46 protein-coding genes (1 of these 46 only partly in view) are annotated in these 56871 nt (G+C 73.1%); 20 read left to right on the top strand and 26 right to left on the bottom strand.

The features are described from left to right. Positions 1-1263, bottom strand: the 5' portion of a protein-coding gene (locus ACIP9H_RS31860; RefSeq protein ID WP_401962261.1) for a lipopolysaccharide biosynthesis protein. It extends 459 nt beyond the left edge of the window; the window shows 1263 of its 1722 coding nt (coding positions 1-1263); its start codon is at positions 1261-1263; its stop codon lies off the left edge, out of view. A 23-nt stretch (positions 1264-1286) separates the two neighbouring features. Then, positions 1287-2543 carry a glycosyltransferase family 4 protein gene (locus ACIP9H_RS31855; protein WP_401962372.1) on the bottom strand — a complete coding sequence of 419 codons (1257 nt, stop codon included), beginning with the start codon at positions 2541-2543 and terminating at the stop codon, positions 1287-1289. Positions 2544-2709: 166 nt separating this feature from the next. Between ACIP9H_RS31855 and ACIP9H_RS31850 the strand changes: the two genes are divergently transcribed. Next, a complete protein-coding gene (locus ACIP9H_RS31850; RefSeq protein WP_360913513.1) occupies positions 2710-3156 on the top strand; it encodes an adenylyltransferase/cytidyltransferase family protein in 447 nt (148 codons plus the stop codon). 25 nt (positions 3157-3181) lie between these two features. Here the strand turns inward: ACIP9H_RS31850 and ACIP9H_RS31845 are convergent, their stop codons facing one another. Continuing rightward, complete coding sequence (locus tag ACIP9H_RS31845; protein WP_401593048.1) at positions 3182-4672, bottom strand: hypothetical protein; 1491 nt, start codon at positions 4670-4672, stop codon at positions 3182-3184. A gap of 127 nt (positions 4673-4799) precedes the next feature. Between ACIP9H_RS31845 and ACIP9H_RS31840 the strand changes: the two genes are divergently transcribed. Together ACIP9H_RS31840 and ACIP9H_RS31835 are read left to right on the top strand one after the other, a co-directional pair. After that, a complete protein-coding gene (locus ACIP9H_RS31840; protein ID WP_401593046.1) occupies positions 4800-5345 on the top strand; it encodes a WcaF family extracellular polysaccharide biosynthesis acetyltransferase in 546 nt (181 codons plus the stop codon). Further along, on the top strand, positions 5342-6505 hold the full coding sequence (locus ACIP9H_RS31835; RefSeq protein WP_401593044.1) for a glycosyltransferase: 1164 nt from the start codon (positions 5342-5344) through the stop codon (positions 6503-6505). The genes ACIP9H_RS31840 and ACIP9H_RS31835 overlap by 4 nt, the downstream gene beginning before the upstream one ends. On the opposite strand, the gene ACIP9H_RS31830 is transcribed toward ACIP9H_RS31835, so the two are convergent. From ACIP9H_RS31830 to gmd, 6 genes are all read right to left on the bottom strand, one after another. Continuing rightward, positions 6450-7286 (bottom strand): glycosyltransferase family 2 protein, encoded by an 837-nt coding sequence (locus ACIP9H_RS31830; RefSeq protein ID WP_401593042.1) that lies wholly within the window; start codon positions 7284-7286, stop codon positions 6450-6452. The genes ACIP9H_RS31835 and ACIP9H_RS31830 overlap by 56 nt on opposite strands. Then, entirely contained in the window at positions 7286-8014 is a 729-nt protein-coding gene (locus tag ACIP9H_RS31825; protein ID WP_401962256.1) for a hypothetical protein, read from the bottom strand. The genes ACIP9H_RS31830 and ACIP9H_RS31825 overlap by 1 nt, the downstream gene beginning before the upstream one ends. After that, the gene (locus ACIP9H_RS31820; protein WP_401962254.1) at positions 8011-10239 is read right to left on the bottom strand and encodes a LamG-like jellyroll fold domain-containing protein; all 2229 of its coding nucleotides are present in this window, start codon (positions 10237-10239) and stop codon (positions 8011-8013) included. Before ACIP9H_RS31820 ends, ACIP9H_RS31825 begins: the two co-directional genes overlap by 4 nt. A 107-nt stretch (positions 10240-10346) precedes the next feature. Beyond that, positions 10347-13100, bottom strand: a complete 2754-nt coding sequence (locus ACIP9H_RS31815) for a LamG-like jellyroll fold domain-containing protein (RefSeq protein ID WP_401593036.1) — start codon at positions 13098-13100, stop codon at positions 10347-10349. Between the two features lie 129 nt (positions 13101-13229). After that, on the bottom strand, positions 13230-15938 hold the full coding sequence (locus ACIP9H_RS31810) for a LamG-like jellyroll fold domain-containing protein (RefSeq protein ID WP_401593034.1): 2709 nt from the start codon (positions 15936-15938) through the stop codon (positions 13230-13232). Between the two features lie 256 nt (positions 15939-16194). Continuing rightward, positions 16195-17208, bottom strand: coding sequence for a GDP-mannose 4,6-dehydratase (gmd, locus tag ACIP9H_RS31805; RefSeq protein ID WP_401593032.1), 1014 nt, complete (start codon positions 17206-17208; stop codon positions 16195-16197). A 95-nt stretch (positions 17209-17303) separates the two neighbouring features. Between gmd and ACIP9H_RS31800 the strand changes: the two genes are divergently transcribed. Beyond that, positions 17304-18254: a GDP-L-fucose synthase family protein gene (locus ACIP9H_RS31800; RefSeq protein WP_401593030.1), complete on the top strand. Its 951-nt coding sequence runs from the start codon at positions 17304-17306 to the stop codon at positions 18252-18254. Positions 18255-18265: 11 nt separating this feature from the next. Here the strand turns inward: ACIP9H_RS31800 and ACIP9H_RS31795 are convergent, their stop codons facing one another. After that, positions 18266-19750: a sugar transferase gene (locus tag ACIP9H_RS31795; RefSeq protein ID WP_401962249.1), complete on the bottom strand. Its 1485-nt coding sequence runs from the start codon at positions 19748-19750 to the stop codon at positions 18266-18268. Positions 19751-20136: 386 nt separating this feature from the next. Here ACIP9H_RS31795 and ACIP9H_RS31790 point away from each other — a divergent pair, with 386 nt between their 5' ends. Continuing rightward, positions 20137-21123: a small ribosomal subunit Rsm22 family protein gene (locus tag ACIP9H_RS31790; protein WP_401593026.1), complete on the top strand. Its 987-nt coding sequence runs from the start codon at positions 20137-20139 to the stop codon at positions 21121-21123. A 557-nt stretch (positions 21124-21680) separates the two neighbouring features. On the opposite strand, the gene ACIP9H_RS31785 is transcribed toward ACIP9H_RS31790, so the two are convergent. Both ACIP9H_RS31785 and ddaH read right to left on the bottom strand, forming a co-directional pair. After that, positions 21681-23261, bottom strand: a complete 1581-nt coding sequence (locus tag ACIP9H_RS31785; protein ID WP_401593024.1) for a phytoene desaturase family protein — start codon at positions 23259-23261, stop codon at positions 21681-21683. A gap of 19 nt (positions 23262-23280) precedes the next feature. Then, complete coding sequence (ddaH, locus tag ACIP9H_RS31780) at positions 23281-24096, bottom strand: dimethylargininase (protein ID WP_401593022.1); 816 nt, start codon at positions 24094-24096, stop codon at positions 23281-23283. A 126-nt stretch (positions 24097-24222) separates the two neighbouring features. On the opposite strand from ddaH, the gene ACIP9H_RS31775 reads away from it, so the two are divergent. Further along, entirely contained in the window at positions 24223-25608 is a 1386-nt protein-coding gene (locus tag ACIP9H_RS31775) for a serine hydrolase domain-containing protein (RefSeq protein ID WP_401962245.1), read from the top strand. 15 nt (positions 25609-25623) lie between these two features. On the opposite strand, the gene ACIP9H_RS31770 is transcribed toward ACIP9H_RS31775, so the two are convergent. Then, complete coding sequence (locus ACIP9H_RS31770) at positions 25624-26295, bottom strand: heme oxygenase (biliverdin-producing) (protein WP_401593018.1); 672 nt, start codon at positions 26293-26295, stop codon at positions 25624-25626. 289 nt (positions 26296-26584) lie between these two features. Here ACIP9H_RS31770 and ACIP9H_RS31765 point away from each other — a divergent pair, with 289 nt between their 5' ends. Further along, positions 26585-27316 carry a bifunctional DNA primase/polymerase gene (locus ACIP9H_RS31765; protein ID WP_401593016.1) on the top strand — a complete coding sequence of 244 codons (732 nt, stop codon included), beginning with the start codon at positions 26585-26587 and terminating at the stop codon, positions 27314-27316. Between the two features lie 744 nt (positions 27317-28060). On the opposite strand, the gene efeU is transcribed toward ACIP9H_RS31765, so the two are convergent. From efeU to map, 4 genes are all read right to left on the bottom strand, one after another. Beyond that, complete coding sequence (efeU, locus tag ACIP9H_RS31760; protein ID WP_401593014.1) at positions 28061-28933, bottom strand: iron uptake transporter permease EfeU; 873 nt, start codon at positions 28931-28933, stop codon at positions 28061-28063. A 16-nt stretch (positions 28934-28949) separates the two neighbouring features. Then, positions 28950-30203: an iron uptake transporter deferrochelatase/peroxidase subunit gene (efeB, locus tag ACIP9H_RS31755; RefSeq protein WP_401962241.1), complete on the bottom strand. Its 1254-nt coding sequence runs from the start codon at positions 30201-30203 to the stop codon at positions 28950-28952. Positions 30204-30228: 25 nt separating this feature from the next. Next, on the bottom strand, positions 30229-31356 hold the full coding sequence (gene efeO / locus ACIP9H_RS31750) for an iron uptake system protein EfeO (protein ID WP_401593010.1): 1128 nt from the start codon (positions 31354-31356) through the stop codon (positions 30229-30231). A 154-nt stretch (positions 31357-31510) separates the two neighbouring features. After that, positions 31511-32359, bottom strand: a complete 849-nt coding sequence (gene map / locus ACIP9H_RS31745) for a type I methionyl aminopeptidase (protein ID WP_401593008.1) — start codon at positions 32357-32359, stop codon at positions 31511-31513. Positions 32360-32423: 64 nt separating this feature from the next. Between map and ACIP9H_RS31740 the strand changes: the two genes are divergently transcribed. The 3 genes from ACIP9H_RS31740 to ACIP9H_RS31730 all read left to right on the top strand — a co-directional run bounded on the left by ACIP9H_RS31740 (position 32424) and on the right by ACIP9H_RS31730 (position 35500). Then, the gene (locus tag ACIP9H_RS31740) at positions 32424-32657 is read left to right on the top strand and encodes a hypothetical protein (protein ID WP_360913559.1); all 234 of its coding nucleotides are present in this window, start codon (positions 32424-32426) and stop codon (positions 32655-32657) included. 278 nt (positions 32658-32935) lie between these two features. Continuing rightward, the gene (locus tag ACIP9H_RS31735; RefSeq protein WP_401593006.1) at positions 32936-33607 is read left to right on the top strand and encodes a hypothetical protein; all 672 of its coding nucleotides are present in this window, start codon (positions 32936-32938) and stop codon (positions 33605-33607) included. 243 nt (positions 33608-33850) lie between these two features. After that, positions 33851-35500, top strand: a complete 1650-nt coding sequence (locus ACIP9H_RS31730) for a carbohydrate binding domain-containing protein (protein ID WP_401593124.1) — start codon at positions 33851-33853, stop codon at positions 35498-35500. Positions 35501-35550: 50 nt separating this feature from the next. Here ACIP9H_RS31730 and ACIP9H_RS31725 read toward each other — a convergent pair whose 3' ends face one another. The 4 genes from ACIP9H_RS31725 to ACIP9H_RS31710 all read right to left on the bottom strand — a co-directional run bounded on the left by ACIP9H_RS31725 (position 35551) and on the right by ACIP9H_RS31710 (position 39217). After that, on the bottom strand, positions 35551-36825 hold the full coding sequence (locus ACIP9H_RS31725; protein WP_401593004.1) for an MFS transporter: 1275 nt from the start codon (positions 36823-36825) through the stop codon (positions 35551-35553). Positions 36826-36922: 97 nt separating this feature from the next. After that, positions 36923-37870 carry a dihydrodipicolinate synthase family protein gene (locus ACIP9H_RS31720; RefSeq protein WP_401593002.1) on the bottom strand — a complete coding sequence of 316 codons (948 nt, stop codon included), beginning with the start codon at positions 37868-37870 and terminating at the stop codon, positions 36923-36925. An 11-nt stretch (positions 37871-37881) separates the two neighbouring features. Continuing rightward, the gene (locus ACIP9H_RS31715) at positions 37882-38475 is read right to left on the bottom strand and encodes a hypothetical protein (protein ID WP_401593000.1); all 594 of its coding nucleotides are present in this window, start codon (positions 38473-38475) and stop codon (positions 37882-37884) included. Positions 38476-38542: 67 nt separating this feature from the next. Further along, positions 38543-39217, bottom strand: coding sequence for a FadR/GntR family transcriptional regulator (locus tag ACIP9H_RS31710; protein ID WP_401592998.1), 675 nt, complete (start codon positions 39215-39217; stop codon positions 38543-38545). A 125-nt stretch (positions 39218-39342) separates the two neighbouring features. Between ACIP9H_RS31710 and ACIP9H_RS31705 the strand changes: the two genes are divergently transcribed. The 6 genes from ACIP9H_RS31705 to ACIP9H_RS31680 are packed head-to-tail and all read left to right on the top strand — an operon-like array spanning position 39343 to position 44601. Beyond that, positions 39343-40461, top strand: coding sequence for an exo-alpha-sialidase (locus ACIP9H_RS31705; protein ID WP_401592996.1), 1119 nt, complete (start codon positions 39343-39345; stop codon positions 40459-40461). Further along, positions 40458-41762, top strand: a complete 1305-nt coding sequence (locus ACIP9H_RS31700; protein WP_401592994.1) for an ABC transporter substrate-binding protein — start codon at positions 40458-40460, stop codon at positions 41760-41762. The genes ACIP9H_RS31705 and ACIP9H_RS31700 overlap by 4 nt, the downstream gene beginning before the upstream one ends. Beyond that, a complete protein-coding gene (locus tag ACIP9H_RS31695; RefSeq protein WP_401592992.1) occupies positions 41759-42766 on the top strand; it encodes a carbohydrate ABC transporter permease in 1008 nt (335 codons plus the stop codon). The genes ACIP9H_RS31700 and ACIP9H_RS31695 overlap by 4 nt, the downstream gene beginning before the upstream one ends. Beyond that, positions 42763-43605 (top strand): carbohydrate ABC transporter permease, encoded by an 843-nt coding sequence (locus ACIP9H_RS31690; protein WP_401592990.1) that lies wholly within the window; start codon positions 42763-42765, stop codon positions 43603-43605. Before ACIP9H_RS31695 ends, ACIP9H_RS31690 begins: the two co-directional genes overlap by 4 nt. Before the next feature lie 19 nt (positions 43606-43624). Further along, positions 43625-44341: an NADPH-dependent F420 reductase gene (npdG, locus tag ACIP9H_RS31685; RefSeq protein WP_401592988.1), complete on the top strand. Its 717-nt coding sequence runs from the start codon at positions 43625-43627 to the stop codon at positions 44339-44341. 56 nt (positions 44342-44397) lie between these two features. Next, a complete protein-coding gene (locus tag ACIP9H_RS31680) occupies positions 44398-44601 on the top strand; it encodes a hypothetical protein (RefSeq protein WP_401593138.1) in 204 nt (67 codons plus the stop codon). Here ACIP9H_RS31680 and ACIP9H_RS31675 read toward each other — a convergent pair. Continuing rightward, positions 44598-45386, bottom strand: a complete 789-nt coding sequence (locus ACIP9H_RS31675; protein WP_401592986.1) for a site-2 protease family protein — start codon at positions 45384-45386, stop codon at positions 44598-44600. The genes ACIP9H_RS31680 and ACIP9H_RS31675 overlap by 4 nt on opposite strands. Positions 45387-46049: 663 nt before the next feature. On the opposite strand from ACIP9H_RS31675, the gene ACIP9H_RS31670 reads away from it, so the two are divergent. Further along, positions 46050-49385: a BTAD domain-containing putative transcriptional regulator gene (locus tag ACIP9H_RS31670; RefSeq protein WP_401592984.1), complete on the top strand. Its 3336-nt coding sequence runs from the start codon at positions 46050-46052 to the stop codon at positions 49383-49385. A 13-nt stretch (positions 49386-49398) separates the two neighbouring features. On the opposite strand, the gene ACIP9H_RS31665 is transcribed toward ACIP9H_RS31670, so the two are convergent. Further along, positions 49399-50313 carry a Ku protein gene (locus ACIP9H_RS31665; RefSeq protein WP_401962229.1) on the bottom strand — a complete coding sequence of 305 codons (915 nt, stop codon included), beginning with the start codon at positions 50311-50313 and terminating at the stop codon, positions 49399-49401. Positions 50314-50345: 32 nt separating this feature from the next. Between ACIP9H_RS31665 and ligD the strand changes: the two genes are divergently transcribed. The 3 genes from ligD to ACIP9H_RS31650 all read left to right on the top strand — a co-directional run bounded on the left by ligD (position 50346) and on the right by ACIP9H_RS31650 (position 53794). Further along, on the top strand, positions 50346-51245 hold the full coding sequence (gene ligD / locus ACIP9H_RS31660) for a non-homologous end-joining DNA ligase (protein WP_401592980.1): 900 nt from the start codon (positions 50346-50348) through the stop codon (positions 51243-51245). Beyond that, positions 51242-52114: an ATP-dependent DNA ligase gene (locus ACIP9H_RS31655; RefSeq protein WP_401592978.1), complete on the top strand. Its 873-nt coding sequence runs from the start codon at positions 51242-51244 to the stop codon at positions 52112-52114. Before ligD ends, ACIP9H_RS31655 begins: the two co-directional genes overlap by 4 nt. Before the next feature lie 129 nt (positions 52115-52243). Continuing rightward, positions 52244-53794: a M48 family metalloprotease gene (locus ACIP9H_RS31650; protein WP_401592976.1), complete on the top strand. Its 1551-nt coding sequence runs from the start codon at positions 52244-52246 to the stop codon at positions 53792-53794. Here ACIP9H_RS31650 and ACIP9H_RS31645 read toward each other — a convergent pair. The 3 genes from ACIP9H_RS31645 to ACIP9H_RS31635 are packed head-to-tail and all read right to left on the bottom strand — an operon-like array spanning position 53785 to position 56658. Next, complete coding sequence (locus ACIP9H_RS31645) at positions 53785-54843, bottom strand: PHP domain-containing protein (protein WP_401592974.1); 1059 nt, start codon at positions 54841-54843, stop codon at positions 53785-53787. The two genes, ACIP9H_RS31650 and ACIP9H_RS31645, sit on opposite strands and share 10 nt — an antisense overlap. 10 nt (positions 54844-54853) lie before the next feature. Then, the gene (locus tag ACIP9H_RS31640; protein WP_360913599.1) at positions 54854-55678 is read right to left on the bottom strand and encodes an ABC transporter permease; all 825 of its coding nucleotides are present in this window, start codon (positions 55676-55678) and stop codon (positions 54854-54856) included. Next, on the bottom strand, positions 55675-56658 hold the full coding sequence (locus tag ACIP9H_RS31635) for an ATP-binding cassette domain-containing protein (RefSeq protein ID WP_401592972.1): 984 nt from the start codon (positions 56656-56658) through the stop codon (positions 55675-55677). Before ACIP9H_RS31635 ends, ACIP9H_RS31640 begins: the two co-directional genes overlap by 4 nt. Between the last annotated feature and the right edge of the window lie 213 nt (positions 56659-56871).

The raw sequence follows: 56871 nt of genomic DNA, 5'->3' as shown, positions 1-56871 counted from the left end.
CACATTGCGCACGCGGCGTCCCGGCACGAGGTCGAAGGAGCCCGACTCGCCCGCGTCGACGGGCACTTGGATGCCGGCCGGCCAGCCGCCCTCGCTGAGCTGGGGGGTGCGGGCCCAGCCGGGCCGGGAGCCGTCGGCCGCGCGCAGCCGTGCCGACAGCCCGGGGGTGCGCAGATCGGCCTCGACCAGCAGGACGTCCATGCCCATCTCGGCGAAGGACGCGGCCAGGTTGACCGCGACCGCGGCGGCGGTCTCGCCGGTGCCGCGCGGGGCGACGACCAGCAGCCGCCGCCGGTCGGCGAAGCGCTGGTCGTAGGCGAGCCGGAAGGCGACGGAACGGTACTCCTCGGCGATCCGGGGGTCGGCGTGGTCGACGGCGAGCAGCGGCCCGTTCCTGGTGCGCGGCAGTGTGCCCAGCACGGGTGCGCGCAGCGCCCGCACCACGTCGCCCTCGGAGCGCGCGTTCGGGTCGAAGACCAGCCGCACCCAGGCGGCGAGCAGCCCGACGGCGACGCCGACGAGCGCGCCGAGACCGAGCATCATCGGCAGCCCGGGGCCGGAGGGCGCGGACGGCGGGCTCGCGACGCGGTTCCAGCTGCCGGGGGTGGTGTCCAGCGACTGCAACTCGGTGATGCGGCTGCTGAGTTCGGAGATGCGGCCGACGAGCGTGGCCTGCACGGTGGTGGCCGCGTCGAGGGTGGGCCCCTCGCCGAGGTGCGCGATCTGGGCGTCGAGCTCCTTGCGCTGCTTGACGACCGGGTCGAGCTGCTTCTGCAGGCCGTGCACCGTGTTCTTGATGGTGTTCTCGGTGCTCTCCTTGCGTGCGTCCATGAACGCGGTGGCCAGGGCGTTGGCGCGGCGGGCCGACTCGTCCGCGTCGGTGTAGGTGTACGCGAAGCGCAGCACCACGGTGTTGGGCGGGTTGGTGACCTGGAGGTCGGACTGGAGCTCGGGGATCGCCCGGGAGGACAGCCCGAGCCGCTTGGCGGCGCGCTTGGCGACCTCGTTGCTCATCGCGGTCTGCCGCTCCGAGCCGATGTTGATCGACTTGTCGGGCGAGGACGCCCCGGCGGCGAACGGATCGGTGGTGGCGGCGCGCAGCACCACCTCGCTGGTGGCCACGTAGCTGTCGCTGCCCGTCACCGCCAGGTAGCCGCCGCCCAGCAGGCCGAGCAGCACACCCGTCACGAGCAGCGCGCGGTAGCGGACGAGCTGCCGGAACTGGTCCCGGAGCAGGTCCGGTTCGTCCTGCGCCTCGGACATCTGCGAACCGTGCGGTTGATCGCTCACGTGCGTGGAACCCCCCATGCGTCCGACCCCACAGGATCGGCACCTCGCGTCGTCGTGTCCAGTGCCTCGGCGAGCAGTGCGCTCATCCGTGACAATCCCGCCTCGCGGCTGAGATGCGCCGTCACGTACGCCGGCCCGCGGGCGCCCAGTTCGTCGGCGGCCTCCGGGTCCTGGGCCAGCGCCCTGACGGCCTTGAGGAACGCCTCCGGGTCCTCCGGTGCCACCAGCAGCCCGGCCTCGGAGCGCACCACCTCCTGCGCGGTGCCGCCCTCGGCGGCGACGGAGGCGATGACCGGGCGCCCGGCGGCGAAGTACGAGGTCAGCTTGGAGGGGATGCTCATGTCCAGGACCGAGGCGCGCTGCGTGACCGCCAGCACGTCGGCGGCGGCCAGCACGTCGGGGAACTCCGCGTCCCCGGCGGGCGGGGCGAACTCCAGGTTCGGCACGTCGGCGGCCAGCAGCCGCAGCCGTTCGCGCTGGTTGCCGTCGCCCATGAGCACGATCAGCACCGACGGGTCCCGGCGGGCGGCCTCCACCAGCACGTCCAGGCCCTGTTTGAGGCCCATGTTGCCGGAGTGCAGCACGACCGTCCGCTCCCGGTTCCAGCCCAGCCGGGCCCGGGTCTCCTCGCGCGGGCGCGAAGGACGGGCCACGTGCGACCAGTTGGGGACCAGGCGGATGCGGCCGCGGTCGACGCCCATCGCGGCGACCTTGTCGACGAAGGTCTCGTGGATGACGCCGACCAGGGTGGCCCGCTTGAGCGCGTACGCCTCCGCCGCGCCCGCGACGGCCGCCGCCCGGTCCCCGCCGCGGATCCCGCTCTGCGCCGCCGCCGCGCCCATGAGGTCCTGCACCACGGGTATGTACGGCACGTGGTGCCGGGCCGCGACCCGGGCGCCGATCACACCGCCCGCCAGGCTCGGCATCTGCGCCACCACCGCGTCGGGGCGGATCCGCGGCGCCGCCACCAGCCCGTGCGCCAGTACCGAGGCCTCGAACAGGGCGCGCCGCAGCGCGGTCTGACGGGGCGGCACCGTGTGCCGGCGCCGGTGCACGGTGACGCCGGCGCGCCGCTCCTCGGCGCGCCACATCCCCCGGTACGCCGGGTCGAGCCGCCACGACGGGTAGTGCGGCATCCCGGCGAGCACGTGGACCTCGGCCCCGCCGCCGTCAGGTGCCGCCCAGTGCTCGGCGATCTGCGTGGCGTACGGGCCGATACCCGCGTGCTCGGGTGCGTAGTTGGTGGAGACCAGCAGCAGAGTGCGGCCCTGGAACTCGGGCACGAGACGGACCCCTTCCCCCCAGAAGTGACCAGTAGCTCACCTTAACCGTTCACCAGAGAAACATGCTGCCTTCACGCTAATGTCTGAGACTCCGCAACTCGCGAGAAGGTTGTGTTCCTGTGGGGGGATTGACACCATGTCGCACCGAGTGGGCTATGCGCCCGGGGTCTACGACCTCTTCCACGTCGGACATCTGAACATCCTGCGGCACGCCCGCAGTCAGTGCGACTACCTCGTCGCCGGGGTGGTCTCGGACGAGATGGCAGCCCTCGCCAAGGGCCGCACGCCGGTCGTCCCGCTCATCGAGCGCCTGGAGATCGTCCGCAGCGTCCGCTTCGTCGACGCCGCCTTTGTCGAGACCGTACCCGACAAGCTGGAGACCTGGCAGCAGGTCCGCTTCGACGTCATCTTCAAGGGCGACGACTGGCGCGGCACCGACAAGGGGCTGCGGCTGGAACGGGACTTCGCCACCGTCGGGGTCGAGGTCGTCTACTTCCCGTACACCGTGCACACCTCCAGCACCCAGCTGCGCCGCGCGCTGGACGCGCTGGCCCCGTCCGCCGCGGGGGCCTCCGCGCAGTAGGCGGGGGTCCGGGCGGCGCGCCCGGTCAGCCCAGCAGCCGTCGCCGGTCGGAGCGCAGGGTGGTCACCAGGGCGAAGCAGATCAGCGCCACGCCGATGCGGCCCGAGGCCTGGAGCAGCGGGCCGCGCAGCAGGATGAAGGAGTACCCGGCGATCAGCGGGATGACGATCGCCATGACATTGCCGGGGCGGCGGTCGACGGAGGTCCGCCGGGCGTAGAGGCGGTCGCCGCGCGCCGAGAGGTAGCCGAGGCCGAGGAAGCCCGCGACGACGCCCCCGGCGCCGAAGTCGATCCACAGCTCCGCCCACAGCGGGGAGGAGAGGTTGACGTTCTTCATGCCCATCCACTGGCCGATCATGACGCCGGTGTCACGCGGTTTGCCCGGCCACACCGAGCGCGGGACGAAGAAGAACGCGGAGCCGGCGATCTGCCGGCCGTAGAAGTGGCCGGGCCCGCTGTCGGCGAAGGTGACGGTGTTGGCGAACATGCCGACCTGGTCGTAGTCCTTGACCGCCAGCGGTTCGAAGACCGACGTGGTCTCCACCGGCTTGTAGCCGCCGGCGTCGTAGCGGAAGCGGTCGGCGAAGGGGAAGACCACCAGAGCGCCGGCGACGCCGAGGGCCAGCGCCGCCCGGTACATCGCGGGGCTTCTCGGGAAGGCCGTGAACAGGAAGGAGAACAGCACCGTCAGGAACCAGTAACGGGGGTTGGAGACGGGGTTGTTGACCACCGCGTTCAGCAGCAGCAGGGCACCCCACGTGGCGATGACCAGCGGCCGGCGCCGGGCCCGGCGGGAGGTCACCAGCCAGCGGGTGAAGATCAGCAGGGCCACCAGCGCCGGCACGGTGCCGAAGCCGCGCAGGAAGGCGGAGCCCACGTTGGACTCGGCGGAGGCGGCGCCGTCGGCGCGGATGGTGTCGGTGATCGCCTGCCGGCTGCTGAAGAACACCGCGGGACCGCCGAGCTTGACCACCAGCAGCGCGCTGCCGGCGAAGGCGACCGCCGCCAGCAGGAACACCCGCCTGCGGTGGAAGGACGCCGAGCGCTCCCGCCGCCGGGCCCGCCGGACGGGGCGGTGCCGCGACAGCAGCGCGCCCACGTCGAACGCGGCGCACCCGACGAGCACCAGCGCGACCGCCACCAGCAGGTCCGCCCGGGTGCCGACCACCGGCGTCGGCGTCTGGTCCAGCACGTCCTGGGCGAGCGGGGCGACACCCATCGCCACGTACACGAAGAGCCAGAACGAGCCCTGGATCAGCTTGCGATGGGCGGTCAGCGCCATCACCGCGAGCCGGATGCCCGCGTAGCAGGTCAGCACCATCTGCAACCAGAAGACGCTGTCCTTCACGCCCGGTCCGGGCTGCACGGCGACCAGCGCGGGCAGGAACAGGGCCAGACCCAGGATCAGGGGCACCGCCAGTGCCCGTGACAGCAGCGCCCGCGGCGAGACGGCCGGGACCTCCACCTCCCCCGGCGGCAGGCCCCGCGACTGGATTTCGTGCGTCTGAACTGCCATGCAACAGCCCCCCAACGATTCCCCTCCGGCAGTCTATAGATCCGGCTGCCCCGCAACCGTGTGCGCCGATAATCTGTGCGGACGGTGCCGGGGAGGGCACCGGTGCGGGGGACACGGGGGGTGCGCCATGACGGCACGTGATCTGTCGGCCTTCACACTGGCCGGGTACGACAAGGGGCGGGGCAAGGCGGTCCAGGCCCTGTGGTTCGCCGTGATGAACACCGTCTTCGCCGCCTGGTTCTGCCCGGCGCGGCTGCGGGTCGCCTTGCTGCGCGCGTTCGGCGCCACGATCGGCGAGGGCGTGCTCGTCCGCCACCGGGTACGGGTGCTGTGGCCCTGGAAGCTGACGGTCGGCGACCGCAGTTGGATCGGCGAGGGCGCCTGGCTGCTCAACCTGGAGCCCATCACCATCGGCGCCGACGTCTGCGTCTCCCAGGAGGCGCTGCTGTGCACCGGCAGCCACGACCACCGCGCCGTCGACTTCCGCTACCGCAACGCACCGATCACCGTGGAGGACGGTGCCTGGGTCGCCGCCCGCGCCATCGTGCTCGCCGGGGTCACCGTCGGCCGGCACGCGGTCGTCGCCGCAGGGACCGTGCTCGCCAGGGACCTCCCCGAGCTCACCCTGCACACGGCCGACGGCACGCGCCCGCTCAAGGAGCCCCAGCCATGAAGGTGCTGCACGTCGTCACCCTGCACACGCCCACCAACGCCTTCGGCGGCCCCACCCGGGTCGCCCTCAACCTGGCCGGGGGCCTGCGCGGGCGCGGTGTCGACGCCGAACTCGTCACCCTGGGCGACGGCTTCCCTCCGGGACGGCTGCCCGGCGAGGTGGAGGGCGTGCCCGCACGGGTCTTCCAGGCCCGGCACGTCCTGCCGCGGTTCGAGGTCTCCGGCATCACCTCGCCCTCGCTCCTGGCCGGCGCCCGGCGCCTGGTGCGCTCCGCCGACGTCGTCCACGTCCACCTCATGCGGGACCTGATCACCCTGCCGGTGGCGGTGGCGGCACTCCAGTGCGGCCGCCCGCTGGTGCTGCAGACCCACGGCATGATCGACCCCAGCGACAAGCCGCTCGCCAAGGTGCTGGACGCGCTCGCCACCAAGCGGCTGCTGCGCCGCGCCGACGCCGTCCTGCACCTCACCGCGTGGGAGCGCGGCGACCTGGAGGCCGTCGCCGGCGCGGGCCGCCTGGCCCGTCCCGTACGGCTGCCGAACGGCACCGCGCTGCACCAGCCGCGCAAGCGCAGCGGCCCGCCGACCGTCCTCTACCTGGCGCGCTTCCAGACCCGCAAGCGCCCGCGCGACTTCGCCGCCGCGATCCCCGCGGTGCTGGAGCGGTACCCCGACGCCCGTTTCGTGCTGGCCGGCCCCGACTCGGGGGAGCTGGCGGGCACCTTGGAGGCCGTCCGCGAGCTGGGGGTGACGGACGCGGTCAAGCACGTCGGGCCGCTCAGCCACGCCGAGGCGCTGGAGGCCTTCCGCGCCGCCGACGTCTACGTCCTGCCGTCGGTGGACGAGCCGTTCGCGATGTCGCTGCTGGAGTCGATGTCGGTGGGCACACCTGTCGTCGTACGGGAGTCCAACGGCCTCGCCCCCGACATCGAGCGGGCGGGCGCGGGCCGGGTCGTGCACCGCCCCGGGGACGTCGCCGCGGCGGTGCTGGAGCTGCTGGGGACGGAGGCGAACCAGGCGGCCTCGTCGGCCGCCTGGCGCCTCATCAGGGACGAGCTGTCGCTCGACGCCGTGCTCGACACCCTCCAAGAGGTGTACGAGTCGGCTATGAAGGCGCCCGCTCGCGGGTCTTCAGCCCGATCTGCCACCGGTAGAAACTGAGCGCCAGCGCGTAGTCGAAACCGGCGCGGCCGTCGAGGAAGCCCCGCCGGGCGACATAGGTGTAGCCGAAGAAGAGCAGCGGCTTGAACGGCACCTTCTGGAACAGCCGCCCCTGGCGGGTCTTCAGCCCGCGCACCTGCTCCTTGGTGCCGGGGTGGTGCTCCAGCCACGCCTCCCAGTCGGAGTAGCGGTTGTGCCGGTCGAACCAGGTGCGCACCGGGTCCAGGTCGCGGTGCTCGATGCGCCCCCTGAGCTGCCCGACCGGGCCGTCCGCCGTCGGCTGGTAGTGGCCCTCCTGCTCGCCCATGCCGGGCGCCGCGAGGTCGTCGACCTCCGGGTAGGAGACCCGTGTGCGGTCCAGCAGCGACCGCTTGACGACGGTGTGGCCGCGCCGCAGCGGGCGTCCGGCGAACCAGTACAGCAGCGGGATGTCGAAGGCGGCCGCCGTCACCGGACGGGAGAAGACCTCCCGCAGTTCGGCGAGCAGTTCAGGCGTCGGCACCTCGTCGCCGTCCAGGAAGAGCAGCCACGGCACGTCCGGGTGGACGTTCTCCAGGCACCACTGCTTCTTCTTCGGGTACCCGCCGTCCCAGGTGTACGGGACGACCTCCGCGCCGTGCGCCGCGGCGATCGCGCACGTGTCGTCCGTGCTGCCGGAGTCGACGACCACGACGGCCTCGACGTGGCCGGCGACCGCGTCGACGGTCGTGGCGATGTTCTCGGCCTCGTTTTTGGTGGGGATCGCCACCACCAGGGGCAGCCTGCTCACCAGTTCGGTCATCAGCCCTCCTTGGCCCACGCGAAGCAGCCGCGGGAACCGAAGGTCCTGGCCGCGGCGGTGACGGTGACCTTGTGGGCGGTGCCGGACTTCGTCCCCACCGTCCAGGTGCAGTCCTTGGTGGGGGTCAGCGCCCGGTAGGTGCCGGGCGTGATGACGCGGCCCGCCACCGCCTTGGCGCCGACGGTGTAGGAACCGTCGGCGAAGCCCGTCTCGGCGGCCGCGAGGATCGACTCCTGCTGCGGGCACAGATGGGTGACCGCGCCCTTGGCGCCGCCGATCTGGCCGGTGATGATGCCGCCGATGGCCGCGTCCTTGTCGATCGCGGCGACGGAGGCGATGCGGTCGCAGGTCTCCTGGCCGAGCTGGAGCACGGCGGCGGGGTCGGTGCCCTTGGGGACCCTGCCGGTCAGATAGGTCTTCTCCTTCTTGGTGAAGGAGCCGGTGACCGGGGTCAGTTCGCTCTGGGGGACCTTGGGCCCGCTGGGCACGGCGTCCGAGGCGGGGTCCGCGGGCGCGGAAGGCGCGGTGGTGCCGCCACCGGTACCGGTGGCGGGTGCGGACGCGGCGGCGGGTGCGGTCGCGGAGGGAGCCGGTGCGCCCTGCGCGGACCGGTTGCCGGCGGAGGTGGCGGAGCTGCCGGAGCCGCTCGAGCAGCCGGTGAGCAGCACCGCCGCCGCCGTCACGAGGACGGCGGCGGCGAGGCGGACCCGGCGGGGTGCGCGGGTCATCCGGTGGTTCCGAGGGTGTAGTGCTGGGCGATCTGCGCGGCCGACAGGGCGCTCGGGTAGATCGCGGTCTCGTCGAGGGTGCCCGCGAAGTAGTCGCTGGTGGGGCGGCTGGTCCAGCCGGAGAGACTGTCCCCGCCGACGTGCCAGTAGCCGATGTAGTCCGAGCCCCCGGTGGTGGGGGAACTGGACGCCCGCAGCACTCCGTCGACGTACAGCCGCATCCCCGTCGAGCCCTGCGTGGCGACGACGTGGTGCCACTGGCCGTCGTTGTAGGCCGCCGGGGTGGTGATGGTGCGGTTGCTGCCGCTGCGCACACCGAAGATCAGCCGGCCCGCGTTGGTCATGTAGATGTGCTTGTCGGTGCTGGCGCTGATCTCCGAGGTGCGGTCGCCGAAGCCGACGAGCTTCCCGCCGGAGGCGGTGGTCGTCCTGAACCAGGTTTCGACGCTGAACGCGGATGTGCGGTTGTGCTTGGCGTCGCTGTACGACCACTGCGTCGTGCCGTTGTAGGTGACCGCCGTGCTGGCCGAGCCGGTCAGCGCGCCCGGGCTGACGCCGCGGGTCGGACCGCCGACGTGGTTGCCGCCGTCGTCCGCGGGGGAGGTGTCGGCGGCGAAGGTGTTGGCGGTCTCGTTGTAGCGCCAGTACAGCGTGGCCCCGTCGGCGAGGACCTGCGTCGGATACGCCTCGGGCACGGTCGCCGCGGTCACCGTCTGGGTCGGGGACTTGACGGTGGTGTTGGTGCCGTCGCTCGCGGTCACGCGGTAGGTGTACGTGGCGCCCGCGGTCACGTCGGTGTCGGTCCAGGTGAGCTGCGGGCGCACCCAGGGCAGCGACGAGGCCGTCGTGGTGTACACGGGGGTCGTGCCGCCGTTCTTGTACACGCGGTAGGTCAGCGAACTGTCGTCGAGGTCCAGGCTGGTCTGGATGCGGACCTTGACCGAGCCCGGCGTCACGCTGGAGGCGTTGACGTTCGGCGTGGTCGGCACCCCGGTGTCGGGGCCGGAGGAGAAGCGGGTCAGGCCCTGCTGGGCGACGCCGTTGACGGTGGTGAACTCGCCGCCGACCCACAGGTAGTCGGTGGAGCCGGAGGAGGCCAGGCTCATGGCGCGCGGGCCGATGCCCTCGCCCAGGCCGTCGTTGGTGTCGGGGAACCACCCCAGCTTCGCCGGGTTGTCCACGCGCTGCGCGAGCAGGTGCTTGCGGCGCTGGTTGGGGTACTCGCCCATGGTGCTGCAGTCGTGCGCGTGCGAACCGCTGTACAGCACGTCGTGGTAGACCTCGACCGACTGGGTGGCGCCCAGGCAGGTGTCCCGCCAGCGCTGGTTGAGGTCGCTGAGGTTGAGCGCGATGCGCCCGTCGAAGACGCCGCCGCCGGTGCCCTCGTTGCCGGTGTAGAAGCCGGTCGCGTCGGTGGTGATGTCCTTGACGACCGAGGTGGACGGGATGAAAGAGGAACCGTAGCCCTTGACGACCGCACCGCTGCCGGAGTCGACGACGGCCAGCGCGTGCGAGGCCGTCCCGTTGACGCGGTCGAAGTCGCCGCCCAGGATCGCCCTGGTCCCGTCCGGGGTGAGCGCCAGCGCGCGGCCGGGCCCGTCGCCGTCGGCGGTGAAGGGGGTGACGGCGCCGGTGGTGCTCACGGCCGCGAAGTTGTCGCGCGCCTGGCCGCCGACGGAGGAGAAGTCGCCGCCCAGGTAGACGGTGTCGTCGCTGACGGCGAGGGCGCGCACGGTGGCGTTGACCGCGACCCCGAAGCCGGACTTCACGGTGCAGGTGGCGGTGTCGATGGCGGCCAGGCTGCTGACCGGCGTCCCGTTGACGGCGCCGAAGAAGCCGCCGGCGTACAGGGTGGTGCCGTCCGGTGAGACGGCGAGCGCGCGCACGGTCGCCGTCCCGGAGCCGACGGTGAACGACAGGTTGCAGCCCGTCGGTGCGCCGGTCGCGGCGTCGAAGGCGGCGAAGTTGACCGCCTCCTGCTCGCCCGCGCCGCCGGCCGCCTCCCCGGACGGCCGGACCGACGAGAAGGTGCCGCCCGCGAAGACCGTCCCGTTCGCCTCCGCCATCGCGAAGACGATGCCGTTGGTCTGCCAGGTCGGCAGCGCGTCGGCGGTGATCGACACCGGCGCGGTCAGCGCCCCGGCCGGCTGCGGTGCCACCGCGCCGGCCGCGAGCGAGCCCGCCGCGACGGTCAGGACGGCGGATATGGATCTGAGCTTTCTCATGTGCCCCCCAAGGCCCCCAGAACCCGGGCCTCCCCTTCGGCGCCCGTGCACCGCAGGGTAGGGCGTGGCATACGTCCGATGGACGCGGTTTGAAGAAAAAGTGAGCACTAAGGTGCGCCGAATGTCAGAACGAGTTCCGGACGGTTCCCGGTGCCCGCCGCTTCGCTCGACCACAGCCACAGCGCGTCCGTACCGGCACTGGTGAGCGCCAGGTCGAAGGAGCCGCCCAGCGCCCCGCTCAGCCCCGCGGCGCTCAGCGCCGCCGTGTACGTGGTCTGGGAGGCCGTCGCGCCGCTGAGCGTGCCCAGCACCGCGGCGGACAGGGCCGGCCGGTTGGTGTACGTGGCGCCCGTCTCGGTCCAGGCCCCGGTGACCGGGACGACGCTCACGGTGTCGGCCGAGCCCGCGGTGGGGTCGGAGTTGGTGCGCAGCCGCAGCGCCGCCGACTTCAGCACGGTCCCGGCGGGCGCGGACGGCAGCGCGAAGCGCAGATAGGTGACGTACGCCGAACTGCCGCGCACCGCCAGCGACCCCGAGGTGCCGAAGTTGCTCGACGGCGCCCCGGCGTTGACGTACGTGTCCTCGGCCGCCGCCACCGTGACCTGGGTGTCCTGCGGCGGCGGTGTGCCGCCCCCGCCGGTGCCCAGGGTGTGGTGGGCGGCGACCTGGGCGGCGGTCAGCACGTGCGGGTACACGGCGGTCTCGTCCAGCTGACCGGCGAAGAAGTTGCTCGCCGGCTGCGACGGCCAGCCGCCGAGGTTGTCGCCGCCGACCCGCCAGTAGCCCGCGTAGTCCTGGCTGGTGGTGGTCGTGCCGGAGGCCGACAGGGCCCCGTCGACGTAGAGCTTCATGCCGTCGCCGCCCTGGGTGGCGACCACGTGGTGCCAGGCGCCGTCGTTCCAGGCGCCGGTGGTGGCGATCGTGCGGGTGCCGCCGGAGTACACGCCGAAGACCAGCCGGCCGTCGTTGGTCATGTAGACGTGCTTGTCGTAGCTGGCGCTCAGGTTGTCGTCGACATTGCGGTCGCCGAAGCCGATCAGCCGGCCGCCCGAGGTGGTCGTCGTCCGGAACCAGGTCTCGATGCTGTACGCGGCCGGGCGCGGGTGCCGGGCGTCGCTGTAGGCGTAGTCGTTGCTGCCGTTGAAGCCCATGGCCGTGCCGCCGCCGGGCACCGCGCCTGGACTCTGCCGGTACAGCGGCCCGTTGAGGTAGACCGCGTTGTCGCCGCCCGGCGAGGAGTCGGCGCCGAACTGGCCGGAGGCCTCCTCGTAGCGCCAGTACAGCGTCGCGCCGTCGGCGACGACCCGCGCGGGGTACGCCTGCGTGCCGCCGGCCGCCGTCACCGACTGGGCGGCGGACTGGGCACTGGTGTTGGTGCCGTCGCTCGCGCTGACCCGGTAGGAGTGGGTGGTGCCCGCGGTGACCGAGGTGTCGGTGAAGGTGAGCTGCGGGCGCGACCACGGCAGCGAGGCGCCGGTGGTGGTGTACACCGGCGTGCCGGAGCCGTCGCGGTAGACGCGGTAGGTCAGCGGCCCGTCGTCCAGGTCCAGGCTGGACCGCCAGCGCACCGCGACCTCACCGGCCCGGACGCTGGAGACGTTGACCTCGGGCACGCTCGGCGCCCCGGTGTCGGGACCGGAGGCGAAGCGCGTCAGACCCTGCTGGGCGGCCCCGGCGACGGTGGTGAACTCGCCGCCCACCCACAGGTAGTCGGTGCCGCCCGAGGAGGCCACCGTCATCACCCGCGGCCCCAGGCCCTCCCCGATGCCGTCGTTGGTGTCGGGGAACCAGGGCAGCAGCACCGGGTCGTCCACCGACTCCGCCAGCAGGTGCTTGCGCCGCTGGTTGGGGTACTCGCCCATGCTGCTGCAGTCGTGCGCGTGCGATCCGCTGTAGAGCACCGTGCGGTACACGACGACGGACTGGGTGGCGCCCAGGCAGTTGTCCCGCCAGCGCTGCCCGAAGTCGGAGGTGTTCAGGGCGATGCGGCCGTCGAAGACCCCTCCTCCGGTGCCCTCGTTGGCGGTGAAGACCGCCGTCGCGTCGGCGGTGAGGTCCTTGACCACCGACGTCGGCGGGATGAAGCCCACCGGGTAGGCGCGGGTCAGGGCGCCGCCCGCGGTGTCGACGACGGCCAGCGCGTGCGAGCCGGTGCCGCCCACGGTGTCGAAGTCCCCGCCGAGGACGGCGTGCGCGCCGTCCGGGGCGAGCTGGATCGCCCGGCCGGGCTTGTCGGCGTCCGGGTTCCAGGCCCGCAGCGCCCCGGCCGTGGACAGGGCGGCGAAGCGCGCCCTGGACTGGCCCGCGACGGAGGTGAAGTCGCCGCCCGCGTAGACGGTGTCGCCGGTGACCGCCAGCGCCCGCACCGTGGCCGAGAACGACGGCCGGAAGGAGGCGACCGGGGTGCAGGTGGCGATGTCGATCGCGGCCAGGCTGCTGACGGTGACACCGTTGACGGCGTTGAACCAGCCGCCGGCGTACAGCGTCCGCCCGTCCGGCGAGACCTCCAGGGCGCGCACGGTCGCGGTGCCCGAGCCGATGGTGAAGGAGAGGCGGCAGCCGGTGGGCGCGCCGGTCGCCGCGTCGAAGGCGGCGAAGTTGACGGCGGGCTGCGTGGTCGTGCCCGCACCGGAGGACCGGACGACGGAGAAGGTGCCGCCCGCGAAGACGGTGCCGCCCTGCTGGGCCATCGCCCACACGACGCCGTTGGTCTGCCACGTCGGCAGCGGGTCGGCGGTCATCGCGACCGGTGCCGTGAGCGCCGCGGCGGGCGGCGCGGTCGCGACCCCCGCCCCGGCCAGTGACGCCGCCGTCAGTGCGAGCGCGGTCGAAAGCGTTCTCGCGGTTCCCGCAGTGCGCATGAGCCCCCCAGCCCTCGCGACCCCCGGCGGCGAAGTGACGAACCGCCTGGCACGGCAGCGTACGCCGTACCGGGCGGCCCGGAGGAGACCCCGGCGCGTACTTTCCGCCGGGGTCTCCGGATTGCCCCGCTAGGAGCCGAACGTCAGCACGAGCCTCGGCGCGTTCGCCGAGGACGGCGCCTGCCGCGACCACAGCCACAGCGCGTCGGTCCCGGTACTGGTCACCGCCATGCCGTACGAGCCGCCGAGCGCCCCGCTGAGCTGGGCGGCGTCCAGCGGCACCGCGTACGCCGTGGAGATCGCCGTGGCACCCGTCAGGCTGCCGAGCACCGTCGAGGACAGCGCCGGGCGGTTGGCGTACGTGGCCCCGGTCTCCGTCCAGGCGCCGGTCACCGGCACCACGTTGGCGGTGTCGTTGGTCCCGGCGGCCGGGTCGGTGCTGGTGGTGAGCCGCAGGAACGCGCTCTTCAGCGTCTGGCCGGCCGGGGCGGCCGGCAGGCTGAAGCGCAGATAGGTCAGGTACGCCGAGCTGCCGCGCACCGCGAGCGAGCCGGAGGTGCCGTAATTGGTGGACGGCGCACCGGCGTTGACGTACGTGTCCTCGGTCGCGGTCAGCGTGGTCACCGTGTCGGCGGGCGCACTGGCCAGCTCGTAGTGGTGGGCGATCTGGGCGGCGGTCAGCGCGGCCGGGTAGACCGCCGTCTCGTCGATCTGCCCGTTGAAGTAGTTGCTGGAGGGTTGCAGGGGCCAGCCGTTGAGGTTGTCCCCGCCCGCGCGCCAGTAGCCGGTGTAGTTCTCGTTGCCGGTCTGCGGGTTGGTGCCGGCCAGGGCCCCGTCGACGTAGAGCTTCATGCCGCCGCCGTCCTGGGTGGCGACGACGTGGTGCCAGTCGCCGTCGTTGTAGGACGCGCCGGTGGTGACGGTGTTGGTGGCCCCGGTGTAGACGCCGAAGACCAGCCGGCCGTCGTTGGTCATGTAGACGTGCTTGTCGTACTGGCCGCTGGTGCCGGTGGTCGAGTTGCCGAAGCCGACGATCTTGCCGCCCGAGGTCGTGGTGGTCCGGAACCACGACTCCACGGAGAAGGTGGCCGGCCGGGTGTGGCTGCGGTCGCTGTAGACCCACTGGTTGGAGCCGTTGAAACCGATCGCCGTGCTGGGCCCGGTCACCGCGGCGGGAGTCTGCCGGTAGGACGGGGCGCCGACGTAGTCGCCGTTGTCGTCCGCGCTGGAGGCGTCGGCGGCGTAGGTCCCGCCCGTCTCGTCGTAGCGCCAGTACAGGGCGGCCCCGTCGTCCAGGACCGCGGCCGCGTAGCTGTTGCTGCCCGAGGCGACGGTCACCGTGGCGGTGGAGGACAGCGGGCTGGTGTTGGTCCCGTCGCCGGCCGACACCCGGTAGCTGTGGGTGGAACCGGGCGTGAGACCGGAGTCGGTGAAGCTCAGCTGCGGGCGCACCCACGGCATGGAGGTGGCGGTGGTCGTGTACACGGGGGTGGCGCCCCCGTCCCGGTAGACCTTGTACGTCAGCACGCTGTCGTCGTTGTCCAGGCTCGCCTGCCAGGTCACCTTGGCCTTGCCCGCCGACAGACTGGCCGCCCCGGCCTCCGGCGTGGTCGGGTTGCCGGTGTCGGGGCCGGACGCGAAGCGGGTCAGGCCCTGCTGCGCGCTGCCGTTGACGGTGGTGAACTCGCCGCCGACCCACAGGTAGTCGGTGCTGTTCCGCGACGAGACGGCCATCACGCGCGGGCCGATGCCCTCCCCGAGCCCGTCGTTGGTGTCGGGGAACCAGCCGAGCAGGTGCGGATCGGTCACCGACTCCGCCAGCAGGTGCTTGCGCCGCTGGTCGGGGTACTCGCCCATGCTGCTGCAGTCGTGCGCGTGCGAGCCGCTGTACAGCACGGTCTGGTAGACCTCGACGGACTGGGTGGCGCCCAGGCAGGTGTCGCGCCAGCGCTGGTCGAAGCTGCCGGCGTCGAAGGCGGTGCGGCCGTCGAACACGCCTCCGCCGGTGCCCTCGTTGCCCGCGTAGAGGCCGGTGGCGTCCCGGGTGATGTCCTTGACGACCGAGGTCGCCGGGAAGAAGCCCATCGGGTACGCCTTCGTGAGCGCCCCGTCGGCGCCGTCGACGACCGCCAGGGCGTGCGAGTCGGCGCCCCCGATCGTGTCGAAGTCCCCGCCGATCATGACGTGGTCGCCGTCCGGGGTGACCTGCACCGCACGCCCGGGCTTGTCGCCGGCCGGGTTCCACGAGGTCAGGGACCCCGAGGAGGTCAGCGCGGCGAAGTAGCGGCGGGACTGCCCGGCGACCGTGGTGAAGTCACCGCCCGCGTAGACGGTGTCCGCGGTCGCGTCCAGCGCCCGCACGGTCGCGGAGACCGCCGGGTGGAAGGAGGCGATCGGGGTGCAGGTGGACAGGTCGACGGCGGTCAGGCTGTTGACCTGGACGCCGTTGACGGCGCTGAAGTACCCGCCCGCGTAGAGCGTTCCGCCGTCCGGCGACACCGCCAGCGCGCGCACGGTGGCCGTGCTGCCCGCGCCGATGGTGAACGACAGCTTGCAGCCGGTCGGCGCGCCCGTCGAGGCGTCGAAGGCGGCGAAGTTCACCGCCGGCTGCTCGTTGCTGCCCGGCCCCGATCCCGGCGGCCGGACGGTGGAGAAGGTGCCGCCCGCGTAGACGACCCCCTGCGCCTGGGCCATCGCCCAGACGATGCCGTTGGTCTGCCAGGTCGGCAGGTCGTCGGCGGTCATGGCCACCGGCGAGGTGAGCGCCGTCGCGGCGGGCGCCGCCGCCACCCCCGCCCCGGCCAGCGCGCCCGCGACCAGCGCACCGGCTGCCGTCATTGCCCCAAGTCTTCGCATGTGCCCCCCAAGGCCCACTCGTCCACAAGCGGCCCAATCGCCCGCCTGTGGACCGCAGCGTAGGGGTGTGCGAACAGGGCCGGTAGAAAGTTTGACGAAATTGTGTTCACCCCATACCCGGCCGGATGTTCCCTGTCCGACATCTGCGAGGGGGAATTCGCCCCTGTGCAAGCGGATATGGCCAGGTGCGGGCCGGGGAGGGGCGCAGCGCGGAGCCGCCGGGAGCCCGGCGGCCGCGTCAGCGGTCGATGCGCACGGTCGCGCCCGCGAGCTGCCGCGCGACCTGCTCGCAGTCCGCGTCGACCATGATCCGCGCCAGCTCGTCCACCCGCACCGAGGGCTTCCAGCCGAGCAGGTCCGCGGCCTTGCTCGCGTCGCCGATGAGGGCGTCGACCTCGCTGGGGCGCTCGTACTTGGGGTCGTAGCGCACGTACTCGGACGGGTCGAGGCCGGCGTGCGCGAAGGAGGTCTCCAGGAACTGCCGTACGGTGGCGGCCTCCCCGGTGGCCACCACGTAGTCGTCCGGGGTGTCGCGCTGGAGCATCAGCCACATCGCCTCGACGTACTCCGGCGCGTAGCCCCAGTCCCGGACCGCGTCGAGGTTGCCCAGGTAGAGCCGGTCCTGCAGGCCCGCCTTGATGCGGGCGACGGCGCGGGTGATCTTGCGGGTCACGAAGGTCTCGCCGCGGCGCGGGGACTCGTGGTTGAAGAGGATGCCGTTGACCGCGAACATGTCGTACGCCTCGCGGTAGTTGACGGTCGCCCAGTAGCCGTACACCTTGGCGCAGCCGTAGGGGCTGCGCGGGTGGAAGGGCGTCCGCTCGTTCTGCGGCGGCGGGGTGGCGCCGTACATCTCGGACGACGAGGCCTGGTAGACGCGGGTGTCGACGCCACTGGCGCGCACGGCCTCCAGCAGCCGGATCGAGCCGAGGCCGGTGACGTCGCCGGTGTAGAGCGGGGCGTCGAAGGAGACGCGGACATGGGACTGCGCGCCCAGGTTGTAGACCTCGTCGGGGCGCAGGTCGCGCAGGAGGTTGACCAGGGCCACGCCGTCGGAGAGGTCGGCGTGATGGAGCGTGAAGGAACGATTCGCCTCCTGGGGTCCCTGGTAGATGTGGTCGATCCGCTCGGTGTTGAAGCTGGACGACCGTCTGACGAGGCCGTGCACCGTGTAGCCCTTGCTCAGCAGCAGCTCCGCGAGATAGGAGCCGTCCTGGCCGGTGACACCCGTGATCAGGGCGCTCTTGCCCATGCGCTGTCCCCCCTGGGGTCGGATATGTTTCCTTTGCGTACAGATGTTTGGGTTCAGCCCCTATGGGGTGACCCGGGCTGGCAGAATCGCCTGTCATGACCCAAGCGAACGCAACCCTGCCGGAGCGTGCCCGGATCTTCGTCGCGGGCCACCGCGGACTGGTCGGATCGGCGCTCGTCCGCCGGCTGGAGGCCGACGGCCACGAGGTGGTCACCCGCGGCCGCGACGAGCTCGACCTGCGCGACGCGGCGCGCACCGAGGCGTTCCTGACCGGGACCCGCCCGGACGCGGTGGTGCTGGCGGCCGCCAAGGTGGGCGGCATCATGGCCAACAGCACCTACCCGGTGCAGTTCCTGGAGGACAACCTGCGGATCCAGCTGAGCGTGATCGCCGGTGCGCACGCCGCCGGGGTCGCCCGGCTGCTCTTCCTCGGCTCGTCCTGCATCTACCCCAAGCACGCACCCCAGCCGATCCGCGAGGACGCCCTGCTCACCGGCCCGCTGGAGCCGACGAACGAGGCGTACGCGCTGGCCAAGATCGCGGGCATCGTCCAAGTGCAGTCCTACCGGCGGCAGTACGGCGCGTCCTTCGTCTCCGCCATGCCGACCAATCTCTACGGGCCCGGCGACAACTTCGACCTCGCGTCCTCGCACGTGCTGCCGGCCCTGATCCGCCGCTTCCACGAGGCGCGCTCGGCCGGGGCCCCCGAGGTGGTGCTGTGGGGCTCCGGCACACCGCGCCGGGAGTTCCTGCACGTGGACGACCTCGCCGCCGCCTGCGCGCTGCTGCTGAGCGCCTACGACGGCGACGAGCCGGTCAACATCGGCTGCGGCGCCGACCTCACCATCCGCGAACTGGCCGACACCGTACGGGAGGTCGTCGGCTACGAGGGCGACATCGTCTGGGACACCGGCAAGCCCGACGGCACCCCGCGCAAGCTGCTCGACGTCTCCCGGCTGACCGGCCTCGGCTGGAAGCCGGAGATCGCCCTGCGCGACGGCATCGCCTCGACCTATGCCTGGTGGCGGGAGCACGGCGCGGACTGAGCCCCTGGGCATCAGTACGCTCCGCGGCCGTCGACGACGGCCCGGAGCGTACGGGCCATCAGGTCGACGTCGCTGGTGAACGTCCAGTTGTCCACGTAGCGCAGGTCGAGCTGGAGGGTCTCGTCCCAGGAGAGCTCGGAGCGCCCGCTGACCTGCCACAGGCCGGTCAGGCCCGGCTTGACCGCCAGCCGCCGCAGCTCGACCTCGTCGTAGCGCGCGACCTCCTCGGGCAGCGGCGGACGCGGACCCACCAGGGACATGTCACCCCGTAGAACGTTGAGGAGCTGGGGCAGTTCGTCCAGCGAGCAGCGGCGCAGGATGCGTCCGACCCGGGTGACCCGGGGGTCGCGGCGCATCTTGAACATCAGGCCGTCGTTCTCGTTGGCGGGCGCCAGTTCCGGCTTGCGGTCGTCCGCGTCGGCCACCATCGTGCGGAACTTCCACATCGTGAACGGCACGCAGTCCAGCCCGTGCCGGATCTGCCGGTAGAACACGGGGCCCTTGGAGCCCAGCCGGATGGCCGCCGCGATGAGCCCGAACAGCGGGGAGAGCAGCAGGAGCCCGACCCCCGCCCCGACCCGGTCCAGCGCCGACTTGAGGGTGATCTGCACCCCGCGCCGCACCGGCGGGCTGATGTGCAGGAGCGTGAGCCCGGCGGCAGAGGCGAGTTCCACGCGGCGCTCGGAGACATCGGTCAGACCGGGCAGGACGGCCAGCGGCACCCCCGCGTCGTGCACCGCCCACGACAGCCGGCGCAGCCGCTCCCCGGCCATCCGCGGACCGGGTGCCACCAGCAGCAGGTCCGCGCCGAGTTCGCGGGCGGCGGCGAGGACCGCGCCCGAGTCGCCGCTCGGACGGGCCGGCGGCAGCGAGTCCAGCCGGGCGGCGACCGGGGCGCCGCACTCCAGGTTGGCCAGGCCGACCGGGACCGCGCCGACCACCACGTACTCGTGGTCGGTGCGCGCCGCGAGATGGTCGACCACGTAGTCCGCCGCGCTGGGCTCGCCCACCACGAGCACCCGGCGCACGGCGTGGGCCACGCGCCGCGAGGCGATCAGGTGGTGGTACGTCAGTTTGCGGCAGGCGGCGGTCAGCAGCAGCCCCGGGGTGAGCGCCAGCAGCGCCACCAGCGGCTCGGAGGCCTCGCCCACCACGGTGCGGACCATGGCCAGCACGCCCAGCAGGATCAGCCAGTCGTGGAGCACCGAGCGCGCGCTGCGGGACTCGCCCAGCACCCGGCTCGCGTAGCGGTGCCGCCCGGCCTGCACACAGGCCCAGGACAGCGCCGCGGTCCCCGCGCAGAGCAGGGGGTGCGGCTGGCCCGTGGCGTCGAAGACGAGCTCGACGGGGACCCCGGCCCCGGCCGCGTCGGTGACGAGTGCCACCGGGAGGTACCAGCGCGCCTTGTCGCTCGATCCGTGCGGTGCCGCGACGGCGCGGCCCTGCGCGGGAGTTGTTTGTATCTCTTCCGAACTGGGTGTACCGACCCGCCGCATGGACCCCCCTGGCACAACGCGACAAAGTGGGCACGCCTGCCACTTCCCCAAGCAGCGGTGTGCCGTAGTAAGCCGGAACGCTATGCCAAACAGTTGTACGTTCGCTGCGGTTTACGAAATTTCGGAGGTCCGTTGTCCTGAAGTTCACGTTCGGCTGGATCTGACCACTCCAGTGAAGCGTTCGCCCTTTTGTGGCTGATTGCGCCTGTGTTGCGGCCTGTGGAGATCAACCGGTGGGTTTGCCCGTCGCGGGCCGGACCCGGGGGACCGGCGAACGATCGTCCGCACGTTCGGCCGTCCGGGTGACGCGCGGCGGGGGACGGCGACCCGGGGGGCGCCGCCCGGCCGGGCGGGCGGTGCGGAAGCGGCCCTTACCCTTGTCCCTTGTGTCCACTCTGCATGCCGCCCTCGCCGATCTCCTCGACGGGCTCCCCCCGGGCCGCGCCGCCCAGGCCGTCGACCGCCTGATCGCCACCTACCGGGGACGTACGCCCAGCAGCACGCCGATCCTCCGCGACCGCTCCGACGTGGCGGCCTACGCGTCCTACCGCATGCCCGCGACCTACGCGGCCGTGTCCGCGGCGCTCGCGGAGTTCCGCGACCGGGCAGGGGAGTGGGCACCGGACAGCCACCTCGACGTGGGCGGCGGCACGGGCGCCGCGACCTGGGCCGTCGCCGACGCCTGGGACGAGGGCACGCACACCAGCACCGTCCTGGACTGGTCGGACGCCGCCCTCGCCCTCGGTCGCGACCTGGCCGCCGCCGCCGGGCACGAGGCCGTACGGCAGGCGCAGTGGGTGAAGGCGCCGCTCGGCACCGCGGCGCGGCTCCCCGAGGCCGACCTGATCACGCTCTCGTACGTCATCGGCGAACTGGCCGACGCCGACCGCGAGGCCGTCGTCGCCGAGGCCGCCCGGGCCGCGCGCGGGGCCGTCCTCGTCGTCGAACCGGGCACCCCCGACGGCTACGCCCGGGTGCTCGCCGCCCGCGACACCTTCGTCGCGGCCGGCCTCCACGTCCTCGCGCCCTGCCCGCACGACGGGGCGTGCCCGGTGCAGGCCCCCGACTGGTGCCACTTCGCCGCCCGCGTCGCCCGGACCTCGCTGCACCGCCAGGTCAAGGGCGGCTCGCTGCCCTACGAGGACGAGAAGTTCAGCTACGTCGCCGCGGCCCGCTTCCCCGCCGGGCCCGCGCCGGACCGGGTGGTGCGCCACCCGCAGATCCGCAAGGGGCAGGTGCTGATCGACCTGTGCACCGTCGAGGAGGGGCTGCGGCGCACCACGGTCAGCAAGCGGCAGGGCCCCCTGTACCGGGCGGCGCGGGACGTGGCCTGGGGCGACGCGTGGCCGCCCCCGGAGGCGGCTGAGGAGTAGCCGGTCCGGGAGGGGGCCCGCCGGGCGCGGGTCGTCGCCCCGTTCAGCCAAGGGCGGGTCGCTGCCGTACGTGGACGGTTCGGCTGCGCCACTTTCCTGCCCGGGCCGACGCCGGAGCGGATGACACGCCCCCCGTACCGACCGGCGCGCGACGCGGCCTGGGGTGATGTCTGGCCGCCCCCGGAGGCGGCTGAGGAGTAGCCGGTCCGGGAGGGGGCCCGCCGGGCGCGGGTCGTCGCCCCGTCCAGCCAAGGGCGGGTCGCTGCCGTACGTGGACGGTTCGGCTGCGCCACTTTCCTGCCCGGGCCGACGCCGGAGTGGCAGGGCGCCCTGTACCGGGCGGCGCGGGACGTGGCGTGGGGCGACGCGTGGCCGCCCCTGGACGCGGCCGGAGTAGCCGGTGGGGGCGTTCCGGCTGCGTCGCGTTGCGTGGCGGGCTTGGGCGCCGGGCTGAACCTTCGTGTTGGATGTCGCGAGCCCTGTGCCGGTGTGCCCGCGGCGTGGCGCGTCGCCGCCGCGGGGCCGGGGCCGTTCCGGCCCACCCCGGTCCCGCGCCGTCAGGCGCCCAGCACCGCCATGGCCGCGTTGTGGCCCGGGATGCCGCTGACGCCGCCGCCCCGCACGGCGCCCGCGCCGCAGAGCAGCACATTGGCGTGGGCCGTCCCGACGCCCCAGGGGCCGGCGTCCTCGCCGTCCGCACTGTCCTCCCGTGCGTACGGGAAGGACAGGTCCCGGTGGAAGATGTGCCCGCCGGGCAGGCCGACCTCCCGCTCCAGGTCCAGCGGCGACTTGGCCTCGATGCACGGCCGCCCGTCCGCGTCGACCGCCAGGCAGTCCGCCAGCGGCTCCGCGAGCACCGCGTCCAGCTGCGCGAGCGTGGCCCTCAGCAGGGCGTCCTTCGCCCCGGCGGGGTCGGCCGCGAAGAGCCGCGCGGGAGCGTGCAGCCCGAACAGGGTGAGGGTGTGCATGCCCTCCGCGACGAGCCCGGGGGCCAGGATCGTGGGGTCCGTCAGCGAGTGGCAGTAGATCTCCGACGGCGGGGCCGTGGGCACCGCCCCGGCCGCGGCCTCCTCGTACGCGCTCTGCAGCCCGCTGTAGGACTCGGCGATGTGGAAGGTGCCGGAGAACGCCTCGCGCGGGTCCGCGTCCGCGTCCCGCAGCCGCGGCAGGCGGCGCAGCAGCATGTTGACCTTGAGCTGGGCGCCCTCGGGCCGGTCCGGGGCGGGCTCGCCGAGCAGTCCGGCCAGGGCGTGCGGCGAGGCGTTGACCAGGACGTGCCGGGCCGACACGCGGCCGCCGTCGAAGTCCACCTCCGCCCGGGTCCCGTCCGTGGCGATCGCGGTGACCTCGGTGCCGGTGAGGATCTCCGCCCCGGCCGCCCGCGCCGCGTCCGCCAGGGCGTCGGTGAGCGCGCCCATGCCGCCGACGGGCACGTCCCAGTCGCCGGTGCCGCCGCCGATCACGTGGTAGAGGAAGCAGCGGTTCTGCAGCAGCGAGGGGTCGTGGGCGTGCGTGAAGGTGCCGATGAGGGCGTCGGTGAGCACCACGCCCCGCACCACGTCGTCGTCGAACGCCGCCTCGACGCTCTCGCCCAGCGGCCGTTCGAACAACTGCTCCCAGGCCGCCTTGTCGTCCACGATCCGCTCCAGCTCGCCGCGCGAGGGCAGCGGACGGGTCAGCGTCGGGAAGACCCGCTCGGCGACCCGCTGCGTCATCCCGTAGAAGCGCTGCCACGCCTCGAAGTCGCGGTCGGAGCCGGTGAGCCGCACGAAGCTCTCCCGGGTGCGGGCGGCCGACCCGGCGTCCACGAGCAGGCCGCCGTCCCCGTGCGGGGTGTACGAGGAGATCCGGCGCCGCCGCACCGCGAAGCGCAGCCCCAGGTCGTCGACGATCTTCCGGGGCAGCAGGCTCACCAGGTACGAGTAGCGCGACAGCCGCGCGTCGAAGCCGCTGAACGCCCGCGTCGAGACGGCGGCGCCGCCGGTCGAGGGCAGCCGTTCCAGCAGGAGTACGGAGCGGCCGGCCCGGGCGAGGTACGCGGCGGCGACCAGGCCGTTGTGGCCGCCGCCCACGATCACGGCGTCGTAGGTGGTCCGAAGGGGCCGGTGGGACCGCGGCGGCTGCGGCTGCTGAACCATGGGCCCCTTCGTATCACGGTCAGTCGCGCAGCTCCATGGTGCAGCACTTCACGCTGCCGCCGGCCTTGTGCAGTTCGGACATGTCGACCGTGAGCGGCTCGAAACCGCGCTCCCGCAGCGGCTTGAGCAGCCCCTTCGCCGCGGCCGGGACCAGGACGTTCAGCCCGTCGCTGACGCAGTTCATGCCGAAGGCGAGGGCGTCGTCGCGGGTGGCGACCAGCGCGTCGGGGAAGAGCCGGCGCAGCACCGACCGGCTGCCGGGGGAGAAGGCGTCCGGGTAGTACATGATCTCGTCGCCGGAGAGCACGCACAGCGCGGTGTCCAGGTGGTAGAAGTGCGGGTCGGTGAGCTCCAGGCCGATCACGGGCCTGCCGAAGTACTCCTGGAGCTCGGAGTGCGACAGCGGGCTGCTGCGGAAGCCCTTGCCGGCCAGCAGCCAGCTCTCGGTGACCGCGAAGTCGCCCTCGCCCTCGTTGATGTGCTGCGGGTCGTGGACGTGGGTGTAGCCGCGGCTGAGGAACCAGTCGCGGTGCGCCGGGGCCTCCGCCTGGCGCTCGATGTTGGCGAAGCGGGCGCCGAAGACCCGTCCGTCCACCACGGTCGCGCCGTTCGCCGCGAACACCATGTCCGGCAGGCCGGGCAGCGGCTGCAGGATCTCGACGGCGTGGCCCAGCGAGCGGTACCGGTCGCGGAGGTCCTCCCACTGGAAGAGGGCGAGCGCGGGATCGACCGGCTTGGCGGGGTCCATCCACGGGTTGATGGAGTAGGTGACCCGGAAGTACGTGGGGGGACACATCAGGTACCGCCGGAACGAAGCGGTTCGCGCTGCGCTCAATGAAGGCTCCTCACGGTGTGGTTGAGGCCGTTGTGCACATGGTGGACCCGCGGCGGACGTCGCGCACCGGATTGCGGACCGAAAAATGCCCGTTCGGCCCTGGTGGGCGGCCTCTAGGGTGAGCGCATGCCGACACCGAGCACCGCCTCCGACGACCTCCTGCTCCCCGGGACCCGCCGTGCCCTGCTGCACCGGATCGCGGTCGCCCAGTCCACCGCCCGCACGCCCTCCCTCGTGGCGGCCGTCGTCCGGGACGGCCGCACCCTGTGGACCGGCGCGCGGTCCTGCGTGGACGGGCACGCGCCCGACGGCGACACGCAGTACCGGATCGGCTCGATCACCAAGACCTTCGTGGCCGTGCTGGTCATGCGGCTGCGCGACGCGGGACGCCTCGGGCTGGACGACGCGGTGGACAAGCATCTCGGCGCCACCGCCGCGACCGGGGTGACGATCCGTCAACTCCTGGCGCACACCGCGGGACTGGCCTCCGAGCCGCCCGGCCCCTGGTGGGAACGGACCCCCGGTGGGCTGCGCCCCGACATCGACGGGCTGCTCGGCGAGCACGCCCGGCTGCACCCGGCCGGTGAGCGCCACCACTACTCCAACCCGGGCTTCGCCCTGCTCGGCGCCGTCGTGGAGCGGCTCCACGACGGGCAGCCGTGGGACGAACTGCTCTGGTCCCAGGTGCTCGAACCGCTCGGCATGGCCCGCACCACCCGCCGCCCGCAGGCCCCGCACGCGGGCGGCTGGGCCGTGCACCCGTACGCCGAACTGATGCTGCCGGAGGCCGTGCACGAGACCGGCCTGATGGCACCGGCGGGCGAACTGTGGTCGACGGCAGACGACTTGTGCCGCTGGGCCGCCTTCCTGGCCGCGGGCGACGAGGCCGTCCTGTCCGCCGCCACCCTGGAGGAGATGCGCCGGCCCGCCGCGCCCGGCGGCGACCACGGCCTCGGGCTCCAGCTGACGGCGGCGGCGGACGGGCGGCCGCTGGTCGGGCACGGCGGCTCGATGCCGGGCTTCGTGGCCGGGCTGTGGTGCGACGTCGCCGAGCAGGTGGGCGCCGTCGTCCTCGCCAACTCCACGACCGGCGCCCAGACCGGGGTGGTCGCACGGGACCTGCTGCGCATCGTCACCGAGCACGAGCCGCGCATCCCCGAGCCCTGGCGCCCGGTCTCCGACCCCGACCCCGAACTGCTCGCGCTCACCGGCCCCTGGTACTGGGGCACCTCCCCGCACGTGCTGCGGCTGACCGCCGGCCGCGACCTGGAACTCGCCCCCGCGACCCCCGGCGGCGGCCGCGGCGCCCGCTTCCGCGCCGAACCGGACGGCACCTGGACCGGGCTGGAGGGCTACTACGACGGCGAGACGCTGCGCGTGGTCCGCTCGGCCGACGGCACCGTCACCCACCTCGACGTCGGCACGTTCGTTCTCACCCGCACCCCCTACGACCCCGCCGCCCCGGTGCCCGGCGGCGTCGACCCGGCCGGCTGGGGGGCGCACGGGGCATGAGGGAGCCGTACGCGCTCAGGCGGTGAGCGGGAACTCCCGTCCGAGCGCGGCGAAGACCGCCGAGTTGTGGGCGAAGGCCCGGCGGCACTCCTCCACGACGCGCTGCCTCTCCAGCTCGCCGGCGGGCAGCGCGTCCAGCAGGGTCCGGTACTCCCGCTTGAAGGCGGCGGGGTTGCCGATCGCCTCGAAGACGTAGAAGCGCACGCCGTCGCCCTTGCGGGTGAAGCCCCAGGTCCTCTCGGCGATGCCGCGGATGACCTGGCCGCCGGAGAGGTCGCCGAGGTAGCGGGTGTAGTGGTGGGCGACATAGCCCGCCGGCCAGTCGCGCGCCGTCTCCGTGATGCGGGCGGCGTATGCGGCGGTCTCGGGCAGGACCGCCGCCCGCTCCCGCCAGCCGGAGCCGAGCAGGTGGCCGAGGTCGCGTTCGAGCGCGGCGACCCGGGGCAGCTCCGGCCGCAGGAACGGGCCCGCGACGGGGTCGCCGGCCAGCGCCGCGGCCCCGTCCTCCAGGGCCCGGTAGACGAACCACAGTTGCTCGGTGTACCGGGCGTACGCGGCCACCCCGAGGCGTCCGCCGAGCAGGTCGCCGATGAATGTGGAGTTCTCCGCCTCGGTGTGGCGGTCGTGGGAGGCGGCGCGGATCACGGTGGAGAACGGTGGCGCTCCGGAGGGGCCGGCGGTCGTCAAGGGGAGCCTCCTGCGGTCGGGCCGTGCAGGAATCGTGCCCACTTAGGCTTGCCTTAGTCAATGGGCTTGCCGACAGCCTGTCGGAAACCAGGCTACGTCCCGGTGGGGCGGTATGGGGTCATTTGCGGGCACCCATCCCCCCTTCGGGGGACCTTCCGGGCACCCCGGGTGCAAACCGGATCCGTACAGGGCGCAGGATGGAATTCCACCATCCGTGGATTCCGCTCACGTCTTTTCCTTCGTTACGTAGGGTGGAGCGAGGGTTCACACGGGCGAGGGAAGGGGCTCGATGGTCACCAAGGGCAGGTTGTCCGGCTGGTTGCGCCGGAAAGCGGGGGAGCGGGACGCCGACGGCGAGGACGCCCTCGCCCAGCGGACCCCGGGCGCCCGCGACCGGGACGACCTGCTGCTCGCGGCCGCCGAGGCCGGCCTGCCACTGGCCCTCGCCGCGCACCCCTCCGCCGAGTCCGGCTACCGCTGCTCCTGCGACCGGATCGGCTGCCCCACCCCGGGCCGGCACCCCGTCTCCTTCGCCTGGCAGACCCAGGCCACCACGGACCCCGAGGCGATCCGCCGCTGGCTGCGCACCGAGCCGCTCGCGAACTTCATCACCGCCACCGGCATCGCCCACGACGTCCTGGACGTCCCCGCCGAGGCCGGCCGGATCGCCCTGGAACGCCTGGCCGCCGAGGGTGCCGCCACCGGGCCGGTGGCCGTCTCCGACGGCCGGACCCTGTTCTTCACCGGCACCCGCGCCACCGCCGACGAGGACGAGTGGTGGCCCTGCGAACTGGACTGCCACCCCGAGACCCTCGACGAGCACCCCGGCCTGCGCTGGCATTGCCGCGCCAGCTATGTGCTGATGCCGCCCTCGCGCCTGCCGTCGGGCGCCGTCGTCACCTGGCTGCCCGGCCACGGCCCCGACCGCCCGCTGCCCGACCCCCTGCCACTGCTCGCCGTCCTGACGGACGCCTGCGCCCAGGTCGAGCACGAGCCCGAAACGGCCGGCTGGATCGCCTGAGCCGCCCCTCCCGGCGGCGGTGAGCCTTCCCGGCACGTGCCCGTCACGCCGCCGTGCCGCCGGCCCCGGCCCGTGCGGGGTGCGGAAGCCCGGCGTCCGGCTGTGTCGCTTGACCCCCGGGACGGGCCTGTTGTGCGGTCCGGCCCATCGCGGTTCCCGTTGCCCAGGCGCAGAAGTCCGGGTTTCGGCCGTGCATGTGGCTGCCGCGACCGGCGTGCCGCTGGATCCGCTGCTCGTTGCCAGGGTCTTGGCGCCGGGGTCGATGGGCGCGGTGTGATGCTCGCGGCAAGGAGGGCCGGCGCCCGGCTGTGGCGCTTTGCCGCTGTCGCGGTTTCCGTTGTCGAGGCGCGGTGTGGAGCGTGGCGCAGAAGTTCGGGGTCCGGCTGGGCATGTGGCTGCCGGGACGGGCCTGCCGCTGGATCCGCTGCCTGTCGTCAGTGTGTGGTGCCGGTATTGATCCTCGCGGCGAGGAGGAGGACCGCAGCCCGGCGGCCGTGGCGCCTCGGGCCTTCGAAGCGAGACACGGAAGAGCAGCGCGGCCCGCCGCCGGATCCGGGGCAAGGTCGCATGCCCTGCCCAGCCGCGCGCCGTGTGGTGCGAGGCACGGAAGGGCCGTGCCCCGGTACGACCGGCCTGCCGCCGCACGCGGTGCCGGCGGCACGAAGCCCCCGCGTGCCGCGCTCGCGGCGCGGCATGGGCCCGGCCCCGCAGGGCCGGGAGCCGACGGACCCACGCCTACGGGCGTCAGCCCCCGTCGCCGACGGGCCGTGCCCCCTCAGGCACTCGCTCGCCGGAACCGGCGCGCGCCGCCGGCGCGGCGGGGCGGCCGGGGCGCAGGAAGAAGAACATGGCCGGCGCGAGGTACAGGGCCCAGACCGCGACCTGGAGCCAGGTCGGGTCCGGCTGGAAGTTGAACACGCCCTTGAGCAGCGTCCCGTACCAGGAGTCCGCCGGGATCGTCGTGCTGATGTCGAAGGCCCGCGAGCCCAGTCCGGGCAGCCAGTCGGCCTCCTGGAGGTCGTGGAAGCCGTACGCGAGGACGCCGGCCGCCACGACGACCAGCATCGCCCCGGTCCAGGTGAAGAACTTGGCCAGGTTGATGCGGACCGCGCCGCGGTAGAACAGCCAGCCGAGGACCACGGCCGTGAGCAGTCCCAGCGCCGCGCCGACCAGCGGCCGTACGCCGTCGTCGGTGGCCTGCACGGCGGTCCAGATGAACAGCGAGGTCTCCAGCCCCTCGCGGCCCACCGCGAGGAAGGCGGTGACGATCAGGGCGCCGGTGCCCATGGCGACCGCGGCGTCGAGCTTGCCGTGCAGTTCGGCCTTCAGGTGCCGCGCGGTGCGCCGCATCCAGAACACCATCCAGGTCACCAGGCCGACCGCGATGACCGACAGCGAGCCGCCGAGCGCCTCCTGCGCCTGGAAGGTGAGTTCGGAGGAGCCGAACTGCAGCGCGGCGCCGAAGCCGAGGCTCAGCAGCACCGCGGCGCCGACGCCGAGCCAGACCGGCGGCAGCTTGTCCTTGCGGTCCGTCTTCACCAGGTAGGCGACCAGGATGCAGACGACCAGGCTGGCCTCCAGGCCCTCACGGAGTCCGATCAGGTAGTTGCCGAACACCCGCCGTCACTTCCTTTCAGTTGTTCCCGAAGAGCGCGCGGCCCCACCAGTCGCCGGAGTCCCGGACGCCCGGCGGTACGGCGTAGACGGCCGAACCCACGTGCTGGATGTACTCGTTGAGCGCGTCGGTCTTGGCCAGCCGCATCTGCAGCGGGATGAAGCCGTCGCGCACGTCGCGCTGGTAGGCGATGAAGAACAGACCGGCGTCCAGCCGCCCGAGGCCGTCGGTGCCGTCGGTGAAGGAGTAGCCGCGCCGCAGGATCGTCACGCCGCTGTTGTCGGGGTGCGAGAGGCGGATGTGCGCGTCGGGCTTCATCGCCTTGAAGTCCGGGGTGTCGCGCTCGTGCTTCCTGCCGAGCGGGGCGCCCTCGCCCTTGGTCCGGCCGAAGACGTCCTCCTGCTCGCGCAGGGAGGTCCGGTCCCAGGTCTCGATGTGCATCCGGATGCGCCGGGCCACCAGGTACGAGCCGCCGGCCATCCAGGCCGGGCCGTCGTTGGACGGGACCCACACGTGCTTGTCCTGGGCGGCCCTGTCGGAGCCGGCGACGTTGTGCGTGCCGTCCTTGAAGCCCATCAGGTTGCGCGGGGTCTGCTCGTCGGGCGTGGTGGAGGAGGTCTTGCCGAAGCCGAGTTGCGACCAGCGCATCGCGACCTTGCCGAAGCCGATGCGGGCCAGGTTGCGGATGGCGTGCACCGCCACCTGCGGGTCGTCGGCGCAGGCCTGGACGCACAGGTCGCCGCCGCTGCGGCTCGCGTCCAGGTTGTCGCCGGGGAACTTCGGCAGGTCCACCAGGGCCTCGGGGCGCTGCCCGGTGAGCCCGAAGCGGTCCTTGCCGTCGGCGCCGCGGAAGAGCGAGGGGCCGAAGCCGACGGTCAGCGTGAGCCGGGAGGGCTGGAGGCCGAGGGCCTCGCCGGTGTCGTCCGGCGGGGCCTCGGCGAGGCCGCCGACCGCGCCCTCGCCGACCGGCCGGCCCTGCGTCATCCGGCGCGCGGCCTCGGTCCACTCCTTCAGGAGCGCGATCAGTTCCTCGCGGTCCTCGGTCGTGACGTCGAAGGACGCGAAGTGCAGCCGGTCCTGGACCGGGGTGGTGATGCCGGCCTGGTGCGGGCCGTGGAAGGCGATCGCGCTGCCCGCGGAGGCCGCGGGCTGCACGTCGTTCCCGGTGCGCACGGCGGCCACGGCGCTGCCGGCCGCGGCGGCGCCGAGGACGACCCCGGCGCCGGTCCAGCCGAGCAGTGTGCGCCGCGAGGTGGTGGTTTCCTCGGACATGCTCCCCAGTCCTTTGTGGTGACGGTTACTTGGCGACGGCCGCGGCGAGCTTGGACAGCGGCTCGGCCAGCGCGTTGACGCCGTCCGAGAGCTCCTTGCGGTCGGCCTTGCCGACGGTGTCGTACGAGACGAACGTGTCGCCCTTGCGGTACTTGCCCAGCAGCCCCGTCAGGGCTGTGAACTGCTTGTCCAGTTCGGAGGTGAGCGCCGGGTCGCTCTCGGCGGCGACCGGCTTCAGCAGCTCGTACGCCTTCTGCGCGCCCTCGACGTTGGCCTGGAAGTCCGACAGGTCCGTGTGGGAGTAGCGGTCCTCCTCACCGGTGATCTTGCCGGTGGCGACCTCGTCCAGCAGTTCCTTGGCGCCGTTGGCCATGCTGGTGGCGGTGATCTCGGCCTTGCCGACGCGGGTCTGCCAGTCCTTGAGGTCGGTGACGAGCTGGTCGGCGAGGGTGCCTTCCTCGGCGCCGGCCTTCTTGTCCTTCCACAGGGACTTCTCCAGCCGGTGCCAGCCGGTCCACTTCTGGCCGTCCTCCAGACCGTCCTCACGGGTGTCGGTCAGGGGGTCGATGTCGCCGAAGGACTCGGCGACCGGCTCGGTGCGCTCCCATCCGACGCGGGACGGCGCGAAGAGCGACTTGGCCTTCTCCACGTCGCCGGCCTTGACGGCGTCGGCGAACTGCTGGACCACCGGGATGGTCTGGTCGGCCTGCTCCTGGGCGTACTTGCGGTACGCGGCGACGGCCGCGTCCAGGCGCGGGTCGCTCTTGACGGCGCCCTTGCCGGTCACGGTGATCTTCTGGCGGATGCCGTCGCCCTGCATGCCGGGCTTGCAGGCGATCTCGTAGGAGCCGGCCTTGATCTCGGCGGTGATGGTGGCCTTGGTGCCGGGGCCGATGTTCTCCCGCTCGGTCACGATCTTGTCGCTGGGCGTGTAGACGTAGACCTCGGTGACCTTGGAGCCCTTGTTCTCCACGGCGAGCTGCACGTGCCCGGCCGGGAAGGTGGTCTTGGAGACGTCGCATGCGGTGTCCGAGGCGGTCACGGTGATCGCGTCCGAGGAGGCGCTGTCCGCCTTCTCCGCGCACCCGGTCACGGCGGTGACGGCGACCACTATGCCGGCGGCGGCTACTGCGGACATGCGGACGGCGGACATACAGGCTCCTGGCGGATCGGTGAGGCGAGGACTTAGGTGAGCCTTTCTGTGGAAAGGCTTGCCTAACTTACCCAAGCCTCATCTCGCCTTGCCCACTATTGAGTAAAGAAAGAGTAATGAAGGGGCGTGGCGGTGTGCGGGTCGGGCGGGGGGCTCAGGGCAGGGTCAGTACCTCGGCGCCCGTCTCCGTGACGACCAGGGTGTGCTCGAACTGCGCGGTGCGCTTGCGGTCCTTGGTGACCACCGTCCAGCCGTCGTCCCACATCTCGTACTCGTGGGTGCCGAGCGTCAGCATGGGCTCGATGGTGAAGGTCATGCCCGGCTTCATCACCGTGGTGGCGCGCGGATCGTCGTAGTGCGGGACGATCAGGCCCGAGTGGAAGGACGTGTTGATGCCGTGGCCGGTGAAGTCGCGCACCACGCCGTACCCGAAGCGCTTGGCGTACGACTCGATCACCCGGCCGATCACATTGATCTGCCGGCCCGGCTTGACCGCCTTGATCGCGCGATTCAGCGATTCCCGGGTGCGGTCCACCAACTGCCGTGATTCCTCGGCGACTTCGCCCACGAAATAGGTGGCGTTGGTGTCGCCGTGCACCCCGTGGATGAAAGCCGTCACATCGAGATTGACGATGTCGCCGTCGCGCAGTTCGGTCGAGTCGGGGATGCCGTGGCAGATGACCTCGTTGATGGACGAGCACAGCGACTTGGGGAAGCCCCGGTAGCCGAGGTCCGAGGGGTAGGCCTGGTGGTCGCACATGTAGGTGTGGGCGATCCGGTCCAGTTCGTCCGTGGTGACCCCGGGCGCGATGGCCTTCGCCGCCTCCTCCATCGCCCGTGCGGCGATCCGGGACGCGACGCGCATCTTCTCGACGGTCTCCGCGGACTGCACCTCCGGCCCGTCGTACGGCTGCGGGGCCGGACGGCCCACGTACTCGGGCCGCGGGATCGAGGCGGGGACGTGACGCGTGGGGGAGAGCTTGCCGGGCACCAGGACAGACATGTCAGCGAGTGTATCGGCGGCCGGTCGGGCAGCATGGCGGCAGGATGTCGTACGAGGAGGAGCGATGGCGCCGTTCAGGAGGGTCCGCAAGCCGGCCGGGAAGCCCGGCGAGTGGTTCTACTGCATCGAGCACAGAAAGGTGGAGGAGGGCCCGGAGTGCCCGGCCAAGGACCGGATGGGGCCGTACCCCAGCCGGGCCGACGCCGAACGCGCGATGGAGACCGCCGCCGAGCGCAACCTGCAGTGGGAGAACGACCCGCGGTGGAAGGACCAGCCGCGCGAGGACGAGGGCGACTGAGCGACCGGCCGTTGCCGGGCGCACGGCGCGGGGGTGCGGCGGCAGGACTCCTCCGCGCCCCCCGCCGCGTCACCCGATTGGCCAGTCCCGGCGGACCGGCCCGGACCACCCGGCGGCCACTCGCGTCTAGCACATCAGCCCCTTTCCCGTCCGAGGTTTCGAACGTATTGAGGTTCAGACCAAGGGCGCTCCGTTTCACAGGACATGCGGACCGGATCCGACCACGGCAGGTCGGACGAAGCCCGAGAAAACCTGACGAACCGGAGGAAAGGGGCCCCATGTCCAGGAAACGCAGGCTCGGGACCAAGCAGAAGATCGCGCTGATGACGGGCGCGGCGACGCTCGCCGGCGGTTTCGCCGTGGCGACCATGGCCAGCGGTCACGCCTCCGTGGTGTGCGACGGCCTCGACCAGGCGATTCGCAACAACCAGGCCTTCATCGCGGGGCAGCGGGCGAATCCCGACGCGCAGTCGGCGGCCCGGATCGCCAACCGTGAGGCGGTCATCGCGCAGATCAACGTGCAGCGCCAGGCCTCGGGATGCGGCGCGGCCCCGGGGGCTCCCGCGGCGGCGGCTCCGGCGGCGCCCGCCGCGCCCGCGGGCCAGGGCCAGGGGCAGGGTCAGGGGCAGGGCCAGGGCCAGGGGCAGAACCAGGGCCAGGCGCAGCAGCCGCCCGCCGCGCCGCCCGCGGGGGCGGTGACCGGCCAGGTGGTGTGCCCGGGTTCGACGGTGACGCTGTCCGGCGAGGCGGGCGCCCCGGCCGCGTCCAGCAACCAGTTCCCGATGGGCACCAGGCTCAAGGTGACCAACCTCGACAACGGCAAGTCCACGACGGTTACCGTGACATCGCCGTCCGGGAGCTGCGCGCTGCTGAACAACGCCGCCTTCGAGCAGGTCCGCGAGCCCGGGAAGTTCCTGATCCGGAAGGCGCGGATCGAGCGCGTCGGCTGACGGGCCGACCCCTCCGCCGGTCTCCGGCGATCACCCAGCCGTCCGGGCCGCCGCCGAACCAGGAAGCGGCGGTGGCCCGGACCTCTTGACGCGGGCACGACACTCGGCTTCAATCCGGCACTACAGGTCCAGACCAACGGTCCAGACCACTTGCCCGGCACCGCCCGAACCCCCCGTCCCCCACTGGGAGGTCACGTGCTCTTCCGTCGTCGAGTCCCGCGTCCGGGATCCCGCAGATCCCGCATCCTCTCCGTCGTCACCGCCGCCTTCCTGGCCGCCGCAGGATCCCTGATCGTCCTGCCCGGCACCGCCCAGGCGGCCAACCTCGTCACCAACCCCGGCTTCGAGAGCGGCAGTCTGTCCGGCTGGTCCTGCTCGGGCGGCTCCGTCGTCAGCAGCCCGGTGCACAGCGGCACCAAGGCGCTGGCCGGCGCCGTCAGCAGCAGCGACACCGCGCAGTGCACCCAGACCGTCTCCGTGCAGCCCAACACCGCCTACTCGCTCACCGGTTGGGTGCGCGGCGCGTACGTCTACCTCGGTGTCACCGGCGGCGCCTCCACCTGGACGCCGTCCGCCGGCTCCTACACCCAGCTGACGGTCCCCTTCACCACCGGGGCCTCGCAGACCAGCGTGCAGCTGTACGTCCACGGCTGGTACGCCCAGGGCACCTACAACGCCGACGACATCAGCCTCGACGGGCCGGGCGGCGGCGGGGGCGGGGACACCCAGGCGCCCACCGCGCCCAGCGGCCTCACCTCCACCGGCAAGACGTCCTCCAGCGTCTCGCTCGCGTGGAACGCCTCCACCGACAACGTCGGGGTGACGAGCTACGACGTCTACCGCGGCGGCACCCTGGCCACCACCGTGACCGGCACCTCCGCCACCGTCACCGGCCTGGCCGCCAGCACCGCGTACACCTTCACCGTCAAGGCGCGCGACGGCGCGGGCAACACCTCGGCGGCCTCCAACGCGGTGAGCGTCACCACGAACGCGGGCGGCGGCGGTGGCACCGGCTTCAAGCAGGCCGCGCCCTACCTCTTCCTCGGCTGGGGCGACCCGCCGAGCGCGACCAGCGTGATGAGCGCCACCGGCGTCAAGTGGTTCACGATGGCCTTCATCCTCTCCTCCGGCGGCTGCAACCCGGCCTGGGACGGCTCCCGTCCGCTGACCGGCGGCGTCGACCAGTCGACCATCAACTCCATCCGCGCGGCCGGCGGCGACATCGTCCCGTCCATCGGCGGCTGGCAGGGCAACAAGCTCGGCCCCAACTGCTCCACCCCCGAAGCCCTGGCCGGTGCCTACCAGCAGGTGATCAACGCCTACGGGCTCAAGGCGATCGACGTCGACATCGAGAACACCGACGAGTTCGAGTCCGAGGTCGTCCAGGACCGCATCCTCAACGCGCTGAAGATCGTCAAGCAGAACAACCCCGGCATCCGGACGATCCTCACCTTCGGCACGTCGACGACCGGCCCGACCTACTGGGGCGGCCGGCTCATCGACCGGGCCAACGCGCTCGGCGCCAACATCGACGTCTTCACGATCATGCCGTTCGACTTCGGCGGCGGCGCCGACATGTACGGCAACACCGTGAACGCCGCCGAGGGGCTGAAGGCCAAGCTGAAGTCCACCTTCGGCTGGGACGACGCCACCGCCTACGCCCACATGGGCCTGTCCGGCATGAACGGCCTCAGCGACCAGCAGGAGACCACCACCCCGGCGATCTGGACCCAGATCCGGGACTGGGCCAACTCGCACCACATCGCGCGGCTCGCCTACTGGGCCGTCAACCGCGACCGGCCGTGCGCCGGCGGCGGCGTGGTGAGCAACTGCTCCGGCATCAACCAGAGCACCTGGCAGTTCACCTCGATCACCGCCGGGTTCACCGGCTGATCCACGGCCCGGCCGCCCACACCGGCCGGGCCCACCGACCGCCCCACGGGTCAGGCGGCGGGGGACACCGCGTCCTCCGCCGCCGTCCGCATGCCCACCGCGTGCACGTTGGTGCGCGCGTCGTACGCCATCAGCGTCGGCAGGCACACCGCGAGCGTCCCGACCGCCGCCACGCACGCCAGGCCGCCGGTCCACACCGAGGCCCGCAGCCCCAGCACCGCCGCCGCACCGCCGGCCCGCACCTGGCCCAGCTGGGGGCCGGTCATGAAGGACAGCAGCTCGATGCCCGCGAGACGGCCGCGCAGGGCGTCCGGGATCGTCTGGTTCCAGATCGTGGAGCGGAACACCCCGCTGATCATGTCCAGCGCGCCCGCCAGCACCAGGAAGAGCAGCACCAGCCACACATTGCGGGTCAGCCCGGCGCCCGCCATGCACAGCCCGAAGCCCGCCGCGGCCAGCACGATCGCCATGCCGTGCCGGTGCACCCGGGAGGACCAGCCGCTCGTCAGGCTCATCAGCATCGCCCCGGCGGGCAGCGCCGCGTACATCAGGCCCAGCGACCACGGGGCGCCCAGGTCGTCCGCCATGAAGGGGAACACGGCGATCGGGAACGCCAGGCCCATCGCGGCGATGTCCACCACATAGGTGCCCAGCAGTTCCTTGCGGCTCCAGGCGTAGCGCGCGCCCTCGCCGATCGAGCGCAGCGAGGGTCGCTCCGCGTCGTGCGAGGGCGGGGACGGCCGCAGGCGCAGGCCCAGCAGCAGCGACACCGCGAAGGTCAGCGCGTCGACGGCGTACGCCCAGCGCAGGCCCGCGTAGGCGATCAGCACGCCGGCCAGCGCGGGGGCCGCGATGGCGCCGAGCTGCCAGCGCAGCGCGTTCAGCGAGGCCGCCGCGGTGAGCTGGTCGTGCGGCACGATGCGCTGCACGATCGCCTCCAGCGCGGGGCGTTGCAGGCCGCCGAGCGCGCTCGTGAGCGCCGCCACCACGTACAGCGGCCACAGCAGCGGCTGCGGCAGCAGGGTGTTGGCCAGCAGCAGGACCGACATCAGGCCGAGCGCGGCCTCCGTCCACAGGATCAGCTTCCGCCGGTCGAGGGCGTCGGCCAGGGCGCCCCCGTAGAGCCCGAACACCACCAGCGGTACGAGTTCCACCGCCCCCAGCGCGCCGACCGCCAGCGTCGATCCGGTGAGGTTCTTGATCTGGACCGGGAGCGCCACGAAGGTCAGGAAGCTGCCGAAGTTCGTGATCAGCCCGGCACACCACATCAGGCGGAAGTCGCGGGAGCTGCGCCACGGCGCGAGGTCGGGGAGGAGATTGCGCACCCTCGCATGTTTCGCGGGCGGGCGGCGGGGTGCAACGCATTTTCCGGCGCCGGCCCGGTGGACGCCGTGGTCCACCGGGCCGTCCCAGGGGGCGCGTTCAGGCCATGAGGCCCGCCGCCTCCAGGCGTTCGCGGATACCCTTCACCGCGGTGTCGTCCAGCGGCACCTGCGGCGCGGCCGTGGCGGCGCAGGGAATGACGCCCCGCAGGTGCAGGGCCGCCTTGAAGGCGCCGAGCGCCGAGGCACTGGCGCTCATCGGGGCGGCCGCGGCGCCGATGTCGACGATGGAGAAGAGCGCGGCGAGCCGGTCCTGCTCCGCCGCGGCCTCCCGCCACCGTCCGGCCAGCGCGTGCTCGTAGAGCCGCACATAGCCGTGCGGGTCGACGTTGCCGAGTCCCGGCACGACACCGTGGGCCCCGGCCAGCAGGGCGGCGTCCACGGTGAGTTCGGAGCCGGTGAGCAGGGAGAAGGAGCCGGACAGACCGCGCCGGCGCAGCTCCACGAGCAGCCGGCGCATGCCGCCGTCGGCGCCGCTGCTGTCCTTGAGGCCGGCCAGTGTGCCGTTCTCCGCCAGCGCCAGCACCGTCGCCGCGGGCAGCTTGGTGTGCACGGCGGAGGGGATGTCGTACGCGAACAGCGGCAGGCCGTCGGCGCCGTCCCGCACCCGGCGGAAGTGGTCGGCGATCTCGGCCGGGTGCGTGGTGGTGTAGAAGGGCGCGGTCGCCACCAGCGCGTCCGCGCCCGCCGCGACGGCTGCCCGGACGTGGTCCAGCACCCGGGCCGTGGTCATGTCGACGACCCCGGCGAGCACGGGGACGCGCCCGCCGACGGCCTCGACGACGGTGGTGAGCGCGATCCGGCGTTGCGCGTCGGACAGATAGGCCGTCTCGCCGCTCGACCCGAGCGCGAAGACGCCGTGGACGCCCGCCGAGAGCACATGGCCGACCAGGGCGCGCAGCCCGTCGGTGTCCACGTCGCCCGCGGGAGTGAGGGGAGTGCACAGAGGAGGTACGACGCCGCACAAGGGGGCGTGCATATCGGTCATAACGCCCACTTCTACCAGCTTGCCGGGGGCGGCGACACGAACTGCTCGGCGAGCCGCGCGAGCCGCGGCAGCCGGTCCCGCAGCCGTACCCGCCGCCCCGCGGCGGCACTGACCAGGTGCTGCAGCAGTTCGAGTCCCACCTCGCCGGGCTCCGGCGGCACCGACAGCGCCTCATGGGCGAGGCCGGCCAGTTCCCGGTCGCCCGCGTCCATCGCCAGCACCCTCGCCCCGGCCCGCCGGGCGCCGTCCACCCGCTCCAGCAACCCCGGCTCCGCCTGCTCGGGCGCGACCACCAGCACCGTCTCGCCGCGCCGCGCGGCCTCCAGCCGGGCCGTGCCCACCGCGAGGTGCGCGGGCGCGCCGGGCGGCACCCACTGCCGCACCAGAGTGGGGGAGAGCTCCGGCAGCCCGCTCCAGGCGGCCTCGTCGTCCAGATGCGCGGCCATGTGCCACGGTTCGTACCCGCCGCCGCCCACCAGCAGCAGGCCGCCCGGGGAGCCGCGGCGGACCGCGCCGCGCAGCGCCCCCGCGAACGCCCGGGTCCGTTCCGGCCACTCGCTGCCGGCCAGCAGTTCACGGACGACCTCGACCCGTACGGCATCCATGCCACGGGATCCTGGCGCAGGCCCCCGCCGTCGCAGGCGGCTTCCCGCCCGGCTCACCCGAAGGGGGTCAATGTGCGGGAAGGGCGCTCGAGACCCTGGCCCGTACGTCGGTGAAGTGCCGGCGCATCGCCGCCCGCGCCGCGCCCGCGTCCCCGGTGCGCAGCGCGCCCACCACCGCGCGGTGGTTGGCGATGATGCGCTCGACCGGGTCGTCGGCGGGCGCCAGGGCGGAGCCGACGTCCTGGTAGACGCTCCAGAACAGGTCCATGAGCTGGAGCACCAGTTCGTTGTCGCAGGTCGCGTACAACAGCGCGTGGAAGGCGCGGTCGGCGTCCGGATCGGTGACCATCCGGGAGGCGAGCGCGTCGAGTTCGTCGAGCCGCTCCGGCGGTATCGTGCCGGCCACCTCGCCTATCAGCCCGACCTCCAGCAGTTCGCGCACGGCCACCAGATCGGCCAGCGCCCGTACCCGGGAGCGGATGTGGAAGGTGAGCGAGGGCAGCAGCACCCGCAGCGGCGCGTCCGTCACGAAGGTGCCGGTGCCGTGGCGTATCTCGACGATGCCGAGCGCCTGGAGCGCGCGCACCGCCTCGCGCACACTGTTGCGGCCGGCGCCCAGCAGATCCATCAGCTGGGGCTCGGTCGGCAATGTGGCGCCGGGGGCGAGTCGCTGCTCGTGGATGAGCTCGATGATGCGATCCTGGAGCGTCGGGCCGCGGCCCCCGCCGGCGGTTCTGGTCACAAGTGGCCGCCTTTCCCACGTGCTGTCGTGCTTTCTTGACGTGCCGTCAGTGTCTTGTCTACCGTCCCTTGACGACAAGGGACGTCCTACGTCTGCCATGCAAGGGCGCATCGGAGGCAACACCGATGTCATACCTCACATCCGTCCCCTACCGAGGCGGTACCGGGGGAACCTCCGGGGAAGACCCGGGGCCCGTCTACGCGAGCTTCCGCATCCCCGCGGTGGTCGTGACCGGCGCGGGCACCGTGCTGGCCTTCGCCGAGGGGCGGCACGCCTCGGCCGCCGACACCGGGCGCATCGACCTCGTCCTGCGGCGGTCGCACGACGGCGGCCGCACCTGGGACGACCTGCGGGTCGTGACGTCCAACGGCTCCGGCACCGCGGGCAACCCGGCCCCGGTCGTGACCGCCGAGGGCCGCGTCGTCCTGGTCCACGTGCGCAACGCCGGGACCGCGGAGGAACGGGACATCATCCGCGGCAAGGTGCCCGACGAGGACGGCCGCCGGGTCTGGGTCCAGCACAGCGACGACGACGGCGCCACCTGGTCCGAGCCGCGCGAGATCACCGCCGCCGTCAAACGCCCCGGCTGGCGCTGGTACGCCACCACCCCCGGCCACGCGCTCCAGTTGCGCACCGGCCGGCACGCCGGGCGGATCGTCGTCGCCGGCAACCACACCCGCCCGCCCGAGGGCCCCGACACCGGCGCCGAGCCCCGCTACAACGGCGGCCACTGCCTGTACAGCGACGACCTCGGCGAGACCTGGCAACTCGGCTACACCGACGACTCGTCCGACGACTACGTCAACCCCAACGAGACCACCGCCGCGGAACTCCCCGACGGCACCGTCTACTTCAACACCCGCACCGACTCCCGCAGCCCCGGCAACCGCGCCGACGCCGTCTCCGCCGACGGCGGCGCCACCCTGGAGCGCCGCTTCCGCCCGCAGGCCGGCCTGGTCGCCCCCGTCGTGCAGTGCAGCGTCCTGCACCTCGGCACCCCCGACGTGCTGCTCCTCTCCGGCCCCGGGCACCCTGCCGCGCGCGCCCTGATGACGATCCGGGCCAGCCACGACCACGGCGTCACCTGGCGGACCGCGCACACCGTCGACGGCCTCCCCGCTGCCTACTCCGACCTGGTGCGGCTGGACGAGGACACCGTCGGACTGCTGTACGAGACCGGCGACTTCGGCCCCTACGAGACGATCACCTTCCGCCGCGTCCCCCTCGCGGAGCTGGTCTCTTGATCGGCCGGCGCGGTGTGCTGGCGGCGGCCGGCGGCACGGCGGCGGCGCTCGCCCTGCCCGGCTGCGCCGCCACCACCGGCACGGCGGGCGGCAGCACCACCCTCACCTTCTGGTCCTGGGTCCCCGGCATCGAGCGCAACGTCGCGCTGTGGAACCGGCTGCACCCCGGCGTCCGCGTCGAACTGGAGAAGGTGGCGGCGAGCGGCGGCGCCCAGTACGCCAAGATGCACGCCGCGCTCAAGGCCGGCAGCCCGCCCGACCTCGCGCAGGTCGAGTACCAGATGGTGCCCGGATTCCTGCTCGACCAGGGCCTGGTGGACCTCGCCCGGCACGGTGCCGACCGCTACCGCACCCGGTTCGCCGACTGGCTGTGGCAGCAGAGCGTGTACGCGGGAGGCGTCTGGGCCATCCCGCAGGACTCCGGGCCCATGGTGCTGTTCCAGCGCCAGGACCTGCTCGACCGCTGGGACATCGAGACCCCCGCCACCTGGGACGACTTCACCGCAGCGGCCCGTGCCGTACGCCGCCGCGGCGCGCACCTCACCTCCTTCTCGCCCTCCAACCCCGGCTGGTTCACCGCCCTGGCCTGGCAGGCCGGCGCCCGCTGGTTCCGCGCCGGCGGCGACACCTGGCTGGTCTCGATCGACGACGAGCCCACCCGCCGCGTCACCCGCCACTGGGACCGGCTCATCAAGGACCGGCTGGTCACCACCCAGCCCATGATGCAGAGCGCCTGGTACGCCGGCCTCCAGTCCGGCGACCTCGTCAGCTGGACCGGCGGCAGCTGGGGCGACGCCCTGCTCACCGGCAACGCCCCCGGCGGCGCGGGCAAGTGGCGGGTCCGGCCGATGCCGCAGTGGCACGCCGCCGGTTCCGGCGCCGCCCCCTCCTCGGGGAACTGGGGCGGCTCGACCACCGCCGTCTTCACCGGCACCCGCAACCCCCGCGCCGCGCTGGACTTCGCGGTGTGGCTCAACAGCGACCCCGAAAGCGTCCGCCTGCTCATCCGCGGCGGCTACGGCTACCCCGCCCCCACCTCCGGTTTCACCCCGGCCGAACTCAACACCCGCGCGGCCTACTTCGGCGGCCAGGACTACGGCGCGGTCGTCGCCGCCTCCGGCGCCGCGGTCGACCGCGCCTGGACCTGGGGCCCCACCATGGACACCTTCTTCCAGCGGCTCACCGACACCCTCAGCGGCGCCGTCAGCGACGGCACCTCCCTCACCGCCACCCTGCCGAAACTCCAGGCCCGCACCCTCGCCGACCTGCGCGACAAGGGCCTGAAAGCGGAGGCCGCATGACCGCGCGGGCGGACGTCGTGCCGCCTGAAGCCCCCGGTTCCGCCCCGGTGTCCGGGGCCCGTACGCACCGCGCCGGCCCCGCCCGCCCCCGGAGCCGTTTCCGTGCCGGCTCGCGCGAGGCACGCACCGCGGCCGCGTTCCTCCTGCCGTTCTGCGCGCTGTTCCTGCTCTGCTTCGTCGTCCCCATCGGCTACGCCGTGCAGCAGAGCCTGCTGCGGACCGTGCGCACCGGGCCGCTCGGCTTCGGCGGCTCGCACGACGCGTTCGCCGGCCTCGCCAACTACGCCCACGCGCTGCGCGACCCCTCGTTCCTCGCGGGCTTCGGGCGCGTGCTGCTGTTCGGGGTCGTGCAGGTGCCGCTCATGCTCGCGCTGGCCGCCGCCCTCGCGCTGCTCCTGGACAGCGCCTCCGCCCGCGGCATCGGCTTCTTCCGCACCGCGTACTTCCTGCCCTACGGCGTGCCCGGCGTGATCGCCTCGATCCTGTGGGGCTTCCTCTACGTCCCCGGGATCAGCCCCCTGGTGCAGATCCTGCACTCGGCCGGCTGGCAGGTCGACTTCCTGTCCAAGAGCACCGTGCTGTGGTCCATCGCCAACATCGTGACCTGGCAGTTCACCGGCTACAACATGCTCGTCCTGATCGCCCAGCTCAAGGCCGTGCCCGCCGAACTGTACGAGGCCGCCCGCCTCGACGGCGCGAACGCGGCACGCGTCGCCTGGCACATCAAGCTGCCGCTGATCCGCCCGGCGCTCGTCCTGACGGCCGTCTTCAGCATCATCGGCACACTGCAACTGTTCTCGGAGCCGCTCGTGCTGCGTCCGCTCTCCCCGGCCATCGACTCCGGCTACACGCCCAACCTGCACGCCTACAACGAGGCGTTCGCGGCCAACGACTACCACGTCGCCGCCGCCGAGGCGGTGCTGCTCGCGCTCGTCGCGTGCGCGCTGTCCTTCGGCTTCCTCAGCCTCGTCGGCCGCCGCGGCGGGGACGGGGCACTGCGATGACCGTCCCGCTCCGCCACCGCGTCCTGACCGCGACCGCCCTCGCCCTGGCCGCCGTCTACTTCCTCGTCCCCGTGTACTGGCTGGCGGTCTCCTCCACCAAGTCCAGCGCCGACCTCTTCGGCAGCTTCGGCCTCTGGTTCGCCCACCCCCACCCGATCGACTACCTCGGCAGGGTGCTGACCTACGACGGCGGCGTCTACGTCCGCTGGTTCGGCAACAGCCTGCTCTACGCGGGCGTCGGCGCCCTCGGGGCGACCTGGCTGTCGGCCGCCGCGGGCTACGCCCTCGCGCAGTACCGCTTCGCGGGGCGCGAGGCGGTGCTGACCGCCGTCGTCGCCGGCGTCCTCGTGCCCTCCACGGCCCTCGCCCTGCCGCTCTACCTGCTCTTCACCGACCTCGGCTTCGCCAACACCTACTGGTCGGTCCTCGTCCCGGGCCTGGTCAGCCCGTTCGGCGTGTACCTGTGCCGGATCTACGCCACCGCCGCGATCCCGCGCTCCCTGCTGGAGGCCGCCCGGCTCGACGGGGCGGGGGAGTGGCGGATCTTCCACGTCCTCGGGCTGCGCCTGATGACGCCGGCCCTGGTCACCGTCTTCCTGTTCCAATTCGTCCACATCTGGAACAACTTCTTCCTGCCGCTGGTCATGCTCTCCGACAGCGACCTGTACCCGGTGACGCTCGGGCTCACCTCCTGGCAGGGCTACGCCGACCGGCAGCCGGAGCTCTACCAGTACACGGTCGGCGGCGCGCTGCTGTCCGTCCTGCCGCTCATGCTGCTCATGGTGGTGCTCCAGCGCCACTGGCGGGGCGGCCTCAGCGAGGGCAGCGTCACGGCGTGACCGTGGCAGGATCACGTACATGACTGTTGACAGTGGCAATGACACCCCCGCCCCGAAGGTTCCCGCCAAGGACCCCTGGGACCTGCCCGACGTCTCCGGCCTCGTCGTCGGCGTCCTCGGCGGCACCGGCCCGCAGGGCCGCGGCCTGGCCTACCGGCTCGCCCGGGCGGGCCAGCAGGTGATCATCGGCTCCCGCGCCGCCGACCGGGCGCAGGCCACCGCCGACGAGGTCGGCCACGGCGTCCAGGGCGCGGACAACGCCGAGACCGCCCGCCGCAGCGACATCGTCATCGTCGCCGTGCCCTGGGAGGGCCACGCCAAGACGCTCGAGTCGCTGCGCGAGGAACTCGCCGGAAAGCTCGTCGTCGACTGCGTCAACCCGCTCGGCTTCGACAAGAAGGGCGCCTTCGCCCTGAAGCCGGAGGAGGGCAGCGCCGCCGAACAGGCCGCCGCGCTGCTCCCCGACTCCCGGGTCGCCGCCGCCTTCCACCACCTGTCCGCGGTGACACTGGAGGACCCGGACGTCGAGACCATCGACACCGACGTGCTCGTCCTCGGCGAGTCCCGCGCCGACACCGACCTGGTGCAGGCGCTGGCCGCACGCATCCCCGGCGTCCGCGGCGTCTTCGCGGGCCGGCTGCGCGGCGCCCACCAAGTCGAGGCGCTGGTCGCCAACCTGATCTCGGTCAACCGCCGCTACAAGGCGCACGCGGGGGTGCGCCTCACCGACGTGTAGCCGCCGTGGGGCCGTGCGAGGCCCGTGCGAGGGCATGGGGGACAATGAGCGGGTTCGTGACCGACCCGACAGGAGCCGCCCCCATGCCCCGCCTCGCCCTCTACGCGCTCATCGTGTGCGTGCTGTCCGTGGTCGCCGCCGTCGTCTCCTTCGTCGAAGGCAGCTGGCTCGGCGTCCTGTGGCTCGCGATCACCGGCCTGACCAGCAACATGTGCTGGTACTACGCGCGCAAGGCCAAGCTGGAGAAGGCGGCCGGCTAGAAGCCGCCGTTCTCCCAGAAGCGGAACAGCTGCGAGCCCAGGCCCGAGAGGCCGTCCGGCAGACCGAAGGCGCCCGTCACGGCGTCCACGAAGCCGAAGAACGCCGAGTTCACCTCAGGGATCCACAGCACGCCGAACACGGCCAGCAGGCCGAAGGACGCGAACGGCTCCAGCTGGCGCCGCACGTTGTACGAGAGCCAGGGCTCGATGACCCCGTAGCCGTCCAGCCCCGGCACGGGCAGCAGGTTCAGGATCGCCGCCGTCACCTGGAGCATGGCCAGGAACGCCAGACCCGCGGCGAAGGCCAGCTGGTCCTGGTTCTCGGGGTCCACGAGGTGCAGGGTGAACGGCAGCATCGCCGCGATCGCGAACAGCACGTTCGTGAGCGGTCCGGCCGCCGAGATCAGGCTGTGCTTCCAGCGGCCGCTGATCCGGCCCCGCTCGATGAACACCGCGCCACCGGGCAGGCCGATGCCGCCCAGGATCAGGAAGACCAGCGGCAGCACGATGCTCAGCAGCGCGTGCGTGTACTTCAGCGGGTTGAGGGTCAGATAGCCCTTCGCGCCGATCGAGATGTCGCCGCCGTGCAGGGCGGTGCGCGCGTGCGCGTACTCGTGCAGGCACAGGGAGACCACCCAGCCGGACACGACAAACAGGAAGACGGCGAAGCCGGTGTTCGAGGAGAAGCCGGTCCACACCGCCCACCCGGAGACGGCCATGATCGCGACCAGCCCGAGGAAAATCGGGCTGATCCGCCGTTCACTGCGGGCTGCTGCGGTGGTCATCGTGCGGGCTCCTGCGGAGGGCTGTTCGGGGAGGGGGCCGGGCCGGCCGCCCGATCATGTCATCCGTGCGGGGTCGGGCACACCCACGGGCCGATAACGCTCCGCCAACGCGAGACGTTCCGGGGTGCCCGCCTTTCCCCGCCCGCCCGCCCGTGTGCCCTGTGAAGTCACGCGCCCCGACGCCAGTTGTTGGGGGGCCGGGTTCGGGGCCTCCGGGGCTGCCATTCTGGACAGCACATTTAGGTGCCTCAGGTATCCGGCTTGAGCACTCCGGGTCACGCACCCAAATATGCTCCAGTGTCCAGAACGCCACCCCTACGACCCCGCCCCCTCCGTAGTTGCAAGCGCCTGATCCCCGGTGGGTGGGCGAGAAGGCTGTCCGGGGTTGCCGCGAGTGCCCTCTGAACCCCCACCGGCCGTCAGTCGCCCCAACCGGCCCGGGAGGGGGTGCGCCGGGGTCCGCCCGCAGGGGACGAGCGGAGACTGCGTGGTCGATGCCGAATGATGTGGGGGCAAACCGCGAGCCCCGAGGACGGACTCCGGAGCGGCGCCGACCCCACAACGCACGCAGCGCAGGGCCCGCACTTACCGTGCCGGGCACTCGGGAGGGAGGGTGGGGGAAAAACCCGGGCCCACGGAACCGCGGCGCCGCACTCGGACACAATGGGGGGCGTGCGCTACGGCATCCTCGGGACGACACAGGCCCACCGCGACGACGGCACCCCCGTGCCCCTTGCCGGGACGCGCTTGAGGGCGTTGCTGGCCGCGCTCGCCCTGCGCCCCGGACGGGTGCGCACGACCGAGGCGCTGATCGACGAGGTGTGGGAGGGCGAGCCGCCCGCCGACGCGACGGGCGCGCTGCAGGCGCTGGTGGCGCGGCTGCGCCGGGCGATCGGCCACGAGGCGGTCGGTTCCGCGGACGGCGGCTACCGGCTGGACGCGGCGCCGGACGCCGTGGACCTGTTCCGCTTCGAGCGCATGGTGGAGGACGGCGGGCGCGCCCTGGCCGACGGCGACGCGGCGAAGGCCGCCGACGCGCTGGACGGCGCGCTCGGGCTGTGGCGCGGGCCCGTGCTGGCCGATCTTCCGGACCGGGTCTCCGTCGCCTCCCGCTACGACGCGCTGCGGCTGGACGCCCGCCGTCTGCGGATCACCGCCGAGGTCGCGCTGGGCCGCGCCGAGCAGGTGCTCCCCGAGATCGCGGAGCTGGCGGCGGCCCATCCGCTCAACGAGCCGGTGCAGTCCCTGCGGCTGCGGGCGCTGCGGGAGGCGGGACGGACCGCGGACGCCCTGGTCGCATACGAGGACGTGCGGCGGGAGCTCGCCGAGGCGCTCGGTGCCGACCCGGGGCCGGAACTGCGTGCACTCCACGCCGAACTGCTCGCACCGGCCACGCCGGCCCCCGCACCGCTGCCGCCGCCGCGCCGGGGCAACGCGCGCGCCCGGCTGACCAGCTTCGTCGGGCGGGAGTCGGACCTGACGGCGCTGGCGTCCGATCTGTCCGCCGCCCGGCTGGTGACGATCACCGGCCCCGGGGGCACCGGCAAGACGCGGCTGTCGCAGGAGGCCGGGGACGCGGTCGCCGGGCACTGGCCGGACGGCGTGTGGTTCGCCGAGCTCGCCCCCGTTGAGGACCCCCGCACGGTGGCGGTGGCCGTGGTCAACGCCCTCGGTCTGCGCGAGACCCTGCTGCACGCGGGCTCGGCCACCGAGGCCGCGCTCGCCGCGGAGGCGAAGGGCGCGGTCGCCAAGGACCCGCTGCTGCAGCTGACCGAGTACTGCGCGGACCGCCGGCTGCTGCTCGTCCTGGACAACTGCGAGCATGTGATCGGGGCCGCCGCCGAGCTGACCGAGCGGCTGCTCGCCGACTGCCCGGACCTGGCAGTGCTCGCCACGAGCCGTGAACCGCTGGGCGTGCCGGGGGAGTTGATCCGGCCGCTGGACCCGCTGCCGCAGCCCCCCGCACTGCGCCTGCTGGCCGACCGCGGCGCCGCGGCCCGTCCCGGGTTCACCCCGGACGAGGATCCCGAGGCGTGCGCGGAGCTGTGCCGGCGGCTGGACGGCCTGCCGCTGGCCATCGAACTCGCGGCCGCCCGGCTGCGGATGATGACGCCGCGTCAGCTCGTCGACCGGCTCGACGACCGCTTCCGCATCCTCACCGCGGGCAGCCGCACCGTGCTGCCCCGCCAGCAGACGCTGCGGGCCGTGGTCGACTGGAGCTGGGACCTGCTCACCGAGGCCGAACGGACCGTGCTGCGCCGGTTCGCGGTCTTCGCCGGCGGCTGGGACCTGGCCGCCGCCGAGGCGGTGTGCGGCGGGGAGGGCGCCGGCTCCGTCGACCCGCGCGACGTCGCCCATCTTCTGGCCTCGCTGGTCGACAAGTCGCTCGTGGTCGCCGACCTCACCGAGGACGGCGCCCGCTACCGCACGCTGGAGACCATCGGCGAGTACGCGGCGGAACGGCTCGACGAGGCCGGCGAGCGCGACATCGTGGGGCGCCGCCACATCGCGTACTTCCGCGAGTACATCCGCACCGCCGATCCCGAACTGCGCGGCGCGCGCCAGCTGCTGTGGCTGGACCGCCTGGAGCGTGAGCACGAGAACCTGCGGGCCGCGATCCGCCGGGCGGTGGAGACGGGCGACGAGCAGGAGGCGCTCTGCCTGGTGCTGGCTTCCAGCTGGTTCTGGGAGATGCGCAACTACCGCAGTGAGATGGGCTACTGGCCCGGCGTGGTGGCGAAGATGAGTCCGGTGGACGCCTTCGCCGCACCGCTCGCGCTGCCGCCGCTGGACCGCGGTCCGCTGGACGACCCGCTGCCGATGGCGCCGCAGCTGCTCACCGAGGCCAGGCGCTGGGTGCGGACCGCCGAGGTGTTCGCCCGCATGGAGGAGACCGACGCCTGGAGCGACCCGCGGTACGTCGCGCTCGGCGAGGCGCTCATCGAGGCCTATCCGCCGGACCTGCCCCAGTCCAGCCTGCGGCCAGGGCTCTTCCGCATGCTGGGCGCCATGCTGACCGGGCGCTTCGACCTGATGCCCGAGCTGATCGACTCCACGGTGAGCAGTTGCCGGCGGCACGGCCGGACGTGGGAGCTGGCGTTCGCGCTGCAGTTGCGGGCCAAGATCATGAACGACGTCGAGGACCGGTTCGCCCAGTCCATGGAGGACATCCGCGAGGCCCGGGCCCTGTTCCGCGAGGCCGGCGACGACTGGGGCCTGGCGGAAGTGCTGGCGGCCGAGGCCGAGGCGACCGCCAACGCCGGCGACTGGGGCCGCGCCGCCGAGAGCTGCCGCGAGGCGATCGCCCTCGCGCTCAAGCTCGGCGCCCACCAGCAGATCCCGATGATGACGGTCCGCCTCGGCGACGCCCTCGCCAACAGCGGTCAGGAGGAGGAGGGCGAGCGGCTGGTCCGGGAGGGGATCGCCGACGCCCAGCGCTTCCGCCCGGTCGGCGACGACGCGAGCTACTACGGCAGGGTGCTGCTGGTCGCGATGCTCGCCCGGCGCGGCGACCTGGACGAGGGCTTCGCACTGCTCGACGCCATGCAGGCCGACCCCCCGCGGGGCATGCCCTCGTTCATCTTCGGGCTGCTGGCCGCGATCCGCGGCTGGCTGACCGGCATGGCCGGGGATCCGTACGGCGGGCTGCCCCATCTCCGCGAGGCCGTCGACTACATGGAGGCCCATCCACTGAGCCCGGTCATCGGGCCGCGCATGGGTGTGCTGCTCTTCCCGCCGGCCGTCACACTCTTCACCGGCATCGCGGGACTGCGCGACGACGGTGACGCGCGGGAAGCGGCGCGCCGTGCCGCGCTGGTGCTCGGCGCCCACGACAGCCTGCGGCAGACCGCCTGCACCCCGTGGGAGCGCCAGAGCCTCGACGAGGACGCGGCCCGGCTGCGCACGCACCTGGGGGAGCGGGATTTCGACGCCGTCTACCGCGAGGGCGGGGCCCTCACCTTCTCCGGGACGATCGTGCTGCTGCAAGAGCCCCTGTGACGCGGGCCGGTGCTCAGCCGGCCTTCTTGCGCGCCGCCGTCTTCTTGGCCGTCGTCTTCTTCGCGGTGGTCTTCTTCGCCGCAGCCTTCTTCGCCGGGGCCTTCTTGGCGGCCGTCTTCTTCGCGGCGGCCGGCTTCCGGGTGCTCCCGGCCTTCTCGGCGCCGCGGGCGTCGATGCTGGCCTGGAGCGCGGCCATCAGGTCCACCACGTTGTCGGGGGCGGAGGCCACCTCGGCCGTCTCGGGCACGGGCTCGCCCTCCAGGCGGGCGGCGACCAGGGAGTCCAGCGCCGTCTGGTACTCGTCGTGCTGGGACTCCAGGTCGAAGTCCTCGGAAAGGGTCTCCATCAGGCTCTGCGCCATCTTCAGCTCCTGCGGCCGCACGGCGACGTTCTCCGGCGGCGCCAGCCCCCCGGCGTCGCGGACCTCGTCCGGCCAGTACATGGTGTGCAGGACCAGCAGTTCCTCGTGGACGCGCAGCAGCGCCAGCGATTCGCGCGTACGGAGGGCGATCTTCGTCACGGCGGCCTTGCCGCTGGTGGCCAGCGCCTCGCGCAGCAGGACGTACGGCTTGGACGCGGCGGCATCGGCGCCCACGTAGTAGGCGCGGGACAGCGACAGGGGGTCGATCTCGTCGGTGTCGACGAAGGCGAGGACGTCGATCAGCTTGCGGCTGGGCAGCGGCAGTTGCGCCAGGTCCTCGTCGCTGAGCACCACCGTGCGGCCGCTCTCGTCCTCGTACCCCTTGGCGATCTCCGAGTAGGGGACCTCCTTGCCCTCCTTCTCGCAGAACCGCTTCATGCGGATGCGGCCGCCGTCCTCGGCGTGCACCTGGTGCAGGGAGACGCCGTGCTCCTCGGTGGCCGCATAGAGCTTGACGGGAATGGAGACCAGCCCGAAGCCGATCGCACCTTTCCACATGGATCGCATACTTTCGTCCCTTTCCGGGGACTTTCCACACTATGCCCGCCCCGTCAGCCTCGCCCGACCGGCAGCCGGCCGAGGTGGACGGCCGACAGGTGGTCCTCACCCACCTGGACAAGGTCGTCTTCCCCGCGACCGGCCACACCAAGGCGCAGTTGCTGCGGTACTACGCCCAGGTCGCGGCGGTGATGGTGCCCCACGCGACCGGCCGCCCCGCCTCCTTCGTCCGGGCCCCGGAGGGGCCGCACGGGCAGGCGTGGTTCGCCAAACGGCCGCCCGCCGGCACGCCCTCCTGGGTGACCACGACCGGCGGCCCCGGGGAGCCGCACGTCGTCCTCGACTCCACGGCCACCCTGGTCACCATGGCCAACCTCGGCGGCTGGGAGGTGCACGTCCCGCAGTGGACCGCCGATGCCGGGCCCGACGGCCACGACCGGCTCGTCCTCGACCTCGACCCCGGCGAGGGCGCCGACCTCGTCCTGTGCTGCCGGGTCGCCGAACGGCTCCGCCAGATGATGGACGACGACGGGCTCACCGCCTTCCCCGTCACCTCCGGCAGCAAGGGCCTGCACCTGTACGCGCCGCTGGAGCCCGCGACCGGGAAGGCCGTCAGCGGCTACGCCAAGGCGCTGGCCGGGCGGATGCGCGACGAGCACCCCGGCCTCGTCCTGGTCTCCATGACCCGCAGCCTGCGCCCCGGCAAGATCTTCATCGACTGGTCGCAGAACGCCTCCGCGAAGACCACCGCCTGCCCCTACACCCTGCGGCTGCGCGACCGCCCCGGCGTCGCCACCCCCGTCACCTGGGACGAGGTCGCGGCCTGCCGCGCGCCGGGCGACCTGGTCTTCGGACCCGAGGACGTGCTCGACCGGGTCGCCCGCCACGGCGACCTGCTGGCCGGGCTCGACGACGGCGCCGCCCGGGGCCGGCTGCCGTGACCGATCCCGTCCCGCCGCCCGTCGTGGTGATGCTCGCCCGGCGCGTGGAGACCGTCCCCGAGGCGGGCGCGCTGCCCGGCGGCTGCGCGTACGAGCCCAAGTTCGACGGCCACCGGATGGTCGTCCTCACCGGCCCCGTACGGCTCCAGACCCGCTCCGGGAGGATCGTCACCGACACCTTCCCCGAACTCGCCGAGGCCGCACGGGCCCTGCCGCCCGGCACCGTCGTGGACGGCGAGGTCGTCATCTGGCGCGACGGCCGCATCGACTTCGGCGCGCTCCAGCGGCGCGCCCTGGGCGGCACCCGCAGACGCCCGCCCGGGCCGCCCGCCAACTACGCGGCCTTCGACCTCCTCGCGGCCGGCGGCACCGACCTGCGCGGCCGCCCCTACGACGAGCGCCGCGCCGCCCTGACCGCCCTCCTCGCCCCGCTCGGCCCGCCGTTGCAGCCCGTCCCCATGACCACCGACCGCGACGAGGCGCTGCACTGGTACGCCTCCCTGGCCGCCACCGGCATCGAGGGCCTGGTCGTCAAGGGCCGCGCCCAGCGCTACCGGCCCGGCCGCCGCGACTGGCTGAAACTCCGGCACTCCGTCCCGCAGGACGCCGTCGCCATCGGCTTCACCGGCACCCCCCGCGCCCCGCGTGCCCTCGTCCTCGACCTCGGTGACGGCCCGCTGGCCTCCGCGCCCCTCGACGCGCCCCTCCGCACCGAACTCGCCGCCCTCCTCACCCCCGCGGCCCCCGCCACCGCGGCCCTCGACGACGGCACTCCCTACCGTCCGCTGCCCGGGCCCCTCCCCGTCGAGATCCTCCAGGGCGTCGGCCGCCACGCCCTCACCACGGTGCTGCGCCTGCGGCCGTCCTGACCTGCGGGGCGAGGCGCGAGACCCCCCGCGTGGAAAGGCCGTTGAGCGGCGTCGGGTGCCCGCATACGATGACGCGTCGCCATTCGGCCGTCGTTCGTGATCCCCGCTCCTCAGGAGACCCCTTCCGCCATGCGCGCGCTGTTCCATGCCGTCCGCCTCCTCGGGCTCCTGCTCGGCTTCTACGTCATGGCCCTCGGCCTGCTCGCGGCGATCGTGGCCGCGAACGTCGTCCTGTTCGACGCGGCACTCAAGGGGGGCTACGTGACCTTCCTGTTCGTGGGCGTCAGCGTCGCGTTCGCCTCGCCGCTGGTGTCGGGACTGCTCGCCTCCGTCCACGGGATGAACCGCCACCGGCCGGACGGACTGCGGGTGAGCGCGGACGAGCAGCCGGAGCTGTGGGCGCGCGTCCTTCGGGTGGCCACGGCGATGGACACCCCCGCCCCCGCAGAGCTCTGGCTCGTGGCGGAGCCGCAAGCGGCGGTCTGGCAGAGCTCCTGGCTGCTCGGGCTGGTCCCCGGGCGCCGGCGGATGGTGCTCGGCATCCCGTACCTCACCGGCCTGACGGAACATCAGCTCGATGCGGTCATCGCCCATGAGATCGGGCACTTCGCCCGGCGCGACACCTTCCTTTCGGCACTGGCCGCCCGCAACCGCACGGGTCTGACGCGGGTCCTCGACCGGTACGCCGAGGACGGCAGCGGCATCGGCCACACGATGGGCTCCCTGTTCGCCGGCTACGCCCGCTTCTGCCTGCGGGTGACGCAGGCCGAAGCACGTCTCGGGGAACTCGCCGCGGACCGCGCCGCCGCACGGATCGCCGGACGCGACGCGACCTCCGCCGCCCTGCGCCGCATCCTTCTCGTCGACGCCGCGCACACCCGCTATCTGCACGAGTACGCCGGAATCGGCGTCGGGCTCGGTCTGCTCCCGCCGGCCGCGGAGGTGCACTCCGGCTTCGCCGCGTTCCTGGACAGCGACACCTGGCGCGAGGAGGAGCGGCGGCTCATCGCCGACCCGCCGCGCGAGAAGACCTCGCCCTACGACTCGCACCCCCCGATGCGCGAGCGGGTCGCGGCGATCGAGGCGCTGCCCGCGGATGCCGCGGGGACGTTCCCCGACGAGCCGTCACCGGCCGCGGCCGGACTGCTCCACGACCCCGCGGGAACCGGTTCCCGCACCGTTCTGGCACTGCCCGGGACGGCCGGGCTGCGGCAGCTGTCCTGGCGGGAGCTGGCCGCCGCGGCCGGTACGGCGGAGCTCGGCGCCGAGACGGTGCCGGTGCTCCGGGCGGGCCGCGCGGTCCTGCGCCGGCCCGCGGACCTCGGCGCGCTGCTGGACGCCGTCGACGACGGACGGTGGCCGGAGGTCGTCGACTGCATGCCCCGCACCGGCGACGTGGGCCACATGCTCCTCGACGACTCCCTGCGGGCCCGCAACGAGGCTGCTGCCGCGGACCAGTTGTACTCCCTGGCGCTGGCGGCCCTGGTCGAGGGCGGCCGGGCCCGCTGGGAGCTGGACTGGGAACGCGCGAAGCACCTGGAGTTCGACGAGGGTGTGCACGCCGCGCTGGACCGGGCGGTCGACGCCGCGATGGCCCCGCAGGACGGCGCCGAGCCGGACAGCTCGGAACTGCGCGGGCTGCTCGGCCTTCCGGCGGACCGCACCGGCGCTCAGGCCTGAGCGGTCCCCGGCGGCACCTGCCGGGTGCGGGTCCAGCGCAGGAGGGCGTCCGCGGGCCATGTGTTGACGACCCGTTCCGGCGGGACGCCGCACTCCTCGGCGCGGGCGCAGCCGAAGATCAGCCAGTCGAGCTGGCCGGGGGCGTGGGCGTCGCTGTCGATGGAGAAGAGGACGCCCGCGTCGACGGCCGTGCGCAGGAGCCGGCGGGGCGGGTCGAGGCGGTCGGGGCGGCTGTTGATCTCCAGCGCGACGCCGAAGCGCTCGCAGGCGGCGAACACCAGGTCCGCGTCGAACTCCGACTCCGGGCGGGACTTGCCGCGCACCAGGCGCCCCGTGCAGTGGCCGAGCACGTCCACCAGCGGGTTGCTGACGGCGGAGACCAGGCGCCGGGTCATCTCGCCCCGATCCATCCGCAGCTTGGAGTGGGCGGAGGCGACCACCACGTCCAACTGGTCCAGCAGTTCGGCGTTCTGGTCGAGGGAGCCGTCCGCGAGGATGTCGCACTCGATGCCGGTCAGCAGCCGGAAGGGCGCGGGCAGCCGCTCGTTCAGTTCCGCGACGACCGCCAGCTGGGCGCGGAGGCGGTCGGCGGTCAGGCCGCGGGCGACGGTCAGCCGGGGGGAGTGGTCGGTGAGCACCGCCCACTCGTGGCCGAGCGCCGCCGCGGTGCGGGCCATGGTCTCGATCGGGCTGCCCCCGTCGGACCAGTCGGAGTGCAGATGGCAGTCGCCGCGCAGCGCCGCCCGCATCCGCTGCCCCGCGTCGCCCTCGGGCCGGGGCACGGCATCCGTTCCGCCGCCCTCCTCCAGCCGGGTGAGGTAGGCGGGGCGGCCGCCGTCCAGCGCCTCCCGGACGACGGCGGCGGTCTTCGGGCCCAGGCCCTTGATCTCCTCCAGGGAACCGGAAACGGCCGCGCGCCGCCGGAGCTCCTCCGGCGGCAGCGCGGTGACCGCGGCGGCGGCGCCCCGGAAGGCCCGTACCCGGTACGTCGGGGCGCCGTCCCGCTCCAGCAGGAACGCGATCCGGTCCAGCGCCTCGACGGGGTCCATGCCTCCAGGATCAGGTCTTGTTGCGGAACCTCGCCACCGCCAGCGGCGCGCTGATCACCGTGATGCCCACGGCCCACATGAGGGTCATCATCACCGAGTGCGCCACCGCGCCCCCGTTGATCAGGTTGCGGGAGGCGTCCGCGAGGTTGGACAGCGGGTTGTACCGGGTGAAGGCCTCCAGCCAGCCCGGCATGGTCGAGGGCTTGGCGAAGATCGAGCTTCCGAACTGCAGCGGCAGGACGACGATCATGGACAGCCCCTGGACGGACTGGGGGGTCCGGGCGACCAGACCCAGAAGGATGAAGACCCACATCAGCGAGGCCCCGAAGGTCAGGGAGAGCACCACCGCGCACACCAGGCCGAAGACGCCGTTGTCCACGTGCAGGCCCAGGATGAAGCCCATCGCGAGCAGGATGACCGTGGCGACCAGCGCCCGGCCGATCTCGACGACGATCTTCGCTATCAGCACGGAGGAGCGGGCGATCGGCATGGTCCGGAAGCGGTCCATGACCCCGGTCTTGAAGTCGGAGTTGACGCCCGTGCCGACGGCCATCGCGATGTTCATGCCCATCATGGCCATCAGGCCGGGCACCATGTAGTTGACGTACTTCTCCTGGCTGCCCTCCAGCGCGCCGCCGAAGACGTACACGAACAGCAGCGTGAAGACGATCGGCATCAGCAGCGCGTCGAACATCGACTCCGGGTCCTGCCGGATCTGCAGGACGTTGCGCCGCACCAGGGCGCCGACGTGCCGGAGGTTGGCGCGCAGCCCGATCCGCGGATCGGCGTCCACGGCCGCGGCGGTGGGCGCGGCGGGGGCGGTGATGGCGGTCATGCGGCGAGTTCCTCTCGGTCCTCGGTGGTCCCGCCGCCGTGCGTGACGGCCAGGAACACCTCGTCCAGGCTGGGCAGATGGGTGTCGATACCGGCGATTGCGAAGCCGTGCGCGCCGAGCGCGGCCACGATCTGCGTCAGCTGCTCGTCGCTGATGATCGGTACGTTGAGCACGCCGCGCTCGTGGTCCGGGACGGCCTGCGCCCCCGTGCCGAGGGCCGCCGCCATGGCGTTCAGCAGGGCCGGGTCGACCGGGCGCACCTGAAGGGTGCGGCCGCCGACCTTGGCCTTGAGCTCCTCGACCCGGCCGCCGGCGATGACCCGGCCGCGGTCGATGACCGTCAGCTCGTGGGCGAGCTTCTCGGCCTCCTCCATGTACTGCGTGGTCAGCAGCACGGTCGACCCCTCCGCGACCATGTTCTGCACCTCGTCCCACACCTCGTTGCGGGTGCGGGGGTCCAGACCGGTCGTCGGCTCGTCCAGGTAGAGCACGGCCGGACGGCCGATCATCGACGCCGCCAGGTCCAGGCGCCGGCGCATACCGCCGGAGTACTCCTTCGCGGGCTTGCGGGCCGCCTCCGTGAGCGAGAACCGCTCCAGCAGCTCGTCCGTGCGCGACCAGGCATCGCGGCGCGACAGGTCGAGCAGGCGGCCGATCATGTACAGGTTCTCGCGGCCGGACAGCGACTCGTCGACCGAGGCGTACTGCCCGGTCAGGCCGATCACCCGGCGCAGCTGCCGCGGCTGCGCCAGCACGTCGTACCCCGCCACCATCGCCGTGCCGGCGTCGGGCCGGATCAGCGTGGACAGGATGCGCACCAGCGTCGTCTTCCCGGCCCCGTTCGGTCCCAGCACCCCGAGCACGGTCCCCTGCCGCACGTCCAGGTCCACTCCGTCGAGGGCTTTCGTCTCCCCGTAGCGCTTCACGAGCCCCCGCACCCTCACGGCGGCGTCCGCGCTCTTCACGTCTCGCTGTGTCATGCCCTCAGCTTCACCCCGGCCACCGACACGGCGCCGACATATCGCTGACAGAGGCGCCGATACGCCGCCGACAGGGCGCCGCAGGCCGGAAGAGCCGAGGGGGGACGCGCGACGCGCGTCCCCCCTCGGCTCATCCCGGGCCCCCCGGGGTCAGTAGGTAACCGTCACCAGCCGCAGCCCCCGCCCCCTGAATACCGCGAAGCCCGCGATTTC

The sequence above is a fragment of the Streptomyces sp. NPDC088732 genome, from assembly GCF_044751205.1.
In the GTDB taxonomy this organism is placed as follows: domain Bacteria; phylum Actinomycetota; class Actinomycetes; order Streptomycetales; family Streptomycetaceae; genus Actinacidiphila.
Note: the sequence above shows the minus strand (reverse complement) of the source record. Positions and strands in the feature narration are given on the sequence as shown.

Excerpts from the sequence above, each read along its gene's own strand:
- ACIP9H_RS31850 (WP_360913513.1), top strand. The coding sequence starts at position 2,710 with ATGTCGCACCGAGTGGGCTATGCGCCCGGGGTCTACGACCTCTTCCAC.
- ACIP9H_RS31845 (WP_401593048.1), bottom strand. The coding sequence starts at position 4,672 with ATGGCAGTTCAGACGCACGAAATCCAGTCGCGGGGCCTGCCGCCGGGG.
- ACIP9H_RS31840 (WP_401593046.1), top strand. The coding sequence starts at position 4,800 with ATGACGGCACGTGATCTGTCGGCCTTCACACTGGCCGGGTACGACAAG.
- ACIP9H_RS31835 (WP_401593044.1), top strand. The coding sequence starts at position 5,342 with ATGAAGGTGCTGCACGTCGTCACCCTGCACACGCCCACCAACGCCTTC.
- ACIP9H_RS31830 (WP_401593042.1), bottom strand. The coding sequence starts at position 7,286 with ATGACCGAACTGGTGAGCAGGCTGCCCCTGGTGGTGGCGATCCCCACC.
- ACIP9H_RS31825 (WP_401962256.1), bottom strand. The coding sequence starts at position 8,014 with ATGACCCGCGCACCCCGCCGGGTCCGCCTCGCCGCCGCCGTCCTCGTG.
- ACIP9H_RS31820 (WP_401962254.1), bottom strand. The coding sequence starts at position 10,239 with ATGAGAAAGCTCAGATCCATATCCGCCGTCCTGACCGTCGCGGCGGGC.
- ACIP9H_RS31815 (WP_401593036.1), bottom strand. The coding sequence starts at position 13,100 with ATGCGCACTGCGGGAACCGCGAGAACGCTTTCGACCGCGCTCGCACTG.
- ACIP9H_RS31810 (WP_401593034.1), bottom strand. The coding sequence starts at position 15,938 with ATGACGGCAGCCGGTGCGCTGGTCGCGGGCGCGCTGGCCGGGGCGGGG.
- gmd (WP_401593032.1), bottom strand. The coding sequence starts at position 17,208 with ATGGGCAAGAGCGCCCTGATCACGGGTGTCACCGGCCAGGACGGCTCC.
- ACIP9H_RS31800 (WP_401593030.1), top strand. The coding sequence starts at position 17,304 with ATGACCCAAGCGAACGCAACCCTGCCGGAGCGTGCCCGGATCTTCGTC.
- ACIP9H_RS31795 (WP_401962249.1), bottom strand. The coding sequence starts at position 19,750 with ATGCGGCGGGTCGGTACACCCAGTTCGGAAGAGATACAAACAACTCCC.
- ACIP9H_RS31785 (WP_401593024.1), bottom strand. The coding sequence starts at position 23,261 with ATGGTTCAGCAGCCGCAGCCGCCGCGGTCCCACCGGCCCCTTCGGACC.
- ACIP9H_RS31775 (WP_401962245.1), top strand. The coding sequence starts at position 24,223 with ATGCCGACACCGAGCACCGCCTCCGACGACCTCCTGCTCCCCGGGACC.
- ACIP9H_RS31765 (WP_401593016.1), top strand. The coding sequence starts at position 26,585 with ATGGTCACCAAGGGCAGGTTGTCCGGCTGGTTGCGCCGGAAAGCGGGG.
- efeB (WP_401962241.1), bottom strand. The coding sequence starts at position 30,203 with ATGTCCGAGGAAACCACCACCTCGCGGCGCACACTGCTCGGCTGGACC.
- efeO (WP_401593010.1), bottom strand. The coding sequence starts at position 31,356 with ATGTCCGCCGTCCGCATGTCCGCAGTAGCCGCCGCCGGCATAGTGGTC.
- map (WP_401593008.1), bottom strand. The coding sequence starts at position 32,359 with ATGTCTGTCCTGGTGCCCGGCAAGCTCTCCCCCACGCGTCACGTCCCC.
- ACIP9H_RS31740 (WP_360913559.1), top strand. The coding sequence starts at position 32,424 with ATGGCGCCGTTCAGGAGGGTCCGCAAGCCGGCCGGGAAGCCCGGCGAG.
- ACIP9H_RS31735 (WP_401593006.1), top strand. The coding sequence starts at position 32,936 with ATGTCCAGGAAACGCAGGCTCGGGACCAAGCAGAAGATCGCGCTGATG.
- ACIP9H_RS31720 (WP_401593002.1), bottom strand. The coding sequence starts at position 37,870 with ATGACCGATATGCACGCCCCCTTGTGCGGCGTCGTACCTCCTCTGTGC.
- ACIP9H_RS31715 (WP_401593000.1), bottom strand. The coding sequence starts at position 38,475 with ATGGATGCCGTACGGGTCGAGGTCGTCCGTGAACTGCTGGCCGGCAGC.
- ACIP9H_RS31705 (WP_401592996.1), top strand. The coding sequence starts at position 39,343 with ATGTCATACCTCACATCCGTCCCCTACCGAGGCGGTACCGGGGGAACC.
- ACIP9H_RS31695 (WP_401592992.1), top strand. The coding sequence starts at position 41,759 with ATGACCGCGCGGGCGGACGTCGTGCCGCCTGAAGCCCCCGGTTCCGCC.
- ACIP9H_RS31690 (WP_401592990.1), top strand. The coding sequence starts at position 42,763 with ATGACCGTCCCGCTCCGCCACCGCGTCCTGACCGCGACCGCCCTCGCC.
- npdG (WP_401592988.1), top strand. The coding sequence starts at position 43,625 with ATGACTGTTGACAGTGGCAATGACACCCCCGCCCCGAAGGTTCCCGCC.
- ACIP9H_RS31675 (WP_401592986.1), bottom strand. The coding sequence starts at position 45,386 with ATGACCACCGCAGCAGCCCGCAGTGAACGGCGGATCAGCCCGATTTTC.
- ACIP9H_RS31670 (WP_401592984.1), top strand. The coding sequence starts at position 46,050 with ATGGGGGGCGTGCGCTACGGCATCCTCGGGACGACACAGGCCCACCGC.
- ACIP9H_RS31665 (WP_401962229.1), bottom strand. The coding sequence starts at position 50,313 with ATGCGATCCATGTGGAAAGGTGCGATCGGCTTCGGGCTGGTCTCCATT.
- ligD (WP_401592980.1), top strand. The coding sequence starts at position 50,346 with ATGCCCGCCCCGTCAGCCTCGCCCGACCGGCAGCCGGCCGAGGTGGAC.
- ACIP9H_RS31650 (WP_401592976.1), top strand. The coding sequence starts at position 52,244 with ATGCGCGCGCTGTTCCATGCCGTCCGCCTCCTCGGGCTCCTGCTCGGC.
- ACIP9H_RS31645 (WP_401592974.1), bottom strand. The coding sequence starts at position 54,843 with ATGGACCCCGTCGAGGCGCTGGACCGGATCGCGTTCCTGCTGGAGCGG.
- ACIP9H_RS31640 (WP_360913599.1), bottom strand. The coding sequence starts at position 55,678 with ATGACCGCCATCACCGCCCCCGCCGCGCCCACCGCCGCGGCCGTGGAC.
- ACIP9H_RS31635 (WP_401592972.1), bottom strand. The coding sequence starts at position 56,658 with ATGACACAGCGAGACGTGAAGAGCGCGGACGCCGCCGTGAGGGTGCGG.